The 57,671-nt window shown below is 67.5% G+C and carries 41 protein-coding genes (1 of these 41 running past the window's edge); 24 read left to right on the forward strand and 17 right to left on the reverse strand.

Features of this window, described 5'->3' with window-relative positions; genetic code table 11:
* Positions 1-699: 699 nt before the first annotated feature.
* The gene (locus tag DAT37_RS07670) at positions 700-1,284 is read left to right on the forward strand and encodes a hypothetical protein (RefSeq protein WP_109524021.1); all 585 of its coding nucleotides are present in this window, start codon (positions 700-702) and stop codon (positions 1,282-1,284) included.
* Here DAT37_RS07670 and DAT37_RS07675 read toward each other — a convergent pair.
* The 5 genes from DAT37_RS07675 to DAT37_RS07695 form a co-directional block, all read right to left on the reverse strand.
* The gene (locus tag DAT37_RS07675; RefSeq protein WP_232839579.1) at positions 1,274-2,341 is read right to left on the reverse strand and encodes an outer membrane protein assembly factor BamB family protein; all 1,068 of its coding nucleotides are present in this window, start codon (positions 2,339-2,341) and stop codon (positions 1,274-1,276) included. The genes DAT37_RS07670 and DAT37_RS07675 overlap by 11 nt on opposite strands.
* Positions 2,342-2,643: 302 nt before the next feature.
* A complete protein-coding gene (locus DAT37_RS07680) occupies positions 2,644-3,969 on the reverse strand; it encodes a hypothetical protein (protein ID WP_109524451.1) in 1,326 nt (441 codons plus the stop codon).
* Between the two features lie 437 nt (positions 3,970-4,406).
* Positions 4,407-5,804, reverse strand: coding sequence for an aminotransferase class I/II-fold pyridoxal phosphate-dependent enzyme (locus tag DAT37_RS07685; RefSeq protein ID WP_109524023.1), 1,398 nt, complete (start codon positions 5,802-5,804; stop codon positions 4,407-4,409).
* Complete coding sequence (locus DAT37_RS07690; RefSeq protein WP_109524024.1) at positions 5,801-12,121, reverse strand: type I polyketide synthase; 6,321 nt, start codon at positions 12,119-12,121, stop codon at positions 5,801-5,803. Before DAT37_RS07690 ends, DAT37_RS07685 begins: the two co-directional genes overlap by 4 nt.
* A gap of 26 nt (positions 12,122-12,147) precedes the next feature.
* On the reverse strand, positions 12,148-12,786 hold the full coding sequence (locus tag DAT37_RS07695; protein ID WP_157978351.1) for a GNAT family N-acetyltransferase: 639 nt from the start codon (positions 12,784-12,786) through the stop codon (positions 12,148-12,150).
* Between the two features lie 241 nt (positions 12,787-13,027).
* On the opposite strand from DAT37_RS07695, the gene DAT37_RS07700 reads away from it, so the two are divergent.
* Positions 13,028-14,563: a cytochrome P450 gene (locus DAT37_RS07700; protein WP_109524026.1), complete on the forward strand. Its 1,536-nt coding sequence runs from the start codon at positions 13,028-13,030 to the stop codon at positions 14,561-14,563.
* A gap of 764 nt (positions 14,564-15,327) precedes the next feature.
* Here the strand turns inward: DAT37_RS07700 and DAT37_RS43940 are convergent.
* Together DAT37_RS43940 and DAT37_RS07715 are read right to left on the reverse strand one after the other, a co-directional pair.
* On the reverse strand, positions 15,328-15,834 hold the full coding sequence (locus DAT37_RS43940) for a GNAT family N-acetyltransferase (RefSeq protein ID WP_157978352.1): 507 nt from the start codon (positions 15,832-15,834) through the stop codon (positions 15,328-15,330).
* A gap of 1 nt (position 15,835) precedes the next feature.
* Positions 15,836-17,284 (reverse strand): SidA/IucD/PvdA family monooxygenase, encoded by a 1,449-nt coding sequence (locus tag DAT37_RS07715; protein WP_157978353.1) that lies wholly within the window; start codon positions 17,282-17,284, stop codon positions 15,836-15,838.
* 320 nt (positions 17,285-17,604) lie between these two features.
* Between DAT37_RS07715 and DAT37_RS07720 the strand changes: the two genes are divergently transcribed.
* Both DAT37_RS07720 and DAT37_RS07725 read left to right on the forward strand, forming a co-directional pair.
* A complete protein-coding gene (locus DAT37_RS07720; protein ID WP_109524029.1) occupies positions 17,605-17,943 on the forward strand; it encodes a metalloregulator ArsR/SmtB family transcription factor in 339 nt (112 codons plus the stop codon).
* Between the two features lie 11 nt (positions 17,944-17,954).
* The gene (locus DAT37_RS07725; protein ID WP_232839632.1) at positions 17,955-18,743 is read left to right on the forward strand and encodes a DUF2071 domain-containing protein; all 789 of its coding nucleotides are present in this window, start codon (positions 17,955-17,957) and stop codon (positions 18,741-18,743) included.
* 354 nt (positions 18,744-19,097) lie between these two features.
* Here the strand turns inward: DAT37_RS07725 and DAT37_RS07730 are convergent, their stop codons facing one another.
* Positions 19,098-19,784, reverse strand: a complete 687-nt coding sequence (locus DAT37_RS07730) for a hypothetical protein (RefSeq protein WP_109524031.1) — start codon at positions 19,782-19,784, stop codon at positions 19,098-19,100.
* Positions 19,785-20,011: 227 nt separating this feature from the next.
* Between DAT37_RS07730 and DAT37_RS07735 the strand changes: the two genes are divergently transcribed.
* Positions 20,012-20,725, forward strand: coding sequence for a hypothetical protein (locus DAT37_RS07735; RefSeq protein ID WP_109524032.1), 714 nt, complete (start codon positions 20,012-20,014; stop codon positions 20,723-20,725).
* 16 nt (positions 20,726-20,741) lie between these two features.
* Here the strand turns inward: DAT37_RS07735 and DAT37_RS07740 are convergent, their stop codons facing one another.
* The 7 genes from DAT37_RS07740 to DAT37_RS07770 form a co-directional block, all read right to left on the reverse strand.
* The gene (locus DAT37_RS07740) at positions 20,742-21,347 is read right to left on the reverse strand and encodes a response regulator transcription factor (protein ID WP_109524033.1); all 606 of its coding nucleotides are present in this window, start codon (positions 21,345-21,347) and stop codon (positions 20,742-20,744) included.
* A gap of 45 nt (positions 21,348-21,392) precedes the next feature.
* Positions 21,393-22,559 (reverse strand): sensor histidine kinase, encoded by a 1,167-nt coding sequence (locus tag DAT37_RS07745; RefSeq protein ID WP_109524034.1) that lies wholly within the window; start codon positions 22,557-22,559, stop codon positions 21,393-21,395.
* 132 nt (positions 22,560-22,691) lie between these two features.
* Complete coding sequence (locus DAT37_RS07750; protein WP_109524035.1) at positions 22,692-23,465, reverse strand: ABC transporter permease; 774 nt, start codon at positions 23,463-23,465, stop codon at positions 22,692-22,694.
* Positions 23,465-24,412 (reverse strand): ABC transporter ATP-binding protein, encoded by a 948-nt coding sequence (locus tag DAT37_RS07755; RefSeq protein ID WP_109524036.1) that lies wholly within the window; start codon positions 24,410-24,412, stop codon positions 23,465-23,467. Before DAT37_RS07755 ends, DAT37_RS07750 begins: the two co-directional genes overlap by 1 nt.
* A 208-nt stretch (positions 24,413-24,620) precedes the next feature.
* Positions 24,621-24,800, reverse strand: coding sequence for a hypothetical protein (locus DAT37_RS07760; RefSeq protein WP_109524037.1), 180 nt, complete (start codon positions 24,798-24,800; stop codon positions 24,621-24,623).
* Positions 24,801-25,036: 236 nt separating this feature from the next.
* Complete coding sequence (locus DAT37_RS07765; protein ID WP_109524038.1) at positions 25,037-25,309, reverse strand: hypothetical protein; 273 nt, start codon at positions 25,307-25,309, stop codon at positions 25,037-25,039.
* Positions 25,310-25,519: 210 nt separating this feature from the next.
* The gene (locus DAT37_RS07770; protein ID WP_109524039.1) at positions 25,520-26,059 is read right to left on the reverse strand and encodes a PASTA domain-containing protein; all 540 of its coding nucleotides are present in this window, start codon (positions 26,057-26,059) and stop codon (positions 25,520-25,522) included.
* A gap of 528 nt (positions 26,060-26,587) precedes the next feature.
* Here DAT37_RS07770 and DAT37_RS07775 point away from each other — a divergent pair.
* Both DAT37_RS07775 and DAT37_RS07780 read left to right on the forward strand, forming a co-directional pair.
* Positions 26,588-27,223, forward strand: coding sequence for a flavin reductase family protein (locus DAT37_RS07775; RefSeq protein ID WP_109524040.1), 636 nt, complete (start codon positions 26,588-26,590; stop codon positions 27,221-27,223).
* Between the two features lie 496 nt (positions 27,224-27,719).
* A complete protein-coding gene (locus tag DAT37_RS07780) occupies positions 27,720-28,628 on the forward strand; it encodes a thermonuclease family protein (RefSeq protein ID WP_109524453.1) in 909 nt (302 codons plus the stop codon).
* A gap of 42 nt (positions 28,629-28,670) precedes the next feature.
* On the opposite strand, the gene DAT37_RS07785 is transcribed toward DAT37_RS07780, so the two are convergent.
* Positions 28,671-29,411 (reverse strand): hypothetical protein, encoded by a 741-nt coding sequence (locus tag DAT37_RS07785; protein ID WP_109524041.1) that lies wholly within the window; start codon positions 29,409-29,411, stop codon positions 28,671-28,673.
* Positions 29,412-29,749: 338 nt separating this feature from the next.
* Here DAT37_RS07785 and DAT37_RS07790 point away from each other — a divergent pair, with 338 nt between their 5' ends.
* The 7 genes from DAT37_RS07790 (at position 29,750) to DAT37_RS07820 (ending at position 40,129) form a co-directional block, all read left to right on the forward strand.
* Positions 29,750-31,654: a peroxidase family protein gene (locus DAT37_RS07790; protein WP_109524454.1), complete on the forward strand. Its 1,905-nt coding sequence runs from the start codon at positions 29,750-29,752 to the stop codon at positions 31,652-31,654.
* A 16-nt stretch (positions 31,655-31,670) separates the two neighbouring features.
* Positions 31,671-32,795, forward strand: coding sequence for a catalase family protein (locus DAT37_RS07795; RefSeq protein ID WP_109524042.1), 1,125 nt, complete (start codon positions 31,671-31,673; stop codon positions 32,793-32,795).
* A gap of 125 nt (positions 32,796-32,920) precedes the next feature.
* Complete coding sequence (locus tag DAT37_RS07800; RefSeq protein WP_109524043.1) at positions 32,921-35,521, forward strand: helix-turn-helix transcriptional regulator; 2,601 nt, start codon at positions 32,921-32,923, stop codon at positions 35,519-35,521.
* Between the two features lie 161 nt (positions 35,522-35,682).
* Complete coding sequence (locus DAT37_RS07805; RefSeq protein ID WP_232839580.1) at positions 35,683-37,653, forward strand: trypsin-like serine peptidase; 1,971 nt, start codon at positions 35,683-35,685, stop codon at positions 37,651-37,653.
* Positions 37,654-37,782: 129 nt separating this feature from the next.
* Entirely contained in the window at positions 37,783-38,715 is a 933-nt protein-coding gene (locus DAT37_RS07810; RefSeq protein ID WP_109524044.1) for a trypsin-like serine peptidase, read from the forward strand.
* Positions 38,712-38,966: a carboxypeptidase-like regulatory domain-containing protein gene (locus DAT37_RS07815; protein WP_109524045.1), complete on the forward strand. Its 255-nt coding sequence runs from the start codon at positions 38,712-38,714 to the stop codon at positions 38,964-38,966. The genes DAT37_RS07810 and DAT37_RS07815 overlap by 4 nt, the downstream gene beginning before the upstream one ends.
* Before the next feature lie 29 nt (positions 38,967-38,995).
* On the forward strand, positions 38,996-40,129 hold the full coding sequence (locus tag DAT37_RS07820; protein WP_232839581.1) for a S8 family peptidase: 1,134 nt from the start codon (positions 38,996-38,998) through the stop codon (positions 40,127-40,129).
* A 271-nt stretch (positions 40,130-40,400) separates the two neighbouring features.
* On the opposite strand, the gene DAT37_RS07825 is transcribed toward DAT37_RS07820, so the two are convergent.
* A complete protein-coding gene (locus DAT37_RS07825; RefSeq protein ID WP_198654147.1) occupies positions 40,401-41,648 on the reverse strand; it encodes a hypothetical protein in 1,248 nt (415 codons plus the stop codon).
* Between the two features lie 129 nt (positions 41,649-41,777).
* Between DAT37_RS07825 and DAT37_RS07830 the strand changes: the two genes are divergently transcribed.
* The 10 genes from DAT37_RS07830 to DAT37_RS07875 form a co-directional block, all read left to right on the forward strand.
* Complete coding sequence (locus tag DAT37_RS07830) at positions 41,778-42,746, forward strand: ATP-binding protein (RefSeq protein WP_109524048.1); 969 nt, start codon at positions 41,778-41,780, stop codon at positions 42,744-42,746.
* A gap of 595 nt (positions 42,747-43,341) precedes the next feature.
* Positions 43,342-47,433 (forward strand): non-ribosomal peptide synthetase, encoded by a 4,092-nt coding sequence (locus DAT37_RS07835; RefSeq protein ID WP_109524049.1) that lies wholly within the window; start codon positions 43,342-43,344, stop codon positions 47,431-47,433.
* Positions 47,430-49,241, forward strand: a complete 1,812-nt coding sequence (locus DAT37_RS07840) for an IucA/IucC family protein (protein WP_109524050.1) — start codon at positions 47,430-47,432, stop codon at positions 49,239-49,241. The genes DAT37_RS07835 and DAT37_RS07840 overlap by 4 nt, the downstream gene beginning before the upstream one ends.
* A complete protein-coding gene (locus tag DAT37_RS07845) occupies positions 49,238-51,625 on the forward strand; it encodes a penicillin acylase family protein (protein WP_109524051.1) in 2,388 nt (795 codons plus the stop codon). Before DAT37_RS07840 ends, DAT37_RS07845 begins: the two co-directional genes overlap by 4 nt.
* Positions 51,622-53,094, forward strand: coding sequence for a condensation domain-containing protein (locus tag DAT37_RS07850; RefSeq protein ID WP_109524052.1), 1,473 nt, complete (start codon positions 51,622-51,624; stop codon positions 53,092-53,094). Before DAT37_RS07845 ends, DAT37_RS07850 begins: the two co-directional genes overlap by 4 nt.
* Positions 53,095-53,218: 124 nt before the next feature.
* Positions 53,219-54,760: a pyridoxal phosphate-dependent decarboxylase family protein gene (locus DAT37_RS07855; protein WP_232839582.1), complete on the forward strand. Its 1,542-nt coding sequence runs from the start codon at positions 53,219-53,221 to the stop codon at positions 54,758-54,760.
* A complete protein-coding gene (locus DAT37_RS07860; protein ID WP_109524054.1) occupies positions 54,753-56,063 on the forward strand; it encodes a lysine N(6)-hydroxylase/L-ornithine N(5)-oxygenase family protein in 1,311 nt (436 codons plus the stop codon). The genes DAT37_RS07855 and DAT37_RS07860 overlap by 8 nt, the downstream gene beginning before the upstream one ends.
* 66 nt (positions 56,064-56,129) lie before the next feature.
* Entirely contained in the window at positions 56,130-56,390 is a 261-nt protein-coding gene (locus DAT37_RS07865; protein ID WP_109524055.1) for an acyl carrier protein, read from the forward strand.
* The gene (locus DAT37_RS07870) at positions 56,387-57,553 is read left to right on the forward strand and encodes an acyl-CoA dehydrogenase family protein (RefSeq protein WP_109524056.1); all 1,167 of its coding nucleotides are present in this window, start codon (positions 56,387-56,389) and stop codon (positions 57,551-57,553) included. Before DAT37_RS07865 ends, DAT37_RS07870 begins: the two co-directional genes overlap by 4 nt.
* Positions 57,550-57,671, forward strand: the start of a protein-coding gene (locus DAT37_RS07875) for a wax ester/triacylglycerol synthase domain-containing protein (RefSeq protein WP_109524057.1). Its footprint extends 1,177 nt past the window's final position; the window shows 122 of its 1,299 coding nt (coding positions 1-122); its start codon is at positions 57,550-57,552; its stop codon lies off the right edge, out of view. The genes DAT37_RS07870 and DAT37_RS07875 overlap by 4 nt, the downstream gene beginning before the upstream one ends.

Raw genomic sequence — 57,671 nt, forward strand, 5'->3', positions numbered from 1 at the left:
TGGCCGTCCTGCGCGCAGGGAGACATCCAGGACCGATCACCGTCACCGTCACCGCCGAGCAGTGCCGACCCCAGCACCTGCATCTCACCGCACAATCCGTCACCGGTACCACCTCCGACTTCACCCATTCCTGAAACCGGACAGCGGGCGCACCGCGACCGCCGTCCATCCGCAGCGCGAAGGTCGCGGCTCGTCACGGCCGGTGTTCGGGCAATGGGACCGGCTGTGTCATCCACACCGCGGTAACCGTGTGCCCGTCCGGGATATCGGTCCCCTCCGCATTCCGGTCGGACCGAGATCGCTTGCGCGATGCGCCCGGCACCGATCGCGGCGACATGCTCATCGACGTGCCGACATGCCAGCCGCTCGCGACTACCCCTGTCGCCGTTCAGAACACGGTGCCCGATTCGCTCGGCCGTTGCTCGGGTCGTCACCGTCAACGCGATCGCCCGCCCGCCGGCCCATCGGCACCCTCGATGATCTGATGAGCGAGAAGAGCGCCCGCGGGCTGGCCACGTACCAGGTCGGTGTGGGCTGGACGCTCGGAACTGATGACCGTCGTAGTAGTCTCTTTCAGGTTTCGACTGATTCGGTGCTTCCACACGTGAAAAGCCCAGGGTAGCGACAGCCGTCCGCGGCGGAGTCGACGGCGCGGCCGGCGTCGGGCACGGCGCCGTCACCTGGTGTTACGGTGAGTTCGTGTTCGACTTTGCCCGCCTCGACGCGGCGGTCCTCCTTACGCTCCGCGTCTGTATCGCGGAACTTCGTGACGCGGACGACTCGCTCGCGATGGTGGCCTGCGGCATGGTCGAAGACCTCACCGGGTTCTTTGTTGCCGGAGCCGGTGCGACTTGGGTAGCCGGGCTCGAGGGGGCGAATGCGGGTAAGGCGGAGTTGGTCTGGAGTCCATCGGAGTGGCCGCTGTTCGCCAAAGATCCGGACGACACCGCGCCAGGTCGCGTAACGCGCGCGATCTGGGCGCTCTCCGGCACTCATACGATCATCGATGGGACCGGGCAAGAGCTGGAGGCGGACGCCTACGCCGCCCTCCGGCGGCAATACGAGAACCGGATCGTGCGCGCGATTCAGCAGATGCAGGCGGGCGGCGAACTTCGCGATGCCGCGGGGAATGACGTGTGGATCTGGCTGCACTCTGCGGACGACGCTGATCCCGAACTCGACGAGCGCAGCTTTGCCGCTCTGCAGGTCATCGAACTCGCCCGCGATTTCGATGACCGTTTCGGCGCCGGGGGCGATCGGCTGCTCGCGCGTATCAGTGTCTGAGGGGCCGGAGTCCGATTATTGTTTGGGCGCTGGCGTAAGTGTAGTGGCCCTCACCGTGTGCGGCGAGTTGGCCGAATCCGGTGAGAGCCTCGGTGTCGGTGTTCACGGCGAGGAATGGAATGTCCCAGGAGAGGGCGCCGGTTCTGGGGTCGATTGCCCAGAGTCCGGTGTAATCGGAGAGGACTATGGTGTGGCCGTCCCAGCCCAGGATCGTGCCGAAGCGGGTGGTGTCGGTCCGCCATAGCCGGTGTCCGGTGCGTAGGTCGAGGCCGGTTGTGTTGTGCGCGTCGGTGTCTTGCAGGAGGGCGACGTCGCCGAAGATCGCCGCTGCGGTGCCGGTCGTGGCGTCGGTTTCCCGAGGTGCGGAAATCAGGCCGGAGTAGGTCCAGAGGAGGCTGCCGGTGCGGCGGTCATAGCCGCTGTCGCCGAGCAGGACGGGGACGGTGTCGTCGGTGGGGAGGTCGATCGAAAGTGTCTGGGCGACTCCGCTATTGGATGTGGCAATGGTGCGGCCGGTGCGGTCGAGGAGGTCGCTGCCGGTGACTTCGTCGCCGCCGCATCCTGTTCGGGCGCGCACGAGCAATGCGCCGCTGGTTGCGTCGGCATCGGTGCATCGGTCCCGAGTGGTGGTCCAGGTCGGCTTCCCGCTGGCGAGGTCGAACCCGGCGATATCCGCGCCGAGGGTGAAGACGCCCTGGCCGTGGGATACGTCCAAGGCGTCGAAGAGCGGGTCTTCCCACAACGCACCCATGTCGAATGCCCGAGACCAGTACGCATCCGGGTCGGCGAGGGTGCCGGCGTGGACGCGCACGTCGTCGGACTCGATGTCGCCCTCGGCGACGTACACGCGATCATCGAGTGTCGCGATGGCGAAGGGAAACCACGTCGTCGGTGTGCGGGTGGCATCTCCGGTGGTGAGGTCGTAGCCGACGATTACTCGGTCATAGCCGAAACATACGACCTGGCCATCGACAGGGGTGGATCCGCAACCGGTCAGGTCCGCGGCGGGGGTCTGCCAGCGCTTCGCGCCGGTGCCGGCATCGATGCCGACCAGCACCGGATCTCGCAGGTACCCGTCGTCCGGCACACCGAGCACCGTCACAATTGTGTTGCCACCGTCGACGAATCCTGTTCCGACGGTATCGAATTCGGTGCCCGCTCGCGGATCGCGAAACTCCGCGCCTGCTCGTCCGAACCCGGCGGCGCTTGTCGACCACGCGAGGCCGGGAGCGGAGTCCACGGTACCGGTGATCTTGCGCGTGGTGTCCTCGGGTTGTGAATGGACCACCACCGCACCGGCAGTGGTGACTACGGCCGCCGCGGCGGCGAGCACGAGGTTGCGCAGCCCGGGAATCGTTCTCATCGCGACACCTCCAGTCCCGGATTCGAGGCGATCGCCTCGAGTAGCTCGAACGGCAACGGCTCGGCGGGACCATCGCCGGAGGTGACCTGGATCCGGGTCCCGGACGGGTGGGTGACGGTCACCGCGCGGGTCGTTTGCGTGGAGGGTGACGGCTCCGTCGCTGTGATTCGCGATTCGCGCGTCTCGACCACCGTCCCGTCCGGCAGTCGACGGGACGTCGCGCCGTCATCCGACGAAAGCTCTTGCGGGAGAGGCTGCCCGGTCGTGATCGCCACGCTCAACCGCGACTGACGGCCAGGTGTGGTTACCCGAACTACCTGGCATACCCCACCGCTGCTTGCTGGTAGCAGCGCCCCCAGCGGCGGGTCGAGGGTCGAGCCGTCGAGTGGGATCTGCGCGAGGACCGCGTCCCATCGACGAGCCTGGGCCTGATCGATCGCGGGGGAGGACTCCGCCCAGATATCGCAGGGCTGCGGTGGGTTCGGCGTTCCGGGCGGAACCGGTGCGGTGACGCGGATTCCGGGGACGGTGACGAGCGCGACGAGATCATCGATGGTCAGCGGGAAGGTTCCGGTATAGCCGCTTCCGTCCGCGGCGTCGTCGGTGGCGTAGGCGTGGGCGACGGAGCCGTCGGGCAGGTAAGCGGTGGCCGAGCGCGAAAGGGCGCGAACACCGTTCGTCTCGGACCAGGTGTCGTGGGTATCGACGATCGTGCCGTCGGGAAGGCGGCGTCGCTCGTCGAGATCGCCGGCGACGCACGGCGGGATCGGTCCGGTGGACTCGCGCACGGTCACCGACAGCGAGCCCGATCGGTCGCCGCGCAGCAGCGTGGCGCGTGCGTCGGTCCAACCGCCGAACCTCTTGTCCTCCGTGGGGTCGTCGATCGGCTGGAATACCAGTGACCGATCCACCGGCGCGAAGGCGATCTCGACACCAGCGGGCAGCGCCGCACGCAGCGCCTGCGTCATCGAGACGGCCTTGGGCCCGGAGAACCACGGATAGGACGGGTTGTCGTATCCGGGTTCTTCGAAGGTAACCATCGAAAACCCTTGCCCTGGCTGCGGCGGCTCCACGACATCACAACCCGGGATCTGCACCGGAAATGTCACCGGCGGAGTGACATACGAATATTCGGCCGGTTCCGGCGGCGGCTCCGTAGTGGTGGGGGTGATCGGCGCGGTCGTCAACTCCGGCTCCCGCTCGTACAGCAGCCCGGCGATCAGGTAGCCGGTCGCGACGATCGCCACACACGTCAAACCCACCGTCCAGTGCTGAACGGCGAGGGAGGGTGCGGTCGCGTCCTTGTCATCACCGTTTTCCATGTCCTGCATTGTGTCTGCCCGTTCGCGGCTGCTCATGCCCCAAGTTCTGGGTGAGCTCGGCGGCGTGCTCGAGCTTGCCCGGATCGACCCGGGATCTGAGAAACGTCGAGGTAGCCGATCAGCAGTTGTGGGAGTCGGGGTCCCGGGCGAGGTCGAATTCTCGGTCGACGAGTCGGGCAACATCGGTTCGACAACGCTCGACCCGTGCGGTTCGGCCTCGAGAGGACGTACCGAATCAGACCACACCCGCACCGGCCGGGACGTCAACGGCGAGGGCACGTTCGCCGACACGTGCAGCGGCGTGACCGAGGGATCGTCGTATCGGGCGGCACGCGCTGGACCGGCAAGGAAGTGGTCATTCCTGCCGCGGGCGACGTCAACGGGCGACACCGTCCTCACGCGCGCCGGAGGTGAAACAGGGTGCCGCCGAACGCTCGTCAGCGCCGACGGTCGGGGAGGGGACCGAGTGACGTCGCGGCCGCGAGGGTCAGATCGGGTATCTGCGCGACGATCGCGAGGACTTCAGCGAGTTCCCCGACGGTGTCGAGCAGCTGTCGCTCGGTGTGCTCGCTGGTCAGGAAAAAGCGCAACCGCTCGGTGCCCGCGGGCACCACGGGCGACAGGATCGCGCCCGCGTTGTAACCGCGCTGGAGCATGGCCGCGGCCGCGTATCCGGCGCGGATCTCGCCCGGCACGATGACCGGCACGATCGGGGTGGCCTGCGAATCGGCGAGATCCATGCCGTGTTCGCGCAGGGCGGCGGTGAACAGCGCGGCATTCGACCACAGGCGGGCCAGCCGGTCGGGTTCGTCGCGCACGACGTCCAGCGCGGTGTCGACCGCGGCGATGTTGGCGGGGGAAGGTCCCGCGGTGTAGAGCGCCAGCCCGGGGGCCGCGTATTTCAACGCGGCGATCAGCTCGGCGTCCCCCGCGACGAATCCGCCGGTACTCCCGAGCGCTTTGGACAGGCTGCCCGCCCAGATGTCGACGAGGTCGGCGGGCAGATCGAAATGCTCTCGGCTGCCGAGCCCGGTCGGTCCGGTGACGCCGATGGCATGTGCCTCGTCGACGAGTACCGCGCAGTCGTAGGTGCGTGCGACGGTGGCGATCTCGGCGATCCGCCCGAGGTCGCCGTCCATGCTGTAGTGCCCCTCGATGATCACCAGCGCGCGGTCGTACCGGTGGCGCGAGGAACGCAGCAGCGCCGCGAGCGATTCGGGATCGTTGTGCCGGAAGGCCAGCCTGCGGCATCCGGCCCACTGCGTTCCGGCGACCAGGCTGGCGTGGGCCAGCGAATCACACACCGCCGCATCGCCTTCGCCGAGCAGGAAGCCGATCACCGCGGCATTGCCGAGGAATCCGCTGGAGGACACCAGCGCCGCGCCCGCCCCGCACGCCTCGGCGAGACGGCGCTCGAGCACCCCGTACAGCGGTATCTCGCCGGTGACGATGCGGGTGGCCGAGGCGGAGGTGCCGTACCGCGTCGCGGCCTCGTCGGCGGCCCGCACGACGCGCGGGTGCCCGGCCAGCTCCAGGTAGTTGTAGGAGCTGTAGTTCACCAATTCGCGTCCGCCGGAATGGATGACGGCCCCGTTGTGCCCCTGCGGCGAGAGGAACAGCGGATGCGGAAGTCCGGTGGTGTCGACCAGGCGCTGGATCGCCGCCTGTTTCTCCAGCGCGTCCACCACGGCGGGATGGTCGGCGAACTGCCTGCCCGGACCCCGTCGCGGTGCGGGATTCGTCGGCGTCGAGGTCGAGGGCGCGCGCACCGGAGCGACGGCGCGTTCGCGCGCGCCACCGAGGATTCGCCGGGCGATATCGCGTTCGTCGCTCACGCGGCCGTCCCCCGGTCGGCCGAGCCGACGATGATCTCGGCGATTCGCGCGCCCGCCTGCGCGAGACTGAACGATCGTCCCAGCTGCATACTGTTCATCTCCACGCCGAGCGTCTTGGTCACCAGGGCGCCGAATTCCACGGCCATGAGCGAATCCAGTCCGAGTTCGGGCAGCGGCACCGTCAGGTCGATGGAATCGGACGCGACACCCATCACCTCGGCGAGTTGTTCGGCCAGCAGGTAGCCCACCACGGTGGCGCGCTGTCCTTCCTCGAGCGCGCCGATCTCCCCGCGCAGGCGGCCCGCCGCCGAATCGCCCTCGGACGCCGCGGCGATCAGCTCCGCGACCCGGGCGGTGTGGGCGAGCTGGGGTGCGGCCAGCACCACCTTGCCCCATTCCACCGGGATGATCGCGGCCTGCCGGACACCCAGTCGCAGTGCCTCACCGAGGTATTCGGTGCCCTCGTCCATATCTATCGAGTCGAAACCGGCGATCCGCAGATAGCGCTGGACGTTCTCGTCGGCGTCGACCATCCCGCCGCCCGACATCGCGCCCCAGCCGACGCACAGCACCCGGTCGCCGCCGCGGGCCCACCGGTCGGCGAACGACTGCAACGCGAGATTGGCCGCGGTGTAGGAGTATTGGCCGATTCCGCCCATGATGGCGCTGCCGGAGGAGTACAGCACGACCAGGTCCGGCCGCACGCCCTCGGCCGCCAAGGCGGCGTGCAGGGCCTGCGCGCCCACGAGTTTCGGGCGGAAGACCGCGGTCAGGCTCGCGCGGTCCATGGTGGTGATGCGCTGGTCGTCCAGCACCCCCGCGACATGGAAGACACCGCGCAGCGGGTGCGGTCCGGTATGGACGCGTGCCACCACCGCGCGCATCGCCGCGGCGTCGGTGACATCGGCCCGCTCGGCCAGCACCTCCACGCCCTCCGCGCGCCAGGTGTCCAGCTGCGCGCGGGCGATTTCGGTGGTCGGGCCGCTACGCCCGACCAGCACCAGGTGGCGCGCGCCGCGCCGCACCAGCCATCGCGCGGTGGCCAGGCCGAACGCGCCGTAGCCGCCGGTGATCAGATAGCGTCCGGCGGGTTCGACGGGTACATCGGCGGAGGGCGGGCGAACCGGCGGGGTCGCGCCGGTGAGATCGAGCGCGATGCGACCGAGCCGGGTCGAGCGCAGCGCCTCCTCGAAGGCCGCGGGGAGTTCGTCGACGCCGAATCGGTGATAGGGCAGCGGCCGGTAGGTACCGTCGGCGAGGCGCTCGTTGACCGCCTGCACCCGTGCGATGACCTCGGCGCGGCGCAACCGCAGCATGCGGTCGAGATCGAAGGAGAAATAGGCGACGTTCTTGTCGAAATTCCGCAGGTCGAGGACGCCGCCGGAATAGATGTCGGCCTTCCCGATCTCCACGATGCGCCCGAATTCCGCGACCGCCTTGAAATTCTGGTGCACGATCTCGCCGGGCGCGGTGCTGATCACGATGTCGGCCCCGTGGCCGTCGGTGAGTCCGAGCACATCGTCGACGAAATTCAGCGATCGGGAGTGCAACACCTCGTCGGCGCCCTGTGCGCGCACATGGTCGCGCCGCTCGTCGGTGCTCGCGGTCCCGATCACCCTGGCGCCGTTGCGCTTGGCCACCTGGATCGCGCACGCGCCGACCCCGCCCGCCGCGCCGTGCACCAGCACGGTCTCGCCCGCCCGCACCCGGGCGAGGTCGAGCAGCGCGTATTCGGCGGTCACCAGCGACACCGTCGAGGTGCACAATTCGGGCCTGATGGATTCGGCGGCCGGACCGATCAGTGCCCGGCTCGCGATATGGAAACGCTCGATCATGCCCGGGGAGGCGAGCCCGACCCGGTCACCGACCCGCACGTCGGTGACATCGGGTCCGACCCGGACCACCGTCCCCGCGCCCTCCATCCCGGGGTGGACACCGAAATGGGTTCCGGCGAGTTCGTCGGCGCCCAGCACCCCGAGCACCTTGAGGGGATCCTTGAACCCGAGACCGATGGCGGCCATGCGCACCTCGACCTCACCGGGGCCGGGGGCGCGTCGCGTCGCCCGGCGCCAGCCCAACTGCGACAGCACGCGCGAGCGCGGGATGTCGAGGGCGAAATTCGCCTCCGGATCGGTGAGCGGTTCTGGTCGATCGCGTTCGGCCAGCCGCTCCGGTAGCGCGCGCGTCACGACGGTGGACCACCGCAGACCCTTGCGCAGCAGGACCTCGTCGGTGTCGTCGGCGCAGAACGCCCCCGGCACGGCGAGTTCGGCGAGCAGTTCCGGCTCGGAGGTCTCCGGTTCGATGTCGACGAGTCGCCAGCGCAGCGGCGGTTGCTCGTTCAGCAGTACTCGCCGTGCCCCCGCGAGCGCGGCATGGTCGGGATTCGGCGGTCGCGAATCGTCGGTGTGCGCGAAGGCGCCCTCGGTGACCAGGGTGACGTGCAGCGAACCGTCCCCGGTCAACGGCAGCGGTTCGGGATGCGACGCGTCCACGACGCGTTCGACGGTCAGCGCGAGTCTGCTCAGCAGCCACAGATCCGTCACCGGATCGGATTCCGCGCCCGCGACGACACAGACGTGCACACGCTCGACACCCTCGGTGGCCTGCGCCGCGACCAGTGTTCGCGCCAGTGTGTCCTCGAACTCGGCCTGCGGCGCCGCGGTGTCGAGCACCCGGGCGCGGGCCGTCGAGCGCGCGATCTGTGCGACGCGGCGCGGCGCGGCGCCCGCGAGCGGGACGACCACGGTGTACGCGCGGGCGGGCGACGGCAGACCGGCGAGCTCGACCGGGTCGCGCAGCGTCCAGGTCTCCTCGTAGTACAGGCTTTCCAGCCGACGCAGCCGTCCGCCACCGAACGGGACCGCCTGGAATCTCGCGCCGACGATGTGCAGCACGAGTCGGTGATCGGAATCCAGGACGCAGACCTCGGCGCGCAGCGGTTCGGTGAGTCGGGCGACCACCACGACTCGTTCCGGTATCGGCGCGAACATGCGCACGGCCGCGGCGCCCACCGGAATGACCGCGCCCTCGACCTCGGGACCGCCCGCGTCGCCGAGCGAGACGATCTGCCAGGCGGCGTCGAGGACACACGGGTGCGCCAGATGCCCGGAATCGATGACATCGCCCGCGTCGATGGTCGCCACCACGGTGTCGCCGTCCACCCACGCCTGCCGCACCAGCCGGAACGCCGGACCGTGCGCGACACCGGTGGCGGTCAGGTCGGCGTACAGCGCCTCGGGTGGCACCGGCGTCATCGTCGCGATATCGGGGACGGCGACCGCGACCGGCGCGAACGCCCCGTCCACCAGGCGGCCGGTCGCGTGGATCGTCCACGCCGTACCGGTCGCGGCTCGGGAGCGGATACTGAACCGGCGGGTCGATTCCTCCACGCGCACCTGCATCACCGGAATATCGCCGGGTTCGATCACCAGCGGGGCGATGAACCCGATCTGTTCCACGGCGGCGACAGTGTGTTCGGCCGCCGTGCCGAATTCGACGGCGGCCGCGCTCAGCGCCGCGTCCAGATACGCCGCGCCGGGCAGGATGCGGACGCCGTCGACGAGGTGGTCATCGATCCACGGCAGGGCCTCGGCCGCGATCCGCACGGTCCACACGCGGTCCTCATCGATGTCGGGATCACCGAGCATCGTCGGCAGATCCGGTGTGCCGTACTGCTGTCGGGTGTCGGCCGGATGTTCGGCGCGCAGGCGGCGACGCTGCCACGGATAGCGGGGCAGCGGCACGTGCGGTGTCGGCTCGTCGCCGACCAGCGCGGTGATGTCGAGGACGCCCGCGGCGTACAGTCCCGCGATCGTCCGGCGGATGCTGTCGGTATCGGCGCGATCCCGGTGCAGGGTGGACACGTTCGCGCCCTTCTCACCCGAATGCAGCAGCAGTTCACGGATATTGGCGGCGAGCACCGGATGGGGACCGACCTCGAGGAAGACCCGGTGGTCCGCGGCCAGCAGAGCACGCACGGCGTCGGCGAACCGGACCGGTTCGCGCACGTTGGCACACCAGTACCGCGCGTCCCAGAGTTGCTCGCCGACGCGGGCGCCGGTCACCGTCGAGTAGAGCGGCAGTGTCGGAGGTCGCGGGGTCAGTGTCGTCAAGGCGTCGCGCAGCGGTTCGAGGATCGGCTCCATCAGCGCGCTGTGATAGGGCACCTCGACGCGCAGCCGCTTCGCGAAGATCCCGCGTTCGCAGAGGTGGGCCTCGATCTTGTCGAGCCGGTCGGCATCACCCGACAGCGTGACGGCGCCCGGACTGTTGATCGCGGCGAGATCGACTCCGTCCCCGAGCAGTTCGCCCGCCTCCTCGGCGGGCATCCCGACCGCGAGCATGCCGCCCGATCCCGCTGTCTCGGCCTGTAGGCGCGCGCGATGCCAGGCGACGGTCACCGCGTCGGTGAGCGACAGCATCCCCGTCACGTACGCGGCCGACACCTCGCCGACACTGTGGCCGACCACGGCGGCGGGGCGGATGCCACGCGCCGCGAGTGATTCGACCAGCGCGACCTGGACGAGGAAATTCGCGGGCTGGGCGACCTCGGTCGTACTCATCCGGGACTCGTGCTCGGGACGTGTCAGTTCGTCGAGCACGGACCATCCGGCGACCGCGAAGAAGGCGTCGTCGATCCGCGCGGCCGTCTCGGCGAAGACCAGGTCGGCGACGAGCAGTTCGCGGGCCATGCCCCACCACTGCGGACCCATTCCGGTGAAGACGAAAACCGTTCCGTCGACCGGATTTCCGACGGTGCGCGTCGCCGCTCTGCCCTCGCCACCGGCGTAGCCGCGGAGTTCGGCGATCAGATCGGCGGCCCCGGCGTAGGGAAAGCCGATACGGAACGGGTGGTGATGACCGCGCGTCCACGCCGCCGCCGCGACCCGATCCGGGTCGGCGCCCGCCGCCAGGAGTTCCGCGTATCCGTGCGCGACCGCTCGCACGGCATGGTCGCCGCGCGCCGAGATCGGCAGGACACCGACCTGCCGCGGCTCGGGGCGGGCGTCGGCCGCGGGCGGGCGATACTCCTGGAGGATGGCGTGGGCGTTGGTGCCGCCGTAGCCGAAACCGTTGACCGCCACCGTCATCGGGTCGTCGTCGGGGCCGAGCTCGTGCGCCTCGTGCTGGATGGCGAGGCGGAGTTCGTCCAGGCCCAGATCGGGATTCGGTTCCTCGGCCGTCCAGCCCTGCGGCGGCAGGGTGCGATGCGAGATCGCCAGCGCGGATTTGATGACGCTCGCGATACCCGCGGCGGCTTCGGTGTGCCCGAGTGTCGATTTGAGCGAACCGACGCCGAGCGGCGTCCGGCGACCCTCGACAGCGCCGTAGGCCCGCCCGATCGCGCGCAGTTCCAGTGGGTCGCCGACCGGTGTCCCGGTACCGTGCGCCTCGACGTAGTTCACCGCGTGCGGCGCCGTCCCGGCACGCGCGCAGACCGCTTTCGCCAGTGCCTCCTGGGCTTCGGCATTCGGCACGGTGATCGCGGTGGTGCGCCCGTCCTGATTCGCGCCGGTGGCCTTGACGACCGCGTAGACCCGATCTCCCGCGGCCTTCGCGTCGGCCAGCGGTTTGAGCACGACGACCCCCGCGCCCTCGCCACGTCCGTAGCCGTCGGCCTCGGCGCCGAAGGATTTGCTCCGGCCGTCCTCGGCGAGGAAACCGCCTTTGCACATCGAGACGAAGGTCCCCGGTTGCAGCATCAGGTTCACACCGCCGGCCAGTGCCGTCCGGCAGTCGCCCTCGCGCAGTGCCTGGCAGGCCAGATGGAGGGCCACCAGCGACGAGGAACAGGCGGTGTCGACGGTGATACTCGGTCCACCGAGATCGAGCGCGTAGGAGATCCGGTTGGAGAGCATGGTGTACGACGCGCCCGCCGAGGAATGCATGTCGATCCGGGTGAGCGCCTCGCCCGACATTCCGGCGGCCAGCTGGTCCAGGGTGAAGGCGCCCATGTAGACCCCGACCGGCTCCCGCGCGGTGCGCCCGGCGATCCCGGCGTCCTCCAGCGCCTCCCAGGCGACCTCGAGCACGAGTCGCTGCTGCGGGTCCATCGCGGTGGCCTCGCGGGGGGAGATGCCGAAGAAATCGGGATCGAATGCCCAGGGATCGGTCGTCAGGAATGCGGCGCGCCTGGTGTACATCCGGCCCGGCGCGCGGCGGTCGGCGTCGTAGTAGCGGCGGTGATCCCAGCGGTCGGCGGGTATCTCGGTGACGGCGTCACGCTTGCCGACGACGAAATCCCAGAACGACTCGGGGGAGTCGATGCCGCCCGCGTAGCGGCAGCCGATGCCGACGATCGCGATATCGGTCACGGAACGTACTCCTTCAGCAGGTATGACTATTCGGCGATCTCGGCCAGGCTGCTCGGCAGCCACATGATCACGTTGACCTCGGGGCCGCGTCGCCCGATCCGGATCCGGCCGATCCGCTGGGCGCCCCTGGCCCGGTAGTAGGCGACATTGCCGTCCTTGCACAGCCCGAGCAGCGGTGCGCCGACCCGCTCGATCTCGGCGATCGCGTAGGTCAGCACCGCCTCGCCCACGCCGCCGCGTTGGTGCTCGGGGTCGACGCCGAGGCTGACGCCGAAGAAATGCGGTAGCCCCTTCGCCAGCCCGGCGATCGTCGAGTCCATGGCCAGGGCGCGGGGACCGCCGGATCCCATGGCCCACACGAATTCCGGGATGGAGGCGAGGTACCGCAGCGGACCGAACCGGTAGGACGGGGTCTGCCAGAGCGCCCCGCCGACGATTCGCCCGTCGGCGATGGCGACGAGGGCGCCGCCGGAGGGGAGATACTGGTGGCGGATCATCGCCCGGGTGAGCCGGGGCTGGAGGCGACGGCGTTGTGTCTCGTCGGGAAACATGTACTCCCCGAACGGATCGTCGTCCGTGAACGCCCGATCCAGTACCGAGACCAGATCGGGAACATCTTCTTTCGTGGCCACGCGCACGGCCACATCGTCGAACTTATTGGGCACCGGCAACTTTCGTGACGGGCTGCCACCCCTGCGAGCAGCCGGTTCAGTATTGCAAACAGAAACGTACACCAATAGCGAACGTCGCGCAGCGCATGCTACCGGCCGGTAACCGGGCGCGAGCAATACCGCAAGCCGGTACTTTCGACGGGTCTTCCGGGAGGGTCCGTGCCGGGTGTTCTCGAATATTCTGCGATCGAGCCCCGCACGGGGCGAACAGATTTCGACACCGTGAGGACTGCCCATGACGCCATCGGCCACCCAGCGCGCCTCGCACGAGAACGCGGGCGAGACCACCCTGTATCCGCCGCGCTGGCAACCCGCGCCGATGCGCTGGCATCGCACCGAGGTCACCTGGGCGCAGTCCTGGCGATACGCCGCCGCTTTCGTGCCACGCTGGCGGGATCGAACCCTGATCCACTACCTGGCCACCGAACTGCCGGGAGCCGACGACGTTCTCGTCGCTCGCATACCGATGCTGCGCTACGTCGTGGTGCGCAATCCCGAACTGGCGCGCCAGATCCTGGTCTCGAATCAGGAGAACTATTGCAAGAGCGCCGAATACGACATGATGGCGGTGACCTTCGGGCAGGGTCTGGTCACCGATACGGACGAGAAGCGCTATCAGCGCAACCGCCGCGTGGTGCAGCCGCTCTTCGCGCGCGGCACCATCGAACGATTCGCCGGGCCCATCACCGAGGCCGCCGAGGCGGCCGCGACGCGCATCCTGTCTGTCGGGGCGGACGGCGCACCGCTCGACATCGGCCCCGAGATGAATCGACTCACCCTGGACATCGTGGCGCGCACCATGTTCGGCACCGACCTGTCCGGCCCGATATCCCAGATCAGGCTGACGAATCTGCTGAAATTCTTCGGTGTCGGCTTCGCCGCGAATGTCAGCAGGCCGCTGCGCGCGCTGTCCACCTTCCTGGTCAACCGCACCACACCCGAGGAGCGGCGGGCGGGCTCGCGCCTACCGATCCGCGCCATGCGATGGCTCACCTGGCTCACCGCGCCGCACGTCATGATCGAGCTGCGCCGCATCGAACGCGCCGTCGACACCCTCATCGCCGATCATCGCGCCGGGCGTATCGGCGGCTCGGACAATCTGCTCGGATTGCTCATGACCGCCCGCGATCCCGAGACCGGCCACGCCTACACCGATACCGAAATCCACGACGAACTCATGACATTCATCGGCGCGGGGATGGAAACCTCGGCGACCGCGCTGATCTGGACGTGGACCCTGCTCGCCCAGCACCCCGAGGCGCGCGACAGATTGCACGCCGAACTCGAGGAGGTGCTCGGCGGACGCACCCCGGGAGCCGCCGACGTCGACGCGCTGGTGTGGACCAGGGCGGTGCTCGCCGAATCGATGCGGCTCTATCCGCCGATCATCGGCCTGACCAGGGTCGCGACCGGGCCCGACGTGCTCGCGGGGTATCGGATCACGGCGGGCACGACCGTGGTGATCAGCCTGCACGGGGTACACCACAACGCGACGGTGTGGCACGACCCGGAGCGATTCGATCCGACCCGCCACCTGTCGGAGAACATGACCACCGAGCGCAGGCACGGATCACTGGCGTTCAGCGCGGGCAGGCGGGTGTGTATCGCCCAGAATTTCGCCGTCATGGAACTGGTGCTGTCGCTGGCCGTGCTGGCACAGCGCCTGACTCTGGATTCGGCGACGCGGGAACCGATCCGGCGGGCGCTGTCGTTCACGGGTGGACCCGAGGGGGCGGTGCCGATGCGGGTGACGCGCAGGGACCGACCGTGACAGCTCGCTCGCGCCGAGTCCGGCGTCGTGTCACAGGCCGCGCTCGGCGGACCTTCGCGATCTTCGTCCCGGCCGCATCGGCCCGGTGTTCGTAGTACGCCACATTCGTCTTCGTCCGCTCTGAGCCAGAAGGAACCCACGCGTAGTACCGGTCGACAGCGGTACCGCAATCTCCCTCCTATCTCGACGCCCGGCGGATCCGACACGTCACGCCGGTATCGCTGATCAGCTCGAGTCTCAGAGGCCATCGCATACCTGCGCGGGATTCGTCGATACCGTCGAGTGACACCATTTCAAAAGGGAGATTCATGCAATTCGAACTATCCATACTCACCGCGGCCGAATACGAATTCGTTGACGCGGCACTGGCCAGTTGGGAAGGTGTGGCGTGCCATTCGCCGTTTCCCGTGCGCGCCCTGGGTTTCTCGGACCGTGACCAATTCTGGAGCGAGATCGAAAGGCTGAGACAGCTGGCCAGCGTCGGGGCCGTGGTGACCGACCTCGAAGCTGCCAGAGTGCTCTTCCTCAGCGAGTTGGCGTTCGGGAACTCCTCGGCGCGGGAATCGAGTTTCGGTACGTCAGTCCCTTCAGTGACGAGGAAGCGCTGGCAGCTCTCCGCGCCCTGCAACGCAAGCTCTACACACATTCTGGCGCCAAAGCGCTGTTCCGACCCGAGCTGTATCCGGATCCGGAATAGGCCGGCTCGCTGCATCACCGGAGGCAGTCCCATCAGCGGTTTCGTCGACCTTCGATCACCCGCCCGATCATGCGGGTCCAACTGAAGACCAGGTGTACTCGTAGACTGGCACCTCGAATCCCGCCTCGAAGCGCGTAATCCCGGAAGCCGTTCGGCGCCCGCCACGGCGCTCGTAGAAGGCGATCGCGGCGGTGTTCTCGCGAAACACCTCCAAATAGACCGAGCGTCCGGGATACGCGTTAGCGGCCCACAGCAATCCGGCTTCGATCAGCCGCGTGCCGACGCCGACACCACGGTGCAAGGGGGCGGCGTGCAGATTGTCGATTATGACCCGTCGGTCCTCGGCCAACTGTAAGTACACGAACCCGACTAGCACGGAGTCGGCTTCGGCTATGAAGAGTCCGGGAGAAGACGCGTCAGCGAGTCGTTGCTGCCAGCGATCGAGGTGATCGCCGGGGAGAGGCCCGTCCAGATACCACGCCGGCAGGATCTCGTCGTAAGCGGAACGCCAACTGGCGGTGTGCAAAGCGGAGATCGCCGCGATATCCGCTTCGCCCCCGGAACGAATGATCATGTCAACTCTCGCTCGGCGCGAGAATCGGCGTCCAGACCGCGTGTTCATAGTGATGACGGAAGGATGCCGGCGCCTTGACCTGCGCGGGTGCGGCGGGGAACAGCTGGTCTTCGAAGAACAGGTCGCGACCGAGCGCGTCGATGAGTCGCGGGATGCTGTGGGCGAGACTCTGCGCGTCGCCGATCGGGTAGCCGAAGCTGAGATGCGCTGCCGCGGAGAACACATGGATGCGTTCGACCCATGGCGCGCGGCCGGGCTGCCGCTGCACCAGTTGGAAGCCGTCGGCGAGGTAGGGGGTCGTGGCGAGGGCATCGTCGGCGAGGTCGTCGGCGGGCTGATGGCGGTCACCCCACAGTGCGATGTCGTCGGCGATCGTGCGCAGTTCCGTGCGGGTGTGCGGGTCGTATCGGTAGCCGGTTCCGGCGATGACGAAATCGAACGAGTGTGTGCCATCGGCCGCTTCGACGATCACCCTGTCTCCCTCGGCCTGTGTCGACAGCCAGGGGGCGTCCAGGTGAACCCGGAATCCGGGGAAGGCGACCGCGCGTGCGACCGACTCCAGGGGAACGCTGCGGCCTTGGCGCCCGGCGAGGGCCTTCTGCCGCCAGCGCGCGGCATCGTCGCGGCGGTGGTAATTGTCCCTGCCTCCGCCGTTGGCGAAGGGCGGGCCGCCTTCACCCTGGATGAGCAGTTCCGGCCGACGGGTGAACAGGTGCACCTCGCCTGCTCCGGCTTCCAGGGCTGTTCCGGCGGCGTCGAAGGCCGAGGCGGCGGCGCCGAGGACGGCGATCGACTTGCCCGCCAGGGGCGTGAAGTCGATGTGGTGGCCGGTGTGGGCGAGCAGATGCGGGGGGAGTCCGTCGAGTTCGGGCGGCAGATACGGGCCGCCGGTGCCTTCGATACCGTTGGCGAGCACCAGTTTTCGAGTGGTTTCCACCACGGTCGTCTCGCCGCCGTCGGAGTTCGACACGGCGAGGGTCAATTCGAGATGGTGCGCACCGGGTCTGATGTCGATGAGGCGGGTGCGGTGACGCACCGCAACCCCGAGGTGGCGTTCGATCCAGTCGAGGTAGCGCGCCCAGTCGAGTCGGGGGATCCGCGTCAGTCTCTGATACGCGGCCTCGCCTTCGACCAGTTCGTACCAGGCCTGGAAGCTGAGTTCGGGGTAGCCGAACTCCGGTTCGGGCCAGTTCTTGGGGGTGCGCAGGTTCGTCATCCGCGCCGTGGTGGTCCACACCCCGGTCTGTCCGGGTGCGGCGGCGTCGATGACGGAGACCCGGCCGATTCCGGCCCGGCGCAACGCGAATCCGATACCGAGACCGGCCTGTCCCGCACCCACGACCACGACATCGTGATCGGCCTCGCTCGACCGCACCCAGTTCGCCGGATCGGGGCCGAAGTGGCGCAGCACGCGTGCGGCGTGGGCGTCGGCAGCTGTATTTCGTTCCACGACAGACCAACCCGTTTCATCGACCGTCGCCACCGGACATGACGGATCGAACTGCCCGCCGAGGTGGCCGTTGCAATGTAGAACCGTGACGCTCCCCGACACACGACTTACGGTCTGGACAAATTTAAAGCGAAGTCGCCGTGGCCGGAGGTCCTACGATGCGTGGGCGGCACAGACCTCGTCTGTTGGAGGTCCCGCGTTCGGCGTCACAACGTGCAGACGAAGAATGACACCGCTTCGGAAGGCGGATGGCCCCGGCGTCCGGGCGGGCGGACCCGATTTTGTTGTTCGCTATTTAGCTACAGTGCTAAAATGCGAACATGACCGATGTCGACCTCGAAGGGGAAGCCGGTGTATTCCGCGCGCTGGCAGACTCGACGCGCCGCCAGATCTTGGAGGAGCTCCGCTCCGGCGAGCTGACCGCAGGTGATATCAGCGGGAGGTTCCCGATCAGCGGCCCTTCGATCTCCCGGCATCTGGGCGTACTCAAGGCAGCCGGGCTGGTCCGAGAGCGACGAGCCGCCAATCGGATCTACTACTCGCTTGTCGAGGAACGACTGGCGTTGTCTATCGGCAGGTTTCTGAGTGCGATCTGCCCGGAACAGATTGTCGTCCGGCAACTTCAGCGGCGAACAACGAAAAACAAGGATGCCGGATGAGACCTCCGCAGATGTCCAGCGTCGTCGAGCGACGCCTTCTTGTGAACTATCGAGTCGCCCCCGAGGTCGCCGCGAGCTTGGTGCCACCGCCGCTGCGACCTCAACTGATCGGCGGGTGGGCGGTTGCCGGTATCTGCCTGATCCGCCTGGGACAGTTCCGGCCCAGTCGGCTACCCGGCTGGGTTGGGCTGCGCAGCGAGAACGCGGCGCATCGCATCGCTGTCGAGTGGGACGGTCCGCAGGGACCCTCGACCGGCGTATACATCTCGCGCCGCGACAGCGGCTCGGCGATCAATGTCCTTGCCGGTGGCCGACTGTTTCCGGGGGAGCACAGTTCGGCGCGGTTCGACGTGCGGGAAACAGCGGAGGACCTGCACGTAGCCTTCGTCAGTCGAGACGAGACAATGTCCGTCAGCGTGGATGTCCGGACCGTCGAGCAGTTCCAGGGAAGCGAACTGTTCGCCGATCTCGCGCAGGCATCGGAATTCTTTCGAAATGGCTCCGCCGGATTCTCGGCCACACGTGGCGGTCTATGCCTCGATGGGCTCGAACTCCGAACAGACTCGTGGCGCGTCGAGCCAGTCGACGTCCGCTCGGTGCGCTCCACCGTTTTCGACGACCGGGACCGGTTCCCGCCAGGCAGCGCGACCCTCGACTGCGCCCTGCTCATGCGGGAGGTACCGGTGACCTGGCGCCCTCTTCCGCCTCTGCGCGTCGCTGCCGCTCCGCGGCTGCGGAAATTCCGAAACAATCGTGCCCTTCGAAATAGGGACACCGGGACGGCCTCTGTAGTCTCGTGATGGGCAACGGAATTACCATCCACTTCGACCCACCGACCGGCGCCGGTACGGTCCGGACCGATTTTGCGGTTCGCAACTCCGGGTTGGTGCCCCAACAGGTCACCTGCTCCGGGATGTCTGAAATCTCGTAGCGGAACCGGGGCCGATTTCGGCTCGGTGGGTCCGGGGACCGGATGCGACTCGGGCCCATCATCGAGCCGGCGGCCTGCGCTGGGGTCGCGGGAGTGGCTTTTCGGCTGTGCGATTCGCGCGACCGGACACTACCGTGTGAGGTGAACGGCATACCGCCGTGGCTGCTCGGCGCGACCGGCAGGTTCATCGGGTCGGCGTCGATTTCGCTGTCGGCCCGTATCCCTATTCGGGTGAGTTCTGCGGTTCGAGGCCGAGGTCTATCGGGGTATCGAGTGCCGTATCGGCATCGACGCTCGCCTCCACGAGAGCGTCGACGTCCGCGTTCAACTGCTGGGCGAGGTGTGGATCGGCGGGCAGGCTCACATCGATTGTGCCGGTGAAGAGTTCGTCGCCCTCGGTGATCGTTTCGGTGCCGAGAACGGTGTTGAGTGTATTCACGGCGGTCCGGCCGAGTTCAAGGATGTTGTCACCGGGGGCGCCGATGACGAGGTGGAGTACGTTCTCGCCCGGGTCCTTGCGTAGATGCAGGACGTCGGTGGCGATCGCGCCGAGTTCCATCTGCTTGCCGTTGATCTTCGCTTCGACCTTGCCGGTGTCGACGGCGAGCGACAGGTCGGAGACGGTGGCGGTCTTGTCGCCGTGTGTGAGTTTGGCCTGGCCGGTGAGGTCGATCCTGCCGGAGGTGATCTCGCGGTCCGCGATCTCGATCGTGTCGCCGACGACCCGAAACCGGGCGATGCTGTCCAGACCGAGTTCGGGATTCACCGCCAGGGTCGTCTTTCCCGTGATGATCCGGAATTCGCTCGGCTCGGGTGCCGCCGTCGTCGTCGGCGCGGCGAGTAGGAAAGCGGTGCAGACCGATCCGATGGTGACGGCGGAACGGGTCAGCAGTGACCTGGACAAACGCACGGGCAATCCTCCTGGGTTTCGCGGCCGTTGGTTCCCTTGATCTTCGTTGCCGTACGTATTCCGGATCGCCCGACAGTGTGGAGCGCTCGCGGCATCGCCGGGGAATCGGGCCGTCCGCGAAGCCGTCTGCCTGCGGTGTTGGCGAGTGCTTGGAACGTCGTTGGTCCTCGCCCACACAGTGATGGCACGGCCGCCGCGGCGGCACCTCACATCCGAAAGGACCCACGATGTCCACCATTTCCGCTCTCCGTCCGCGACGTTCCCTGCCCGTGACGTTCGGCGTCGCCGCGGTGCTCGGCACGAGCCTGGTGCTGCCGGGTCTCGCCTCCGCCGCGCCCGTTCTGGCCTACGGTCCCTACACCTGTGCCCAGAACTTCGTCTGGCGTGAAGCGTTCGACGGCGACACGGTCTGCGTCAGCCCGGGCGAGCGTGACACCGCTCGTGCCGAGAACGGTCAGGCGTCGGCGCGCCGCAGCCCGACCGGCGGCGCCTACGGCCCCGACACCTGCCTGCAAGGTTTCGTCTGGCGTGAGGCGCGGCCCACCGACCATGTCTGTGTCGACCCGTCGCGGCGCGACCGCGCGGTCGCGCAGAACTCCGAGGGTGCTTCACATCTGGTCGACGCGACCCAGCTCCCCGCGGGCAAGGTCGCCACTCGCTCCGAGCTGATCGCGGGCGGCGGCCGGATCTACCTCGACGGCGGCAAGGGGCTCACCCCGGGTGGCCGGGTCGAGTTCTACGCCGCGGGGGTCAACGGCACCGCGGTGCGTCCGCTCGGCACCAGAACCGCCGACGGAAAAGGGGAACTGCCCAGGGAGAACACCGCTCTGGCCCAGGTCCGCTGCGAGCTGAAGCGCGACGAGACCGCGACCATCGTCGTCCTCGATGTCCGCACCGGCGTCGCCACCACGGCGGGCACCAGCTACGCCTACAGTTGCTGACCGTGCGGGAGGACCGTCACAGCCAGCCGAGGCGTTCGGCGGCGCGCACCGCTTCGGCGCGGGTACCGGTGGCGGTCTTGCCGATCACGGACGACAGATGATTGCGGACCGTGCCCTCGGACAGACGCAGGCGTTTGGCGATGGTGGCCGCGGTGGCTCCGTCGGCGGCCGCGGCGAGCACTTCGCGTTCGCGGGCGGTGAGCGGTGAGGTGCCCGCGGTCAGCGTCTCGGTGGCAAGTGCCGGATCGACGACCCGCAGTCCCATGTGGACGCGGCGGACCGCGTCGGCGAGTTCCCTGGCGGGGGTGTCCTTGACCACGAATCCGCTGGCGCCCGCGTCGATCGCGCGACGCAGATAGCCCGGACGGCCGAAGGTCGTGACCATGAGGATGCGTACATCGGGGTATTTCTCGTGCAACGCGCCCGCGACCGTGATCCCGTCCAGCCCGGGCATTTCCACATCGAGCAGCACCACATCCGGTGTGGTGCGCGCGACGGCGTCGAGGACTTCGTCGCCTCGACCGACCTCGGCGACGACGTCGAGATCCGATTCCAGTCCGAGCAGCGCGGCCAGGGCGCCGCGCACGAGCGCCTGATCGTCGGCGAGCAGTAGCCGGATCATGCGGCGGCCTTCCTGGTCGGGCGGGTGATGAGGATGGGAAATCTTTCAGGGCGCAAGCTGTTTCGGCACGGTGACAGCCACATGGGCGCCTCCTCCCGCCGGGATCGACAGCGCCATCGTCGCACCGGCCGCACGGGTTCGTTCACGCAGCCCGGCCAATCCCGAACCGGTTCCGGCATCGGGGCCGAGCCCGCGACCGTCATCGATCACGTCGATACTCGTCGCGGTCACGATGACCGTGCAGTGCCGGGCGGCGCTGTGGCGCACCACATTCGTGACCGCTTCGCGCAGCACCCAGCCGAACAGTTCGTTGTCGCCGTCGGGCAGGTTCGCCGGATCGGGGAGGTCGGCGGCGATATCGGCGGCGGCGAGCGCGCTGGCCGCATTGGCGAGTTCCGCGCGCAAGGTCACCTCGCGCAGCCCGCCGACGGTGTCGCGGACACCGCCGAGCGCCTCACGAGCCAGCCGCTCGACATCGGCCAGTTCGGCTCGTGCCCTCTCGATATCGACGTCGAGCAGTCGTTGCGCGAGTTCGGTTTTCACCGTGATCACGGTGAGCGAATGCCCCAGGATGTCGTGGACGTCGCGCGCCACCCGATTGCGCTCGGCGACGATCGCGAGTTCGGCCTTCTGACGGCGGGCGAGTTCGCTCAGTCGTTCGCCGCGCAGGCCGAGCTGACGGGCGGCCCATATGACGAGAGGGACGAACGCCACGTAGAACGGCACAGCGCGCAGGTCGGGCAGCGCCACCGGGACCAGCAGCATGGCGAGCACGACGACGACGCTGACGTAGCCGGATTCGCGCGAGGGCAGGTGAAAGATGGCGACGACGCTGATATAGATCGCGGTGGGCAGCGCGGCGGCCCCGAGCAGTGCGACCAGTACCACGGTGCACAGTGTCATCGCGGCCAGGACGGGCCACACCCGGTGATCGACCGGCGGGTCCACCAGCGGGTCGCGTCGACGGGTGTCGCGGAAGACGACGAACGAACCCAGGATCACCGCCGCGTACGCGAATAGGGTCACCGAGGCCCACGCCGCGTTCGCGTGTTCGCCCTCGCGCCAGTTCCGCACGATCGGCCCGATCAGATACGACAGCCACGCCACCGCGATCAGCGCACCGAACCAGCTGCGGCGATTGTCGTCCAGCGCGGCGGCGCCGAAGCGGACGATCCGGTCGGCGACGGCGGACCGAGGACGGGTGGTGCTCATGCGACGCCCCCGTATCCGCCCCGGCACGGGGGTGCCGAGACGGATTCGGCGGGGTATCGGTCGGCGTTCACGGGGATCGACGCTACCGAAGGCCGCGGTGCCCGGGTCACCGGTATCTCCGTCCGCCGCACGTCAGCGGGCGGTGTCACGGCGGAACAGCACGGCCGCCCCGGTGACGAAGACGATCGCCCAGACCGTCACGTTGAGGATTGCCGCCGCGATCGAGGAACCGGCGGTGTCACCGAACGGCATCCGGGCAAGCGTCGCGACGCCGTAGGTGGGAAAGACCGTCGACACCGTAGCGAACCAGCCGTGCAGAGGTATGAACAGTCCCCCCGCGAAGGAGAGTCCGGCAAGGGCGGGACCGAGCAGTTGCATGACATTCTCCGACGGCAACAGATAGCCGATGAACAGGCCGAATGCCGCGAAGACGAGCGAGCAGATCCAGGCGAGCAGCAAGCAGAAGACCCATGCGGTCGCCGTGAGCTGTGCGCCGAGCGCGGCGCCGACCACGAAGACCGCGACAACCGAGACCAGTCCGAGCACCATCGCGACGGCGACCTTCGTCGCGATGTAGGTGGTCGGCCGCAGGGGGGTGAGCCGCAGTTGGCGGCTCCATCCCTGCGCACGCTCGATCGCCACCATCGCGCCGCCGCTCGTGGTGGCCAACATGGCGCCGTAGACGGCCATCGACACCATGACATAGCCCGTCACGTTGCCCGAACCGAAGGATTCGGTCCGATAATCGGATCGCAGCCCGAAGATGACGAAGAACAGCGGCGGCATGATGAGGGTGAACAGCATGGTCCGCCGATTGCGCAGCATGCGGCGCAATTCCAGGCGCAGGAAGCCGAGGCCGCGGTGGGCACGAGCGGTGCGGACCGGCCGGGAAACGACAGTGGACATCAGTGGGCTCCGGAGGTGAGGGTGAGGAACGCGGATTCGAGGTTGTGCGAAGTGATTTCGAGATCGACGGCGGTGGTCTCGGTGAGCAGATGGCGGGCGACCATGTCGGAATCTCTCGTGCGCAGTAGGATTCGATCACCGCGCACTTCGACGTCGTCCACACCGGGAACGGCGAGCAGTTCCACCGGCCGCGCGTGCGGCAGCGTCGCGCTGACCGTGCGGCCCGCCGCCAGATTCTTGATCTCCGCGGCGGTGCCGTCCGCGACCACCCGTCCCTCACGCACCAGGACGACGCGGTCGGCGTAGGCGTCGGCCTCGTCGAGGTAGTGGGTCGCGAACAGCACGGTGCGGCCGCGTTGAGAATCCGCGCGCATCGCGTGCCAGAACTCCCGGCGTCCTTCGACATCCATTCCGGTGGTCGGCTCGTCCAACACGATCAGGTCGGGATCCGGCAGCAGCGCGAGCGCGAAACGCAGTCGCTGTTGTTGTCCGCCAGAGCATTTGCCGACTCGTCGCGCACCGATTTCGGCGATCCCGGCCCGTGCGAGCACCTCTTCGACGGGTCGGGGGCGGTGATGCAGGGTCGCGACCAGTTCGACGGTTTCCGCGACGGTCAGATCGGACAGCAAACCCCCCGATTGCAGCACCGCCGAGACCCGCCCCGCGGAAATCGCGCGGTCCGGTGTGCTTCCCAGGATCCGCACCGTGCCCGAGTCGGGTTCCGTCAGGCCGAGCATCATGTCGATCGTGGTCGTCTTCCCCGCGCCGTTGGGGCCGAGGAAGGCCACGATCTCACCGGGCGCGACGACCAGGTCCAACCCGTCGACCGCGCGGACCACGTCGCCGCCGGGGACACGGAAACTCTTTTGCAAAGCACGTAATTCGATTGCCACGCCGATGGGTGTGGGGGAGTTCGACTCGGTTCTCGGTATCACCTTCGATGTCATGACACCAGCGTCTCGCGACCGGGCCGCGAGTACCCCGCACGACTGTCATCGTCCGGGCATGGCATTTGTCATGGGTGCGGGTTTCGGAGTTTCGCCGGTTTCGGATGCGGGCTGGGCCCCCGGTCGCATCGGAGGTCGGCCATCGCGGTGTCTTGCGTGGATCTCCGGATGAGCTGTGTCGGGTGTGCGCCTGGGCCGCTCACCCCGTCTACGCGGGGCCTCGGGCTCCGATTTCGCTGGTGCGCCGGTCATTCCATGTCAGGAGAGCGGCGACCGCGACCCAGCCGAGCAGATACAGGCAGGCGCGGACCGGATGCCAGTCGGTCGAGAGCAGGGCGATGGTGAGCGCTGCCAGGATCGTGAGAAGGCCTGCGGTTCGTTTCGTCACTGGGGAGCCCGTCTGTTGTGGACGACCGTCGGGCGCTCGGAGGTGGAACGCCGAGGTCGGCGTTCCACCATCCCCCGCGCGTTTCGATCGGCGCGGCCCAGCGATGGAGTTCCGACCGTTTTCATCATATCGAATGGGTCATCGACAGGGAGGTGAATTCCTTCGGTGGGAAAACCCGGTGCCCATAGAGCGGTTGTTTCGAATGTATTGCCGATCAACTCATCCCGCGAACGGGTCTACACCATCGAATGGACGGTGCCCGAGGGGTATGTCAGTTGAACTCCACGTTCACGCGGTGTCCATCCCTTTCCGAGTGCGTTCCTGATCGCCCGCGCGACCAGTCCCGGCGCGATCACCGTGCCGTATTCGACCCAGGTCACCATGCGTTGGCCGGGCTGGTCGGCGGACTCCACGACGATCGCATTGTCGGGGTCGTTCGGAGCGACGACCCAGCGGTAGGTCTCACCGTCGACATCGATGATGCGAGTTCCTTTGCGTGCCAGAGCCATGGACGTATTCAATGTGACATCGACAGTGATGTCGACCGATTTTCTCGCGCCTACTGTCCTCCGTGGAGGCGTAGAAGTGCCCCCGGCGCGGACCGTGCCGGAGCAACTTCTCGAGTTCGAGGCCGAAAGCTTTCGGCGTGTGCGGTTCCCGCGCCCATGGTCGCGGCGGCCGAGGCCGCGACGGGCGCGTTCAGGCTGTGCGAATCACACTCAGCCGCAGGAGTTTCGCTCGTCGAGTTTGACCACCGACAGGACCGCCTCACCTTCACCGAAGGGCGTGCCCGGTGCCGGGGTCTGGCTCACGACGATCCAATTCCGGTCGTTGACCTGCATTCGGCCTTTACCGGTCGCGTCGGACGAGCGGGAGTAGAACACTCCCGCTGCCTGGATCGTGTTCTGGGCGGTTTGCAGATTCATGCAGACGACATTCGGCATGATCGCCTCGGCCGCCGCACTGTTCGGCGCTGCTTCCAGCGGAGAGCTGGATGCCGCGACCGGAGGTGCGGAACTCGGCGCGGCTCTCAGCGGAGAACTCGATACCGCCGCCGACACCGTGGATCTCGGTGCCGGGGAGGAAGTCGATGCGGCGGAGGACTTTCCGCCATCGGTGTCGGACGCGCAACCGGTCACGCCGACCAGGAGTAGTCCGCCGACGAGCGCCGCACCCCACACCAGGGCGCGAGTTCGAGACGGTGCACCTTCGCGCGGCTGTCCGGTGTTGCCCACCGGCGGATCTTGCTGACGGTTCATGCGGTTACTCCCCAGGTCCGATGGCTGAGCGAACGATCGGCATGTAGCCGTCTCCCCCCGACAGGAGTCGTCGCCTCGCCATATGATGCCCTGTCCGACTGTCGATTTCCCCGCAATGGCGAAAGCGAGCTCGATGGAAATCCCTGAACTGGCAAATGATCGGCGACCGGAGACTCCGACGGAGGCCGTACGGTAGCGACGGCACCGACGCGTGATCGTGCCGACGGCGGCCGCGCTGAACAACACGTGGGCGCGACGCCGACCGAACGATCGAGGTACCCGTAGGACTCGAGAGCGGCCGAGCGGTGGACGGGCCGGACCCGACGGCGTCGTTTTCGCCGCCGATCCGGTCTCCCGGCGGCACGGGAGGTACGGCACTGCGGTCGAACGCGCACACCTCGAGCGCTTCGGACCAGGTACCCGTACGGCACCGCTCGCGCGGGCGGGGGACCTGCCCTACCGCGGCCGATGCGAAGATGGGCTCGCGACCGAACGCTCGTATTCGGCGGGAGCCGGAAGGGAATCTGTATGCGCACGGATATCGATCCGGACGAACTGGGGCACGGCGATTTCTACAAGATCCTGACCAGCGTCGTAGTTCCCAGACCGATCGCGTGGGTCTCGACCCGCTCGGCGGCGGGGGTCGACAATCTCGCCCCGCATTCGTTCTTCACGGTCTCGTGCGTGCAGCCGCCGATGGTGCAGTTCACTTCGGTGGGTAGGAAGGACTCGTTGCGCAATGTGCTGGAGACCGGGGAGTTCGTGGTCTGCCTGGCCGCCGAATCGATGTTCGAGCGGGTGAATGCCACCGGGACCGACTTCCCGGCCGAGGTGTCGGAATTCGCCGAGGTCGGGCTGACCCCGGAACCGAGTGCGACCGTGGCGCCGCCTCGGGTCGCGCAGTCGCCGGTCGCCTTGGAATGCAGGCTGGAACACGCGCTCGAACTCGGTGATTCGACCGTGGTCATCGGCCGGGTATCGCACGCCGCGATCGATTCGGATGTCTTCGAGACCGATTCGCGTGGCAACAGCCTGCCCGCGATCGAACGGCTGCGTCCGCTGTCTCGGCTCGGCCGCAACGAATGGGCGACGATCGGCGCGGTACTCGACATCACCCGAATTCCCTACGACCAGTGGCCGGGGCATTTCCGCCGCGAGGATTGACGGCGGAGCCGATGGGTACCGGGTGAGCCGCTACTCGTTTCGGGCGGCGACGTTCCCGAATATTCGGCCGAAGTGAATCGGACGTCGCGTGCGGTCTCGGCGTTCGGCAGTTCATGAAACGACCCTCGATTATTCGCCGTTCAACATTTCGTGTAAGTAGTGGACTACCCGAATTCGGGATAATTCTCCGGTGCGCTTTCATAGCAGACGCGCGGGTCGTAACCTGGTTCTATCCCATTCATCACCGGCATAGCGCGCCGAATATTCGACGTTCTGTCCGTGATCATGGAGAAGAATTACGGTGGTCTGCGATTCATGTAGAAGATCGTCGAACGCGACAATATCGCGGACCCGAACATTATCGCCAGTGGGTCGACAGCTCGTGTTGGCGCTGCGGTCGGTCCCCGTCGGAACACCGGGTGTGTCGGATTCGGATCGCCGAACGCGGATTCGTGCGGCGTGGGAAATCGGCACCTATCACATCGAAGGAATCGTCATGTTCGAGGCAGTGCAGCTCTTCTGGTCACCCGCCGGTGTCAGCATGCCCTCGCTGAACACCAAATCGTTACTCGACATCCACGACGGGGACACCCCGAATATCCGGATGCCGGTGCGCATGCTGTCGATCGACACTCCCGAAGTCACCGCGGGTTCACAACAGGGCGCGGATCGCGTGGACGAGAAGTTCGCCCAACTCGCGCGGTGGATTCGGGAGCGTCCCGCCGATGTCCCGGTGTCGCGCCGCTACGCCGAATTCCTGCTCCCGAAACTCGACACCGGCAAGGCCGGGACATTGCAGTTCGCCCAGGGGACGCAGGCGGCCGATTTCGCCGAATCGAACGCGGCGCGACGATTGACGCGCCCGGACGGAAGAAAACGGTCGCTGTTCGTCCGCACCGCCGATGCGCCGTTCGACACCAATGGCCGCCTGCTCGCCTATCTCGCCCCGAACTATTCGAAGGCGGAGCGGGAAACGTTGACCCGCGAACAGCGCTCGACCTTCAATCTCGACATGGTGCGCTCGGGTTGGGCCGCGCCGTTCGTCCTCTACCCGTCGATACCGGGTGAGCTGGATCTGCCGCTGTTCCTCGAAGCGGCGGACGAGGCCGTCACCGCCGGACGTGGTATCTGGGATGTGCCCGAGACCATGCCCGCCTACGAATATCGTTCGGTCGAGCGGCTTTTCGGCATCGCGGAGGCCATCGTCGGCGGAAAGCCGGTATCGGAGCCGTTCGGATGGCGCGAACGGTACTGCGTCGACATCCGAACGCGAGTGCTGGTCGGGCCGGAGGACTACTTCGAGATCGACCCGATCTATCGACTGTTCCTCTGGCCCACCGATGTGCGAGAGGCCGTCAGCAGACTCAACCTGACACCCTCGCCGAGGTTGGTCGGGGTCCGATAGCCCTGTATCGGGCCAGGCACACGGTTCGGCGTCCGCCGGTATTCATCGGTGACCCGATCGTGCCGCGGCGATCACCCGCACGGTCGCGGGGGCACCGGTCGCGATGCGCAGACCGAGGCGACGGACCGCGTCCTCGAACCCGCGTTGGCGGTCCAGGGCGCGGTCTCGCAACGCGGTGTACGACTCACCGCGTTCCGGGGTGACTCGTACCGACAGTTCGAGCAGATCGAGGTCGGCGATCCGCCATCGTTCGGCGTCGACCGCCAGATCCCCCACGCGCAGCTTCGTCCATCGCGTGGACGCGATCGGACCGAAGGCCAGGAGGTGGTCGACCGCGACGCCGGGTGGTGTGCAGCCGACCAGAAACCGGCGCTGAGCGGGGGCGAGGTCGGTGGTGACGTCGGTGCCGAGCACCACGGCATCGTGGAGCGCTCCGGCCGGTCGCTCGCTGACCACCGAGGCGGACAGCTCACGATATTCGCCGTTCCAGTTCTCTTCGACGCGATATCGCAGCCCGGCCTCGGTGAAGGGCGTGCTCCAGCTCCCGAGTAGCTGCTCGGGGAGGCAGGGGCACAGGGTGACGGTGAGGTCGTCGCTCGGCCCGCTCCGTATCCGGATGATGATCCGGTTCGACAGCAGAGTCGACGTCGCGCCACCGTCGGGCCGAGGTTCGGCGAACCAGACGCGGCGGTCGATCGTCGGACGACCGGTGGTTTCCAGTCGGGTCAGCGCGGCCGCGACGTCGCCGTCGAGGTCGACCTTGATGTCGATCGGACTGATCACCCGAGCACCTTTCCCGCGTCTGCCCCCGCAGCGCTGTCGAAGACAGCGTTGTCCGGATCGGTCGGGGTCGGCGCGCGTACCGCGCTACCCGATTGCTCGGATCCACACGCGTCGCCACCGTCGGACCCCGGTGCTACCGGCCTGTGACCGGGTGGCTGCTCGGGCCGCAGGGGTGGCTCGGGAGAGTGCGTCGACCTCGAGCGGTCCACGACTCCGCCGCGACGATCGGGGTGTGGAGTAGCCGACTACTCGTGACGGGCACGACACCACGTCGAAGACTGGGGTCCGATTCGATTTCGGGCACGTCAGAGCCCGTGCCAGCCACCCGGAGGTCCTTCATGGTCAGCACAGAATCGACACATTCACCGCAGGTGACCAGCCCGCGGCCACCGCCGCGCCGCCTGCCGCCCGTCACCCGCGTGCTGGTCGCGGCGGCCGAGGCGATCGATCGCGGGATCGGCTGGTTCCGACTGCCCACCCCGGCGGGTCTGGCCGTTCTCGTCGGTCTGCGCAGCCGACTGCGCGCCGACAATCTCTTCGACACCGGACCACATCCGGACGGACCGCTGTCGCCGGACGAATCTCCCGGCAGCGCGAACCTGCGGGGGCGAACCATCGACGGTGCCTACAACAGTCTCACCGATCCGCGCGCGGGTTCGGTCGGTTGCCGGTTCGGGCGCAATGTAGCCCTGGAACACACCTACCCGGAGGACTCCGACCGGATACTGGAACCCAATCCGCGCCGGATCAGTCGGGAGTTGTTGACCCGTGGACAGTTCCAGCCCGCCACGACGTTGAATCTGCTGGCGGCGGCCTGGATCCAATTCGAGGTCCACGACTGGGTCAGTCACGGGGACACCGAGACCGAACCGTGGCGGGTGCCGGTGGCCGATCGGGATCCGTGGCCGGACCCGCCGATGACGATCCTGCGCACCCCGACCGTGTCCAGCCCCGAGCCCGGCGGCCCCCAGACCTACACGACCCGCGAATCCCACTGGTGGGATGCCTCCCAGATCTACGGCAGCACAGCGAAATTCGCCGAAGCACTGCGGACGGGAAAGCGGGGCCGACTCGAGGTCGACGAGCTGGGATTGCCACCGCTGGATGTCGAGGGCCTGATGGATCTGTCCAGCACGGCGGCCAACGCCTGGGTCGGTCTCGCGCTGCTGCATTCGCTGTTCATGCGCGAACACAACGCGATCTGCGAGCGCCTCGCCCGCCGCTACCCGGACATGGACGACGACCGGCTCTACGACACCGCCCGCCTGGTGAATTCGGCATTGCTCGCCAAGATCCACACCATCGACTGGACGCCCGCGATCATCGCCCATCCCACCACCGTCGCCGCCATGCGCGCCAACTGGTTCGGTGTGCTGGGGGAGCGGATCGCGCGTCGGTTCGGCCGGATCAGCGGCAACGAAGTCCTGTGCGGCATACCCGGATCCGCCGTCGAGGACCACGGCGTTCCGTACTCGCTGACCGAGGAATTCGTCGCCATGTACCGGATGCATCCGCTCATCCCCGACGACTTCGTGGTCCGCAGTCTCGCCGACGACAGCGTCGTCGCCGAGCACACCCTGCCCGACCTGGGGATCGCTCACATCCGCGAGCGCCTGGCCGAGACGTCGATGGATGCCCTGCTCTACTCGTTCGGTCGCGCCAACCCCGGCGCGCTGACCCTGCACAACTATCCGATCCACCTACAGAAACTCGAACGCCCCGGGCACCCGGTGATGGATCTGGCGACCGTGGACATCCTGCGCGTGCGAGAACGAGGAGTGCCGCGCTACAACGAGTTCCGCCGACAGATGCGCCTGGCGCCGGCCACCTCCTTCGAGGAATTGACCGACAATCCGGCGTGGGCGCGCGAACTCGCTCAGGTCTACCGCGACGTGGAGGACGTCGACCTCATGGTCGGGCTCTACGCCGAACCCAAACCGCCCGGATTCGGCTTCAGCGACACCGCGTTCCGGGTGTTCGTGCTCATGGCATCGCGCCGACTGTCGGCCGACCGGTTCTTCACCACCGACTTCCGTCCCGAGGTCTACACCGAGGCCGGAATGGCCTGGGTCCGTGACAACTCCATGCGCAGCGTGCTGCTGCGTCATTTCCCCACCTTGGCACCCGCACTCGACGGCGTCGCCAACCCGTTCGCTCCGTGGCGCAGCCTCGCTGGGCGACACAACACAGCTCCGCGACACAGCACAGCCCCGCGACACAGCGCCGCCGCTCGGCGGGAGTAGGAAGGAAGCGACCACGATGACCGATCTCGTTGCACCGCACGCGACCGAGCAGGCCTACCTGCGCTACCGCGACGACCTCGAACACCCGCGTCCCGACGAAGAGGGCGATATCGACAAGATCATCACGGTCCTGCGATCGAACCTCGAAAAGGCCTACCGGACCTACAAACACGGCCTGCGCGACGCCCACGCGAAAAGTCACGGCATCCTGCGCGGCGAACTCACCGTCCACGCGAACCTACCGTCCGAACTCGCCCAGGGGCTGTTCGCGGCCCCCGCCACCTATCCGGTCATCGCCAGGCTGTCCAGTACCTCGGGCGTGATCCGCAGCGATCAGCTGCGCGGCGTGCGGGGCCTGGGAATCAAGGTCATCGGCGTGGACGGCCCACGCATATTGCCCGACGACAGCGCGAGCACCCAGGACTTCATCATGGTCACCCACCGTGAATTCCTCTTCGCCGACGCCCACGCCTACCTCACCCGGGGAATGCCGACCGCGTGGGTGCTCGCGCGGCTGCCCGACACCGTCCTGAAAACGGGCAGCACCGTGCTGTCCGCGCTCGACGCGCACGTGCTGCGGCGTATCGGACGTCCGGTTCCCCCCAACCTGGGTGTGTTCATCCGGCCCAACACCCACATCCTGGGTGAGACCTTCTACTCCTCGGCGCCGCTGCGCTACGGCGACTACGTCGCGAAGATCCTCTACACCCCGGTCTCACCGGAGGTGAGCGCGCTCGCGGGCACACCGGTCGGCCACGACGCGGGCGTCAACGCCCACCAGGACATGATCGTCGACTTCTTCGCCGAGCACAGTGCCGAATACGAGTTGCGTGTGCAACTGTGCACCGATCCCGAGACGATGCCGATCGAGGACGCCACCGTCGCGTGGCCGGAGGCCGATTCACCGCACCGCCCGGTGGCGACCATCCGCTTCGACCGCCAGGATCCCTACACGCCCGAGCGGCGAGCCTTCGGCGACGATGTGCTGTCCTTCAATTCCTGGCGCGGGCTCGAAGCCCATCGGCCGCTGGGATCGATCAACCGGCTCAAGAAACGTGTCTACGAGGCGTCGAGCAACTACCGGCACCACGTCAACAACGCCCCCCGCGTCGAACCCACCGCCGACCGACTTCCCCGATGACCACCGCGCCGCCCGTGCCCCCACCGCCGTCCTCGGCGGCGGTGGTCGGCGCAGACGCCGCCGTAGGGCGTTTACCTGCGAAAACCCATCCCGGAGTGAGCGCGCGAGAACTAGAATTACTACTCATGGGGGACCGCTGGCAACTCCTCGATCGCCCCGCCGAATACCGAGCCGTTCGCGCCGCGTTGACGAACAGCGAAGGCGGCGGTGCCGTACTCGTCGGCGCCGCCGGGATCGGCAAGACCACCCTCTCCAAACTCGTGACCTCGGCCCTGGACGCTCCGGTGCGGTGGGTGGCCTGCACCGAGTCGTCCCAGGCGATTCCGCTCGGCGTCTTCGCCCCCTGGATCGCGCCGACCGCCTCCCGCGACCCCATCGCACTACTCGGCTCGGCCAGGGAGAACCTGCTCGCCGAACCACACACCGTGATCGGCGTGGACGACGCGTATCTGCTCGACAAACTCTCCGCGACGCTGCTGCATCAGATCGCCGTCGACCGCGCCGCTCCCATCGTGGCCACCGTCCGCACCGGCGAACCGGTTCCCGACGCGGTCACCTGCCTGTGGAAGGACGGCTATCTCGAGCGCGTCGAACTGCGGCCGCTGACCAAACAGCAGTGCGTCGCTCTCGTCGAAACCGTCCTCGACGGCACCCTGGAGGGGCTCAGCGCCGATGTCATGTGGGAGTCGTCGATCGGGAACCCCCTGTTCCTGCGCAATATGGTCGAGGGCGCCGTCGAGGCGGGAACTTTGACCGAAGTCAACGGGGTGTGGCAACTGCGCGGTCCGACCGCGGTGCCTTCGGGACTGGTCTCGCTGCTCGAGTGCAGGCTGGCCCGGTTCGGCGAGCCTGTCATGGACACACTGAAGATGCTGGCCCTCTACGAGCCGCTCGACATCGACGTGCTCGCCGATCTCGTCGGCGAGGACGCGGTGGATGCCGCCGAGATCTCCGGTCTGATACGCACCAGCAGCGACGGCCGGTCGGTCAGCGCCTGCTTCAGCCACCCGCTGCTCGGTGACGTCGTGCGCCGCCGCATCGGCACCGCGGCGGCCCGCAAGCGGCGCGGCCGGATCGTGGAGATGCTGCGCGACCAGGATCTGAGCACCGCCTCGCACCGCATCAGACTCGCTCAACTGTGCGTGGACAGCGGCCAGGCCATCGACAACGACCTGTTGATCACCGCCGCCAAAGACGCTGTCGCCCTGTCCAATCTGCCGCTGGGCGAACGCCTGGCGCGGGCCGCGTTCGAGCGCGGCGGTGGGCTCTCCGCGGCCGAAGTGCTCTCCCGCGCCGTGCTGTGGCAGGGCCGTCCGCAGGAAGCCGACGACATCCTCGCCGATTTCGACCCCGACCGCCTCGATCAACTGGAACTCGTCCAGTGGGGTATTCCCCGGGCGAGCGTGCTGTTCTGGAGTGTGGGCGATGTCGTACGCGGCCACGAGATCATGGACCTGCTCGGAAATCGCGTCGAGCATCCGGCGCTGCGCCTGGTCATCGACGCGGCGAACGCGGCCATCGCGATCCACGAGAACAAGATCACCGAGGGCATCGAAGCCGCCGAACGTGTGCTGGCCGAGCCGAGTCCCCCGAAACAGGCGATCGACTGGGCCGCGTTCGCCCTCGGGCTGTCGATGCCGATCGCCGGGCGCGGCGCCGATTTCGCGCCGATCGCGGCCAGGAGCCGGTCCCAGCAGAAGACCACCGACGGCATGATCCGGGACATGGTCCGCTACGGCGACGTGATGGCGCTGACCCTCGTCGGCGATCTCGACCTCGCCGAGCAGCGGGCCGCCGAGTACAGTGAATTCTCGTCCTGCGCACAGTTTCTGGGCTGGGCCATCGCCAAGATCGGGTGCAGTGCGGTCGCCACCTATCGTGGCCGATTCCGCGAGGCGATCACCTCGTTCGAACAGGCGCTCGCCGCGTTGAACGCCGAATCCGCGCTGCCGTGGAAGCTGCCGGCGCAGTTGCTGCTCGTCCGCGCCTACGCCGCCCTCGGCGACGCCGCCGAGGCCGAACGTGTGCTCGCCGAGGCCGACGAACACACCGGACCGCAGTTGGCCCTGCACGAGCCGCAACGCATGATCGCCCGCGCCTGGCTCGCGGCGAGCTCAGGAAGTCAGCACTGCGCGGTCGAACTCGCGCGCAAAGCCGCCGATATCGCCCACAGCTCGGGGCAGTACGCGTTGGAAGCCGAGGCCCTGCATCACGCCACCCGATTCGGCGACCGAACCGTGGCCCGACGGCTGGCCGCACTCGTCGGTCGCGCGCAGGGGCCGGTCGTGGCGATCTATGCCCGGCACGCCGCCGCCTTCGAACGTTCCGACACCCACGCGCTCGCGGCGGTCAGCGTCGAGTTCGAGAACATCGGACTACTGCTGTCGGCCGCCGACGCCGCGGCGCAGGCCGTACCGATCCACGACCACGCGGGCAGGCGCCGACTCAGCGCCCAGGCCGCCGCCCGCGCGCTCGATCACGCCGCCCGGTGCGACGGCGCGACCACCCCCGCCATCCAGGCCGCCGCCCACCCGCTGCCGATCACCGACCGCGAACGGGAGATCACCGCCCTCATCGCGCGCGGACTGTCCAACCGCGAGATCGCCGAGCGGCTGTGTGTCTCGGTCCGCACCGTCGAAGGACATATCTACCGGGCCTGCACCAAACTCGACGCCGCCGATCGCGACCAACTCGCGACCTTGATCTGGGGCGACCTCACCCGGTGATCCGTTTCGGTGGTTCCACTTCGTTCTATTGAATGTGAGCCCGGCCGCAGCGAATCCACGATCCCGGTCGACGGAATTCGAGTGGTCGGTTACTCGCGACCGGCGCGGGAAACGCGCCCACGCTGAGAACACCATCCACAATTCTCCGGCGAGGTGACCTCATGGAAATCGACAGCGAAATACGGACGACCGCGCGGTGTGACCAGGTGAACGCCGCGGCTCGACGATTCGCCGACAGTGCCGAGCGACGCGGCGAAGTGGCCCGTAAACGTCGGGCGACCGATTCCGATGTCGTCGACAGCAACGAACAGATCATCGCCCGCGCCGATCGCCTGCTCGTCAGCGGTGAAGTCCCCGCGCAGGCCGTGATCGAACTGGGCGGGCAGGACCCGGTCGGCAGTATCCGCTCGCTGGAACGCGTGATCGGTTTCGCCAACGAACTCCAGGCCGTCAACTTCCTGGCACGGGGCAGCCGCGCCGCCGCCGCCGTCGCGCGGATCTCGCTGGTCGACAAAGGCCGCGAGATACCGATGGGCACCGGTTCGATGGTGTCACCGCAACTGTTGCTCACCAACAACCACGTCCTGCCCACGCCCACGGTCGCCGAGTCGGTCGTGGTCGAGTTCATGGCCGAAGCGGGTCTCGACAACACGCCGAACACGACGGTGCGCCATCGACTCGCACCCGGCGATTTCTTCGTCACCTCCGAACATCTCGACTACACGCTGGTACGTGTCGCTTCGGGACCGGACGGCGAAGCCCCGGGGACGAGTTTCGGTTGGAATCCGTTGATCGCCGATTCGGGCAAGATCGTGATCGGTGAGGCGATGAATGTCATCGGTCATCCGATGGGCAGGCTCAAGGAGATCTCTATTCGGGACAACCGGCTCGATCTGCAACTCGACGATTTCCTGCATTACACCTCCGACACCGAGCCGGGAAATTCGGGATCGCCCGTTTTCAACGATCAATGGGAGATCGTCGCGCTGCACCACTCGGGTGTTCCGAAGAAGGACGACAACGGTCGGTTGCTGCGCAAGGACGGCAAGCAATGGCAGCCGGGCGACGGTGAGGACACCATCGACTGGGTCGCCAACGAAGGCGTCCGGGTGAGTGTGCTGCTCCGCGATCTGGGGTCCAGGCGGTTCGATCCCGCGCAGCGGAAACTGCTCGACGAACTCGGCCCCACCGCGGAACTGTCGTCCGAGTCCGCCGCGGCCGAACCCGAATCCACCGCGGTGCCGCATCTTTCGATCACCGAGAGCGCCGTGCGCGGCGCGCCGGGCAGGTCGAGCGCGTTCGGCGGCCGACGCAGTGTGATGTTCCTGCACGGTCGAGGGCAGCAGGAGCGCGATCCGGCCGATCTGCGGCGCACCTGGGCCGCCGGGTTGAACAAGGGACTGACGCTGGCGGAGCTGAGTCCTGTCGATCCCGCCGACGTGTATTTCCCCTACTACGGTAACCAGCTCATCGCGAGCATGAGCGCGTCCGAATCGGTCGTCGACACCGGGTCCGGGCTCTACGAGAGCCTGGTGGAGGAGGTGGCGCACCGCGCGGGAATGCCGACTACCGCCGATGTCCCCGTCGCCGAGGAAGGTTTCGGCAACGTCGTGCTCGGGCGGGTGCGCGATCAGCTCGGCTGGATCGCCGCGCGCAGCCGCCTCGATTCCGTGCTGATCGGGGCTCTCTTCAAGGACGTCGCGGCCTACCTCGACGACGAGCAGGTCAGGAAGAGCGTGTTGGACACCGTGCTCACCGAGATGCCGACCCGGGGCGAACTCGTCCTCGTCAGCCACAGTCTCGGCACCGTGGTCGCCCTGGATCTGCTCACCCAGCTGCCCCGTGAGGTGGAGGTGAGTCTGCTGGTCACCGCGGGCAGTCCGCTCGGCATGGACGCGGTCCACCGCAAACTCCTCGTCGGCGGCCCGAACAGGCCTGAGCGCGTGGGGGAGTGGCTCAACACCTGGTACGCCGGTGATCCTGTCGCCATCGGCTGCCCGCTGCGACCGACGTGGGGGCCCGGGCTCCGGGACCTGCCCGTCGAGAACCCCGAGGACCACGCGCACGATATCGACGAATATCTCGCGCATCCGGAGGTGGCAGCGGTCATCGGACGAAAACTGGCCGCCTGAGCGAACATCCGGCGCCGATTTCGAGTAGTGCCTTACCCGCGTTCCGGACGGCCGGTCGCGCGAGAGTTCTCGTAGCGCCATCGCGCACGGCGAACCGATCGCCTCCGGTATCGGACGACAGGAAATCTCATGAACAACGATGTGAAATTACAAGGGCACAGCCCGGTTTCGAGCGCCGGACCGCTCGTCGAAGTGATCGAACAATCGCCGGGCACCGGGACCGGCCCCGGCATCGCCTCGGCCGCGGGCGATATCGAGGATATCGAGGGGTATGTCCTGTCCGGCAGCCCCACCGTGACCGAATCCGTCGATCTCGCTGAGCTTTCCGGACTGCCCGACATCGCCTGGGCCTCCTACGGCGCGCCCGAGGTGCCGGTCGACGAGAGCATCATCGGCATCGACGACCGTGTGCAGGTGACGGCCACCGCCGACTACCCGTGGCGGGTCCACGCCTCGCTGCTGATCACCGCGGCCGACGGCTCACGCTGGGTCGGCACCGGCTGGTTCCTCGGCCCGCACACCCTCGGCACCGCCGGGCACGTGGTCTTCATCAAGAACAGCGGCGTCCCCGGCCGTGACGGCTGGGTGCGATCGATCCAGGTGATCCCGGGACGCAACGGCGCACAGCAGCCGTTCGGCTCGGTCGTCGCCTCGGGCGGCGCGTTCCGCTCGGTGACCGGCTGGACCGTCAACGGGGATCAGAACGTCGACTACGGCGCCATCGTGCTGCCGACCAACCTCGGCAATACGACGGGATGGTTCGGTTTCGGCGTCTACAACGACGCGACGCTGTCGGCCACCACGGCCAATATCGCCGGATACCCGGCGGACAAGCCCGCGGGCACCCAGTGGTACCACGGTGCCCGGGTGACGGCGGTCAACGCGCAGAAGGTCTTCTACGAGACCGATACGATCGGCGGCCAGAGCGGCAGCGCGGTGTATCGCCTCGTCGACGGGCAGCGGATGGCGTTCGCGATCCACGCCTACGGCGGCTCGACCGCCAACTCCGGAACCCGGATCGACACGTCGGTGTTCAACAACCTGCTCGCCTGGCGGGCATGACCCCCGCCCGCATCCGGGGCGTGGTCGATTCGTCCGCCGGACCGGTCGCGTTCGCGTCGGTCTACCTCGAGTCCGCGCCCACACCCGTTCCGGACATAGCCGCGATGACCGAGGAGGACGGCGGGTTCGTCCTCGCCGGGGTCGGGCCCGGCCGATACCGCATCGGGGTCAACGCCCCGGGCTACGACCCGTGCCACGTCGAATTCACCCTCGGGTTCGATGACCTCTACCTGCGCGTACGAGTCGAATGAAAGCCCCTCCTCAGCAAAGGATTACGACAGTGAACAGAAACAACGACACGCTGGCGCACGAACGGGTGAGTCCGGTCGAGGCGCCACTGCAACGCGAGACGAGCAATGCCGAACTGATCCAGGTCGACGCGCTGATCCGGGCGACCGAAGCCCGGCGCGCCTTCGGCGTGGCCGGTCGGCGCACCACGGTCGCGGTGCTCGACACCGGACTGCGCACGACCCACCGCGATTTCGCGGGCCGGGTTCGCGCGAGTCGCAATTTCACCGCCGACAACGGCGGCGACCCCGACGACGCCACCGACGGCCAAGGCCACGGCACCAATGTCGGCGGCATCATCTGCGCGGGCGATCTGCACATCGGCATGGCACCCGAAGCGGGCATCGTCCCGGTCAAGGTGCTCGACGATACGGGCAGCGGATCGTTCACCGCCGTCCTCGACGCCCTGCGGTGGGTATTCGACCAGCGGGCCGCGCTCGGCATCACCGCGGTGTGCATGTCGTTGGGAGCCTCCGACAACAGGACCACCGACAGCGATCTGGCCGGGGACGCCATCGGCCGCGCGGTGGCGGACCTCACCGCGGCCGGAGTGGTCTGCTGCGTCGCGGCGGGCAACGACTTCTTCGCCCATGACAGCGCCCAGGGCATGAGCTATCCTGCGATCTTCCGCGAGACCCTCAGCGTCGGAGCCGTATACGACTCCGACGTCGGACCGTTCTCCTACGATTCCGGCGCGCGGGTCACCGAAAGCGGCCCGGACCGGATCACGCCGTTCTCGCAGCGACTGCACGAGAGTGTCGGCGGTGCGTGCGCCACCGATATCTTCGCGCCCGGCGCACCGACCACGTCGTCGGGAATCGCCGGTGACACCGGCGAATCCGTCCAACACGGCACCAGCCAGGCCACCCCCGTCGTCGCGGGTGTCGTATTGCTCCTCCAGGATCTGCACCTGAAGGTCACCGGTGGATCACCGAGTGCGGCGGATGTGCGCCGCTGGCTGCTGGCGGGCGCGGTGTCGATCAACGACGGCGACGACGAACGCGACAATGTCCGCAACACCGGGTTGGACTTTCCCCGGATCAGCGCGGTGGGCGCGTTGGAAGCCTGCGCCCGCGAGATCGGCGCGGAAGTCGGTGGTGTGGTGGCCGCCGCCGCGACGAAATAGCCCACCAGTCCCGGGGCGACCAGCGCGACCCCCCGACACGGTGGCGGAATCGGCCACCATGACCGCGCCGCCGCCGAAGGATTCCACCGCGCCGGACAGGGCACACGCCTCGTGGCGCAGTTGTCCGCCGTCGACGCGAGCCGGACCGCGACGCTGCGTTTCGACGGAAGGCGACGCGGCGGGCTTCGGGGAGATCCGGGAAGCGGTGCGGCAGCGAGTCGAGGTCGCGGGGGCGGACGGGTGGTGGCGGTCGCGAACCTGGTCGGTGCGCCTACGGCGTCGCCGCCGGGGGTGAAACTACTTTAGCCGCACGCTGTTTCGCCCGCGCCCGACGGAGCAGACCTCGGATCGCGGGGAGCCAGAGCAGCGCGACCACCATCAGCGTGAGCGCGTGCCAGGGCAGTCGCCACCACCACGGGGCGACCGTGGCGAACGTGGTCGTGGATCCGGCCTGCGGCGCGGAGAAGGACCAGGCGAGGAAGGTGTCGCCGATGGGCAGGACACCGAACGCGTAGCGTTTCGAGTCCCCGAGAGTGACCGGCATGCCGAGACTTTCGCCGAGGCCGGTGAGTGGACCGGACAGGGATCGGTCTCCGTTCGCCCGGGCCGCGCCGATGCCGACCACGGTGGCCGAGGCGCTGATGCCGAGCAGGAGTGGTCCGGAGTCCACGTCGCCCGCGCCGTCGTGGCCACGGGGATACTCCCGCACTCCCGGCAGACCGAGCGGGGTGTCGACGAACAGTCGGCGGAATACGCTGTACTGCTGCGCCGCCCACGCCGCGTCGATCTCGGGCAGGAATCGCTGGATGATCGACTGCGACGAGCCGCGCGCGCCCTCCGGCGTGGGTGCCGCCATGTGCGGCAGCAGACCCGTCGCCGGGTCGAGTCGGGTACGCGCGGAGGTGAGCCATCGCGTGACGACCGCGTCGAAACGTGATCCGACGATTCGATCGTGCGACCGCAGCGCGGCCATGGCGACGACATTGTCGACCGGCCACGCTTGGCCCGGATAGGCCGCGAGGAAAGGCCCGTCGGTGTCGAACGCCGCCGCGAGCGCCTCGCAGTCCGCGGTGAATCGCGCGGTCTCCGGAGCGTTCGTCCCGGCGAGCTCGACGACCGCGCCGCGCAACCGACTCGACCATCCGACGTAGAAGACCCCGTACGCCGGACGTAGTCGCGCGTCGAAAACCGCTCGCCCGGTAGGAGAGTCGACATGTCGCAGCGCCCAGCGCGCTTCCCTCAGCGCCTCGTCCCGATAGGCCGGGTCGCCGCGCGCGATATCGGTCCACGTCAATCCGTAGAGGACGTAGGAGAAGACGTAGCCCTCGGGGAACATGCGCTGCATCTCCTCGGCCGAGCCGGAATCCAATTCCGCACGGATGAAACGCAATTGGGCGACCACATCGGTGCGCGGCAGATCATCGCGGTACATCCGAACCTGCGGGACGAGGAGCAGCAGTGTGAGCAGCGCCGCGGCGGCGATGTACATCGCTGTCGAGGCGGTTCGCAAGGAGATCACCTGTCGACCCTAGGGATTCCGCGACACGCGAGCCATGTTCGGGTCGCGGCGGCGGTGTGCGCGATAGATTGACCACCGTCCGTGTTGAACATGAATTTCGTTATTGACCTCGGAGAGGAGTGTGCGGCGATGAAAATCGCCTTCGTCGGCAAGGGGGGCAGCGGTAAGACGACGCTGTCCTCGCTGTTCATCCGCCATCTGGTCGAGCAGGGATCGCCCGTCCTGGCAATCGACGCCGACATCAATCAGCACCTGGCCGCGGCCCTCGGGGCCGGTGAAGAGGAGTCGCTGACTCTGCCGACCCTGGGGGAGCGACTGCCCCTGATCAAGGAGTACCTGCGAGGCGACAATCCGCGGATCGCCTCGGCGGAGGCGATGATCAAGACCACCCCGGCGGGCGCGGGTTCCCGGTTGATCGGTGTCGTGGAGGACAACCCGATCTACCGCGCCTGCGTGCGCGAGGTCGGGGGAGCCAGGCTCATGGTGACCGGTCCCTTCACCGAGGACGATCTGGGTGTGGCCTGCTATCACTCCAAGGTCGGCGCGGCCGAACTGCTGCTCAATCACATGATCGACCGAGCCGGGGAATACGTGGTCGTCGACATGACGGCGGGCGCGGACTCGTTCGCCTCCGGGCTGTTCACGCGATTCGACCTGACCGCGCTGGTCTGCGAACCGACCCTGCGCAGCGTCGGCGTCTACCGCCAATATCGCGACTACGCCAAGGATTTCGGCATCGATATCGCGGTGATCGGCAACAAGATCTGCGACGAGGACGATCTGGCGTTCCTTCGTGAACATGTCGGTGAGAACCTGCTGTGCTGGCTGGATCGCTCGACGCACGTGCGTGCCGCCGAGCGCGGCGAGATACGTCCGGTCGCCGAACTCGAACCCGGTAACCGCCGCGCTCTCGCGACGATCCGCTCGGCCGTCGACGCCCGCACGCGTGACTGGGCGGCGTATCAGCGGCACGCGGTCGAGTTCCATATCCGCAACGCCGAAGCGTGGGCGGGTGTCGAGTTGATCGACCAGATCGACCCCGACTTCGTGCCGCGACCGGGCCTCGGTTCCCGTCTCGAGGATGCCGTTCGGGGCTGAGCCGGCCGCCGGTGCCGCCCGGCCGATGGCCCGTGTCGGCCGCGATGATCTTTCGGGTCCGGATGGATCGTCGCGGCTCGGCACGTGGCAGGCACCCGATCTCACCGCTGGGTCGAACCGCGTTCGAGGCAAAGGTTTTCGGCGCGAACAGCAACGTTCGCATACTGTCGGTTATCTCTTCCGGTCGATCGTGTACGGCGCTGCCCGAGTCGACGTGGCGTGTCTGTGCCGCCGCGTCGGTTCGCGGTGCGGTGCGCGTGGCATCGCGGAATCCGTGACGTTGTCCGTGCTCGTCCGTCGGCGTGATTTTCCTGGTAGATAACGTGTAAACGGTGCGCGGAGTCGGCCCGGTCCGGGCATGCCTCCGCGTTCTTCGTGCCTCCTCCCTCATGTCCCGGCGTTCTCCTCGGGCCCGCGAGCGAGCGCGCGTTAGGCTACCCTAAGTTAGACAAAAGGTACATACCCGACTCAGGCGTTGTTTGTCACACGGCGACGAACTTGCCCCGATGCCGCGAGTGGCTATGCTCGGGTTACTCAATCAGGGTACCCTAATTTCTTAGGTCGCCCTTATGAAGTGACTTCGAGAGGCGTTCCCATGGTTGTTGCTCGTCCAGAGGCGAGTGCGGGTATCGATGTTCGGGCAGAAGTGGGTGCGGTACTTGGCATTTCGGCTGATGCTCTCGATCCCGATGACGACCTGATCGCGCAGGGTGTCGATTCCATCCGCATGATGCGGTTGGCGGGGCAATGGCGCAAGCGTGGGTGTGACATCGACTTCGCGCGACTGTCGGCCGATCCCACCATCCGTTCCTGGACGACACTGCTGCTGGGCGAGCAGAACTCCGACGACGCCGTTCCGCCAGGGGTGTCCGATGCTCGGCGTGAGAGCGAGCCGGCGACAGCAGAACTCGATGTCGCCTTCCCGCTCGCGCCGATGCAGCACGCCTATTGGATCGGGCGGTCGAACAGTCACGCGCTCGGCGGGGTGGCGGCACACCTGTATATCGAGTTCGACGGCCGCGAGGTCGATCCGCAGCGTTTCAGGTCGGCCGTGGCGGCGCTGGTGCAACGCCACCCGATGCTGCGAGTCCGGGTGCTGCCTGACGGAACACAACTCGTCGGTGCCGCGCATCCGGAGGCGATCGCTGTCCACGACCTGCGTGAAGTGTCGCCGGACGTGGTGACGACGATCCTCGAAGGCAGACGTGAGCGGGGGACACACCGCTCGCTGCCGATCGAGGACGGCGCGGTGATCCGCGCGGAGTTGACACTGCTGCCCGACGGCACCGGCCGCGTCCACCTCGACGTCGACATGATCGCGGCCGACGCGATGAGCTACCGGGTACTCGTCGACGATCTGGCCCGAATCTATCGGGGCGAGACCCTTTCCGAGCTGGGTGTGACCTTCCCCGCGCTGTCGGCCCAACGGGTCGGACGTGCACCGCGGGAATCGGATATCGCCTGGTGGGCGGAGCGTATTCCGGAACTGCCAGGCCCGCCGGAACTGCCGCTCGACGATGCCGCCGCCCGAGGTGATGTCGCGCCGACGACGGTGCGGCTGCATCACGCCATCGACGCGGCCGATCGAGCACGGCTGGAGGAGCATTCCCGCCGTCGCGGAGTCACCCCGGCGTCGGCGGTGGCCGCGGTATTCGCCGAAGCGGTCGGCGCGTACTCGAGTACGCCGCGCTTCCTGCTGACCGTACCGATGTTCGACCGCGATCCCGGGCACCCCGACGTGGACAAGGTGGTCGGGGATTTCACCTCGTCGATCATCGTCGATGTCGATCTCGGCGAGGTCAGGACGCTGGCCGAACGCGCGAACGACCTGCGCGCGGCGATGCACGGCGCCGCCGCCCACGGTAGTTTCGGCGGACTCGACGTCCTGCGCGAACTCAGCAGGCAGCGTGGGGAACCCGTGGTGTCGCCGGTGGTCTTCACCAGTGCGCTCGGACTCGGCGAACTGTTCACCCCCACCGTCACCGAGGTGCTCGGACAGCCCTCGTGGATCGTTTCGCAGGGACCCCAGGTGTTGCTCGACGCTCAGGTCACCGAGGTCTCCGGCGGACTGCTGCTCAACTGGGATGTCCGCGCGTCCGACCTCGACCTCGATACGGCACGTGCGATGTTCGCCTACTACGTGCGACTGCTGGATCTGCTGATCGCGGGCCAATGGGAGCGACCCGCTCCCGATCCGGTCCCGGATGAGATTCGCGCACAACGACTTTCGGTGGAGCGGCCACTGACCCCGTCGGATCTTTTCGACGGCACGCTGCACGGACGCTTCCACGCCGTGGCCCGAGAGCGGCGCGACGCACCGGCCGTCATCGACGCCGGTCGTACCTGGACCCACGGCGAACTCGCCGAGGAGGCCGCGCGCGTGGCCGGAGCGTTGCGAACGCTCGGTGTGCGATCCGGCGACACCGTGATCGTCGACTTCCCCAAGGGCGGTGACCACATCGTCGCCGCGCTCGGCGTGCTGACCGCGGGCGCCGCCTATGTGCCCATCTCGCCGAACCAGCCGACGGCACGTCGTGAACGCATCGTGTCGGTGGCGACACCGGCGGCCGTTCTCACAGATAACGCCGGGGCGTGGACCGGTTCCTCGGTCCCGGTGCTCGATATCGCCGACGCGCGTACGGCCTCGCCGGTCGAGCCGACGACGGTGTCGACCGACGCGCTCGCCTACGTGCTGTTCACCTCCGGTTCGACAGGTCTGCCCAAGGGGGTGGAAGTGCCCCATCGCGCGGCGGTCGCCACTCTCACCGATCTGGTCCGACGGTACGAACTCGGCCCGGCCGACCGGAGTCTGCTGGTGTCGTCGCTGGAATTCGATCTGTCGGTCTTCGACATCTTCGGATTGCTCGCCGTCGGCGGCGCCGTCGTCGTACCCGGTGACGACGAGCGCACCAGAGTCGACGACTGGGCCCGGCTCCTGCGCGAGCATTCGGTGACCGTTCTCAACTGTGTGCCCTCGATCCTCGGCATGATCCTCGACATCGCGCCGCTGCCGCCGACCTTGCGCGTCGTCGTGATGGGTGGCGACAAAGTCGCTGTCTCCCTGCTGGATCGGGTCATCGCGCAATTGCCGGATTGTCGGGTCGCCGGTCTGGGCGGCACCACCGAGACCGCGATCCACTCGACCGTCTGCGAGGCGGCCGACGTTCCGGCGGGTGCGACTTTCGTGCCCTACGGCATCCCGTTGGACGGTGTGCGTTGCCGGGTCGTCGACGCGGTGGGACGCGATCGTCCCGATCTCGTTCCCGGCGAGCTGTGGATCGGGGGGAGCGGGGTCGCCCACGGATATCGGGGTGACGCGGAGCGCACGGCCGACCGGTTCGTCGAACTCGACGGCGTCCGCTGGTACCGCACCGGCGATATCGTGCGGTACCTGCCGGGCGGGTTCCTCGATTTCCTCGGGCGGGCCGACCATCTGGTCAAGATCCGCGGCTATCGCGTGGAACTCGGCGAGGTCGAGGCGGGTCTGTTGGGCCTGGACGCCGTCGACGCCGCCGTGGTGTGGTCCGACGGTCGCGAATTGTTCGCCGTGGTCGTGGCCGCGGGCGCCACCGGCGCCCACATTCGCGACGCGCTGGCGACAGTGCTTCCGCCGCACATGATTCCGAGGTCGATCACGGTCGTCGAGGAACTTCCGCTGACATCGAACGGCAAATACGACCGCAAGAAGATCCGCGACCTCGTCGTCTCCGACACCGCGACGGCTTCGGTCGCGCCCCGAACCGGGCTGGAATCGGCGTTGGTGATCGTGCTCGAGCACATCCTGAGCTCCCGTCCGCTCGGTGTCACCGACGATTTCATCGCGCTCGGCGGCGATTCCGTACTGGCGACCACGTTCATCGCGTCGGCGCGTCGGTGGCTCGACGCGCCAGGGCTGACCGTCGCCGATGTTTTCTCCCGCCGGACGATCGCCGGGCTGGCCGATCGGCTGGTCGAATTGGAAGGTGACCGTGCGGAACTGGTCGCGAGCGTTTTCCTCGATGTCGTCGGCCTGTCCGACGACCAGATTCGCACCGAACTCGACGCGGGAACCCAGGTCCACGATCGGCCGCGGTCATCGGTGCTGCCGAGTTACGAACTCCGGTCGAGGCCCATCGATATCGAGCGCGATGTCCAGACCGTGCACGGGTGGCTGACCCATCCGAAGGCCGAGTACTGGGGGATGCTGAACAGCACGCGCGCCGAGGTCGAGAAACTGATCCGCGACAGCGCGGGTGGCGACGGTGAACCGCATGTCGGAATGCGCATCGGCTATTTCGAGGGCCGACCGGAATTCCTCTTCGAGCTCTACAACCCGCTGCGCAGTGATCTGGCCCGACCCGGCACCGGATATTCGCACGAGGCGGGCGATATCGGCATGCATCTGCTGGTGGCGAGCAGTGAGCGCAGCCTGCCCGGATTCACCGCGAACGTGATGCTCCACATCATGCGGACCGCGTTTCTGGAATTCGGCGCGGCGCGTGTCGTCGTCGAGCCGGATGTCAGGAATCTCGACGTTCAGCGGCTCAACGCCGCCGTCGGCTTCGAAGTCGAGGGCGACTACCCCGTGGCCGACAAGATGGCACGGCTGAGTTACTGCACGCGTGCGGATTTCCTGCGGGTGACAGACGACGGCCGATCTCTCGCGAACGCCGATCAGCTGATCCCACTCGACAAGGCGGCGTTGTGAGCATCCCCGAGGCTTCGGCCCGATCGTTCTGGCAGACCTACAACACCCGGATCGCGAAGAAGATCCTGGCCGAGTTCTGCCACGAGCGCTGTATCCGTCCCGTCGAACTGTCGCCGGGCGAGTACGTGGTCCATTCCGACGATCGCGAGACCGAATACCTGTTCCGCGCCGAGGTGCTGTCGCTGGAGAGTTGGCTCATCGATGAGATGTCGCTGCGGCGGATCCGCCGGGGCGAGCGACTTCGCGTCGACGCGGTCGATCTCGTCATCGATCTCGGCGGTTCGCTCGGCATCGCCCGCGAGGCACTGCCGGAATACCTGGAGGAATTCACCAATACACTCGCTATCAGCGCGAATCGTCCCGACACGCGACGTATCGCCGCCGCGGATCTGGCACGATCGGATTTCCAGACGATCGAGCGGACGATGACCGAGGGGCATCCCTGCATCGTCGCGAACGCGGGCAGGCTCGGATTCAGCGTCGACGACGTCGAGCGTTACGCGCCCGAATCGGGTGCCACGTTCGCGCTGCGATGGGTTGCCGTGTGGCGCGAGAATTGTGATTTCGCCGCGGTTTCCGGTGTCGACTACGACCGACTCGTGCTGGAGGAACTCGGCGCGGAAACCCTCGCCGGATTCGATGACACGCTCGTTCGACGTGGTCTCGATCCGTCCCGGTACTACTACATGCCGGTACATCCGTGGCAGTGGGCGGAGAAGATCGCGAGGATCTACGCCGTCGACCTGGTGGAGCAGAAGATCGTCGACCTGGGCGAAGCGCCGGATCGGTATCAGCCCCAGCAATCCATTCGGACCGTCTTCAATACGACGCGTCCGGCGCGGCATTACGTGAAGCTGGCGCTCTCGATCGTCAACATGGGTTTCACGCGTGGCATGTCCGCGGACTACATGCGAACCACGCCCGCGATCAACGACTGGGTCCGTGATCGGGTGCGCGACGACGAGTACCTGGCATCGATCGGCTTCGAGATGCTCTACGAGGTCGCGGCGATCGGATACCGCAACACCAATCTCGACGCTCTCACCCGACCGGGGTCGGAATATCGGAAACTGCTGTCGGCGCTGTGGCGCGAGAGCCCGACGCGGCTGGTGAACGAGCGCGAACAGTTGACGACGATGGCCGCGCTACTGCATGTGGATCACCTGGGGACCCCGCTCGTCGTGGCATTCGTCCGCGACTCGGGAATCTCGGTGCGGGAGTGGGTTCGGCGATATCTGCGGGCCTACCTGCATCCGATCATCTACCTGCTCTACAAGTACGAGTTCAAGTTCTCACCGCACGGGGAGAACTTGATCCTGGTTCTGGACTCCGGCGTTCCGGTCCGGGCGATCCTGAAGGATATCGGCGAGGAAGTCTCGATTTTCGCCGCGCCCGAGGACTTTCCGGAATCGTGTCGACGGTCCCTGGTCGAGGAGTCCGACAGCATCCGGAACATGGGTGTGCTCTCGGATGTCTTCGACGATTTCCTGCGCCATCTCGCGGCGGTCCTGCATGCGAGCGGCCTGCTCGCGGACAGCGCGTTCTGGGCCGTCGTCGCGGAAAGTGTCCTCGAGTTCGAACAGGAGCACCGCGACCTGGACGACCGGTTCGCTCGATGGGACCTGTTCGCGCCGACGTTCAAGGCCATCCACATGAACAGGCTGCAATTGTCGAACAACCGCCGCATGGTGAATCTCGGTGACTCGTATTCGACGCTCGTCGACTCCGACCACGAACTCGTGAATCCGATCGCCGGATACCGATCCGTGGTCGACCGTGCCGAGAGCATGGAGGTGGCGGTCTCGTGACCACGCACAGTGCCGACACGCCGGATATCGAGATCATCAGGGATGCGCACGGCATTCCGCATATCGCCGCGGGCTCGGCGGAGGGTGCGCTCTACGGTCAGGGTTACGCGTGCGGAACCGATCGCGCCTGGCAGATCGAGTTCCTGCGACTGCGTGCCGAAGGCCGCACCGCCGAAGTCTTCGGCGCCGACGCCGTCGGCTGGGACCGGTTCGCGCGCACCGCGGGGATCGACGCGGCCGCACGGCGGATCTACCGGGCGTCATCGGCCCGTTCGCGCGGGCTGATCCGCGCCTACGTGGACGGTGTCAACGGTTCCCTCGATACCGCGCAAGCCGTCGAACTGGACGAATTCGATCACCGCCCCGCACCGTGGCAGCCGTGGACGCCCATCGGGATTTTCCTCGTGCACCACATTCTCTTCGGGCGATTCATCACCAAACTCTGGCGGCTGCACGCGGCGCGGTCACTCGGGGTCGAGGCGTTCGCGCTGTTCGACTGCGAAGGCGTCGACTACAGCGAGACGAGCGTGCCCGCGCTGCCGGACGAGAAGTTCCTGACCGAGCTGCTCGGCCATTTCCCCGGTGCGGCCGTACCGCACGGGAATACCGATATTCCCTCGTTCGGTGACGGCGTATCGGGCAGCAACGCCTGGGGTGTCGCCGCGGCGCGCACGTCGACCGGATCACCGCTGATCGCGGGCGATCCGCACCGGTTCCTGGAATTGCCCGGCATCTATCAGCAGTTCCACCTCGCCGCCCCCGAATTCGACGTCGTCGGATTCGCCTTCGCGGGTGTTCCCGGCGTCCCGCATTTCTGTCACGCGGGCTCGGTGGCGTGGGGGATCACCAATGCCATGGGCGACTACCAGGACCTGTACGTCGAGAAACTCAGCAGAGCCGGTGGGGAGGTGTTCGCGGAATCCGCCACGGGTATCGCGGCGGTCCCGGCCCGGGTGGAGGAGATCCTGGTGCGCGGCGGCGCCACGGTCACGGTGGAGATCATCACCACCGACAACGGGTCGGTGGTGTTCGGCGGGCCGGATTCGCCGTTCTCGGTGAGTCTGCGCAGCCCCCTGCTCAGTGACCCGGACGCCACCTTCGACGCGTCGCTGGACGTCCTCTTCGCGAAATCCGTGACCGATGTCGAACAGGCGCTGACCGGATGGGTCGAGCCGGTCAATCGCATCGTCATCGCCGACAGCGCCGGTCGGCTGACCCACCACGTCGTCGGCAGGATGCCGGTGCGCGCCCCGGAGAACTACTGGCTGCCCGTCCCCGGTTGGGATGAGCGCTACCGGTGGGAGGGATACGCGACCGCGTCGGTCGGCGATGAGAATTTCGACGCGGAAGTGGCCGGGTACTCGGTGATCGCTAACCAGCGCATCACCGATTCGGCACCGCTGCAACCGATCACCACCGAATGTGCCGCGTCGTTGCGGGCCGATCGGATCGACGCGCTGCTCGACGCCACGACGTCGGTGTCGGTGGCGGACTGCGAACGGATCCACGGTGATGTCGAACTCGACCAGGCGGATTCGATCCAGCGACTCCTGCGCCCGCTGACCGGGCTGAGTCCACGCGCCGAGAACGTGCGTCGCCGCCTGCTCGACTGGAACAGGTCGATGCGCGCCGACAGCACCGACGCCTACGTGTACGCGGAGTTGCGTGCGCACCTGGTCCGGGCACTCGCCGCCGAACCCGCGCTGGCGGGCCTGGCCGAACCCCACTGGTTCCCCAGGGTTCTCGACCTGTGGTTCGTCGCGGGGACGCGGATCGCGGCGGCGCTGGAAACCGTACTGAGCCGCGTGGAGGGGCTCGGCGTGGACGTCGAGCGGCTGGTCTGCGGCGCGGTCGAAGACGTCGCGGCGCACCTGGACGGTCTGGCCGACATCCCGACCTGGGGCAGTGTCCACGTCCTCGCCCCGATCCACGGTATGGATCTGGTCGGAGCGACGCCGAAACACCCCGGGCTGTCGCAACGCATCAGGCCGCAGCGGCATTCGCTCGGCGGTGACGGCGAATGCGTCCTCGCCAACGGCAGCGCCGTCGGCGTCGCCCACGCGTGCAGTTTCGGCTCGGCCGCGCGTTACGTATGGGATCCGGCCGACCGCGACGCCGGGCGATGGATCGTGCCACTCGGGGTCAGCGGTGATCCGCGCTCACCGTATTTCGAGGACCAGGCACCGCTGTGGGCGCGCGGCGAACTGATCGACATCGTCAGCGACTGGTCGACGCTTCGCGAGTCCGCGACCCACCGGGATGTTCTCAGCCGTGTTCCAGGGGCGGCGGACGATTCACGCGGCGACGGTTCCGACACCTACCGGCTCGCGGTGCGCCCGGCACCGGCGTGGTCGACCAACGGCTCGACGCTGGGAGAGTTATGAACCTATTGACCGATGCGCGAATGGAACTCATGCGACGGCGGCTGGCGGCGGCCGGAGCGAGCGTCGAGCGCGCGCCCGCCAACGTGACGGCCGTCGACGACATCTCCGACGGCAGGCTGCGGATCGCCGAACGGCGCATGTGGAAGATCTACGACCTGGACCGGGAGTCGATCTCGCACAATATCGGCCTCGTCCTGCACTTCGGCGGTACGTACACGCTGGACTCGGTGATCGCGTCGTTCGAACTCATGGTTCGCAACGCCGATGTGCTCGGATCCGTTGTCGCCGTGGACGATGCGGGAATTCCGCGGCGCGTGCCGGTCCGACGAAACGGTCGTTGGGTCGAACCGGGCGCGATCTGGGAGTGGGGCACATCGAGTGCGTCCGAGGATATTCCCGTCGCGACCGGCCCGATCGGCCGCGCGCAGGTGAACGCGGCGGCGTCTGCATTGGCGAAGGCGCCGTTCGATCTGAGCGCGGAGCCGCCGCTGCGTGCCCGTATCCACGCGACCGAGTCCGGTGAGATCTCGATGGTGGTGGTCGTGCACCATCTGGCCGTGGACGACACCTCGTGGTCGTTGCTGCTCGGTGCGCTGATCTCCGGTTCGTGGCCGCAGGCATCCGGTGAGCCGGTCTCCCGGCGCCCGGACACGCCGCCCGGCCCGGACGTGCTCGACCGCGCGCTGCGGCACGCGACGGCGACCTGGGCGGCGCCGGAGGTGCGGTTTCCGCTGTCGGGAGCGTTGCCCGAACTCACCGCGGCGCAGAGTTGGCTGGCTCCGCTCAGTGACAACGACGGTGTCCGACTGGAGAATCCGATCGACCCGGCGCGGATCACTGCGCTGAACGGCGTCGCCGGGGAAGTGGGCGCGACCCTGAACGCCACCCTCATCGCGGTATGCGCGTTGAGTGTGTACGCACTGACCGACGCCGCCGACCATGTGCTGCTCGTGCCGGCCGAGAATCGGCGGGCGGGCGAAGAACAGGACCGGGTCGGTTACAGCGGGAACATTGTTCCCATGCGTTTCTCGCTCGCGCCGGAATCGACGGTGCGAGAGGCCCTTCGAGACGCGGTGTCGGCGGTGTACCGGGCGATGGAATTCGCCACCGTCGACTACGGAACCATCCTCACCGCACTCAGGAACGCGGGTGGCCGCTTTCCGGTCGCCGAGATCATGGCCTCGGTGCGCAACGCGCCGCTGCGCGGTATCCCGGTTCCGGCGAACGCGCGGGTCACCTGCGAATCGGTGTTCAACGGCGTCGGAAACTACCCGCTGACCTTCGCTTTCGAGATCGGCGCCGACGATGGTGTGCACCTCGAGATCGACTATCAACCCGCTGCCGTCGACGCCGAGTTCGCGCGGCGCGCGTCGGAGATGGCCGCCGATGTCGTCGCACGGCTGCCGCGGTCCCTCGACGGGCGACTGGGGCAGTTCATCCGGGAGATACGGGAAGCGGAGAGCTCGTAACCGATTCCATCCCGCCGAATTCCCGAGCAGCGCACCAACCGGCCCGTCGCGCGGAACCTGTCCGCCGTGCGCGTCGTCCGATCGAAAAATCTTGTGTTCATATTCTCGAGTTATGGGGCCTTCTGTGTCGTCTGAATTGTCAACTCCCTGGCGGAGACCCTCGAAGTTCGCCGGCCCCGGCGACGGCTGGGCCGAAGTCGGCACCGGACTCGCCCAGGTCGCGCGCGCCGTGGACGGGAGCCACCACGGCTCGCCGCTGCCCTCCGGCGCCCCGGCCGAAATGCTGGCGGCCGTCGCGGAATCGCTGGGACCGCAACGTATTCCGGAGACCGGGATGGGCGAATCGGCCGCACTGACCACGGTGGCCGATCTGATCGCCCGCTACGGCCTGGATCTGACCCACACCCTGTGCGCGGCACATCTGCAGCCCCCGCCGCTGACCGTCGCCGTGGTGGCCGACGCGTTGGCGAGCGCGACCAACGCCTCGCTCGACACCTACGATTCCGGTCCGGCCACGCTCGCGATCGAGAAGTGGACCATCGCCGCGCTGGCGCGACTGGCCGGTTTCTCGGAATCCGCCGGCGGCGTCTTCGGTCCGGGCGGCTCCTACTCGAATCTGCTGGCACTGCTGATTGCCAGGGATTACGGTGCCGCCGCGCGCGGCATCGACGTCCGCCAGAGCGGAACGAGCGCGCTGGCACGTCCGGTGGTGCTCTGCTCGCAGGTCGCCCACTTCTCCATCCACCGCGCTTGCGCCGCACTCGGTTTGGGCGAGGCGGCGGCCATCCCGGTCCCGGTCGACGCCGACCATCGGATGATTCCGGAGGCGTTGGAGACGGCACTGGCCGAACTCGGCGCCAGCCACACCCCCGTCGCCGTCGTGGCGACGGCGGGCACGACGGATTTCGGTTCCATCGACCCGCTGCCCGAGATCGCCGAGATCGCGAAGCGGCACGGCGTGTGGTTCCACGTCGACGCCGCCTACGGATTCGGCTCGCTGTTCTCCGACAATCTCGCCACACTGCTGACCGGAATCGACCGCGCGGATTCGATCACCCTCGACCTGCACAAGGTCGGATGGCAGCCCGCCGCCGCCAGTGTGCTGCTGCTGGCCGACGAGCAGCGCTTCGCCTCGCTCAACAGGTCGGTGGCCTACCTCAATCCCGACGACGACGTCGAGGCCGGCTACGGAGGTCTGCTCGGTCAGACGTTGCAGACCACGCGCCGTCCGGACGTGCTCAAGGTCGCGGCGACCTTCCTGGCATACGGCCGCACCGGGCTCGGTGAGATGCTCGACACCTGCCATGAGCTGGCGCTGCACGCCGAGCGGCGTATCGGCACCGAGCTGCAACTCGAACTGGTCGCTCCGGTCACCCTGACAACGGTCGTATTCCGTTATCGCTGTGAGGATCTGGATCTGGATCAGGTGAACGCCGAACTGCGGCGGCGACTGATCAGTTCGGGCAAGGCCCTCATCGGGCGCACCCAGGTGCGCGTGCACGGCGCGGGCGAACCGCGCACCTGCCTGAAACTCACCCTGCTGAATCCGGAATCGAGTGAGCGCGATATCGACGCGCTGTTCGACGAACTCCTGCGCGTGGCGCTCGAGGTGGAATCGGAAGGGCTGGCCATCGACCAGGACGAGATGGTGAAGGTCCATGAGTGACATCGAGACGGTCGACATCCTCGCCGTCGGATGCGGCCCGTTCAACCTCGGGTTGGCCGCCCTCGCGTCGACGGTGCAGGACACCGACGTCGTCGTTGTCGACTCCGGTGATCAGTTCCGCTGGCATCCGGGACTGATGTTCGACGACGCGAAACTACAGGTCAGCTTTCTGTCGGACCTGGTATCGCTGGTCGATCCGACCCATCCGCTGTCGTTTCTCGGGTATCTGGCCGACGTCGACCGCCTGTACCCGTTCCTGGTGCGCGAGCAGTTCTTTCCGACCAGGCGCGAATACGAGGCGTATCTGCTCTGGGTCGTCGACCGACTGCCGTCGTTGCGCTTCGGGACGACCGTCGAGGAGATCCGCTGGGACGACGAGCGCGACCTGTTCGAGGTGTCGGTGACGGCTGGCGGGGTGAACTCGGTGATCCGGGCCGGCCATGTCGTTGTCGGTGTCGGCACCGAACCCGCGATTCCGACCGAACTCGCGACGACCTCACCCGCGTTGGTCCACAGTTCCCGGTACCTCTACCACCAGGACACCGCGCACGCGGCCGGTGCGGTGACCGTCGTCGGCTCCGGTCAGTCCGGCGCCGAGATCGTGGTCGATCTGCTCGAAGCGAATCTGCAAGGGGGACCGGCGGTTCAATGGTGGACCAGGACCCCGTGGTTCGCACCGCTCGACTTCACCAGACTGTCGCTCGAGATGACGACGCCGGGCTACATGGATTATTTCCACAGCCTGCCCGAAGCCACCCGAGACGAGGTGCGCGCCGGCCACTGGCAGTTCCACAAGGGGATCTCGACCGACACCCTCGATCGGCTGCACGACCTGCTCTACCGCCGTCAACTGAAGGAGAAGCTGGCGCCGGTGCGGCTACGCAACGGCGTCGCGGTCGAAGGTATCGAGGAGCAGCCCGACGGACGGCTGCGCATTCGGGGACGGCACAGCGACACCGGAGCACCGCTGTCGCACACCGCCGATCTGGTGATCGCGGCGACCGGCTACCGGCCGCGCAAACAGGATTTCCTCGCTCCGCTCGACAGCCGGATACGCCGGGATTCGCGAGGACGGCCGATCATTCGGGCCGATCACGCCGTCGAGACCGACGACGCGCTGACCGATCGACTCTTCGTGGCCAACGCCGACGCGCACAGCCACGGTGTCTCGGCGCCGAACCTGGATATCGGCGCGGTGCGTAACGCCAAGATACTCAACGCCGTTCGAGGCCGGGAAGTCTATCGCCTCCAGCGCAACACCGCGTTCACCACCTTCGGCGTGACGGAGGAGGAGCTCGAATAGCGTTCGGCGCGCTGCCCGGGGCTCGGCCCCACCGAGAAGTATCCGTTAAGCCACTGAGGAGTACCTGTGTCCGACCATATCCGCGATGTGCTCGACAGCATCCTGGAAGAAGATCTCGATCTCTCGCTCACCGAAGTCACCCGAACATCGCTGCTCATCGAGGATCTCGGCGTCGATTCGGTGGCCTTCGCCATCGGCGTGGTCGCCATCGAGGAGCGCCTCGGCGTGCAACTGACCGAACGTGAGATGTCGGAGGCCGCGTCGGTGGGTGACCTGGAAGACCTGATCCGCTCGAAATTCAGCGGCGACAGCGAAATTCGGGCATGACCGTCGCGGCGAGCACCGAGACCTTCGACGAACTGCTGGCCCGGGCGTTCGACGAACGCGTCGTCGCGTGGACCGAGCAGGCCGAGCGGGACAAGAAGTTTCCCCGTGTGCTGCTGGAACACCTCGGCGCAGAAGGCGTCTTCGCGCACAAATGGGAAGACCGCAAGGTAGCCGACCTCGGTCGGCATTTCGCGTTCGCCTACCGGCTGGGCGCGCTGAATTCGGCCGGTATCGGCGTCGGGGTCAGCCTGCACGATTCCGCGATCGCGATTCTGCGCCGATTCGCGCGCAACGACTTCCAGCGTGAGCTGGCCGCCAGGGCGATCGCCACCGAAGTGGTGCTGTGCATCGGCGCCTCGGAGGAGTCGGGTGGGTCGGATCTACAGAACGTGCAGACGATGATCGAACCCGAGGCAGGCGGTTACCGCGTCGTCGGGCACAAGAAGTTCGTCTCGCTCTCGACCGTCGCGGACTACATCTTCGTGGTCGGCAGGAGCGCGGGCAGCGGCTCGGCCGGCGACCACGGCAATGTCGCGCTGGTGGCCGTGCCGATCTCGCAGGTGACGGTCGCCCCGCCGTACGAGAAACTCGGCGCCGGGCCGCTGGACACCGCGGCGGTGACGATCGACACCTGGGTTCCGGAGGAAGCGCTGGTCGCTCGCCCCGGCACCGGGCTCGCCGTGATCAGTTGGGGCCTTGCGCACGAACGCTTCTCGGTCGCCGGACAGATCGCGGCGGCCTGCGAGGTGATGCTCGGCGTCACGCTCGCGCGCATGGTCACCCGTACCCAGTTCGGCAAACGTCTCTACGACCACCAGGTGTTGCGGTTGCGGCTCGCGGACCTGCAATCCAGGGTCGACCTGCTCCGCTACGCGCTCGCCGGTGTCGCCGCCGAGGGGAAGGTCAATCTGCGTACCGCCGCCGCGTTGAAGGTGACCGCGGCGAACTTCGGCGAGGAAGTCGCCTCGGAATGTCTGCACATCTTCGGCGGAATCGGTTACCTCGAGTCCGAAACCCCGATCGGACGCTGGTGGCGCGATATGAAACTGGCCAGGGTCGGTGGCGGCACCGACGAAGTGCTGTGGGAATTGGTGGCGGCGGCGATGAAACCCGATCACGACCGCTACCGGAGAATGTTCGAGAATCAGGCGGACCGACCGTGAACAGTTCTGTCACCGAAACGACGACCAGCACGGGCACCGCCGAGTTGGCGCGCCCGGATCTGACCTACCTGCATCTGGATACGAAGAGCAGTCCGATGCATTGGGCCATGGTGCTCGA

It is taken from the genome of Nocardia aurea, assembly GCF_003123685.1.
Classification (GTDB): Bacteria; Actinomycetota; Actinomycetes; order Mycobacteriales; family Mycobacteriaceae; genus Nocardia; species Nocardia aurea.

Excerpts from the sequence above, each read along its gene's own strand:
- DAT37_RS07860 (WP_109524054.1), top strand. The coding sequence starts at position 54,753 with ATGAGTGACATCGAGACGGTCGACATCCTCGCCGTCGGATGCGGCCCG.
- DAT37_RS07745 (WP_109524034.1), bottom strand. The coding sequence starts at position 22,559 with ATGAGCACCACCCGTCCTCGGTCCGCCGTCGCCGACCGGATCGTCCGC.
- DAT37_RS43940 (WP_157978352.1), bottom strand. The coding sequence starts at position 15,834 with ATGATCATTCGTTCCGGGGGCGAAGCGGATATCGCGGCGATCTCCGCT.
- DAT37_RS07720 (WP_109524029.1), top strand. The coding sequence starts at position 17,605 with ATGACCGATGTCGACCTCGAAGGGGAAGCCGGTGTATTCCGCGCGCTG.
- DAT37_RS07770 (WP_109524039.1), bottom strand. The coding sequence starts at position 26,059 with ATGAACCGTCAGCAAGATCCGCCGGTGGGCAACACCGGACAGCCGCGC.
- DAT37_RS07870 (WP_109524056.1), top strand. The coding sequence starts at position 56,387 with ATGACCGTCGCGGCGAGCACCGAGACCTTCGACGAACTGCTGGCCCGG.
- DAT37_RS07725 (WP_232839632.1), top strand. The coding sequence starts at position 17,955 with ATGTCCAGCGTCGTCGAGCGACGCCTTCTTGTGAACTATCGAGTCGCC.
- DAT37_RS07775 (WP_109524040.1), top strand. The coding sequence starts at position 26,588 with ATGCGCACGGATATCGATCCGGACGAACTGGGGCACGGCGATTTCTAC.
- DAT37_RS07810 (WP_109524044.1), top strand. The coding sequence starts at position 37,783 with ATGAACAACGATGTGAAATTACAAGGGCACAGCCCGGTTTCGAGCGCC.
- DAT37_RS07830 (WP_109524048.1), top strand. The coding sequence starts at position 41,778 with ATGAAAATCGCCTTCGTCGGCAAGGGGGGCAGCGGTAAGACGACGCTG.
- DAT37_RS07680 (WP_109524451.1), bottom strand. The coding sequence starts at position 3,969 with ATGGAAAACGGTGATGACAAGGACGCGACCGCACCCTCCCTCGCCGTT.
- DAT37_RS07765 (WP_109524038.1), bottom strand. The coding sequence starts at position 25,309 with ATGGCTCTGGCACGCAAAGGAACTCGCATCATCGATGTCGACGGTGAG.
- DAT37_RS07755 (WP_109524036.1), bottom strand. The coding sequence starts at position 24,412 with ATGACATCGAAGGTGATACCGAGAACCGAGTCGAACTCCCCCACACCC.
- DAT37_RS07795 (WP_109524042.1), top strand. The coding sequence starts at position 31,671 with ATGACCGATCTCGTTGCACCGCACGCGACCGAGCAGGCCTACCTGCGC.
- DAT37_RS07800 (WP_109524043.1), top strand. The coding sequence starts at position 32,921 with ATGGGGGACCGCTGGCAACTCCTCGATCGCCCCGCCGAATACCGAGCC.
- DAT37_RS07850 (WP_109524052.1), top strand. The coding sequence starts at position 51,622 with ATGAACCTATTGACCGATGCGCGAATGGAACTCATGCGACGGCGGCTG.
- DAT37_RS07815 (WP_109524045.1), top strand. The coding sequence starts at position 38,712 with ATGACCCCCGCCCGCATCCGGGGCGTGGTCGATTCGTCCGCCGGACCG.
- DAT37_RS07700 (WP_109524026.1), top strand. The coding sequence starts at position 13,028 with ATGACGCCATCGGCCACCCAGCGCGCCTCGCACGAGAACGCGGGCGAG.
- DAT37_RS07835 (WP_109524049.1), top strand. The coding sequence starts at position 43,342 with ATGGTTGTTGCTCGTCCAGAGGCGAGTGCGGGTATCGATGTTCGGGCA.
- DAT37_RS07735 (WP_109524032.1), top strand. The coding sequence starts at position 20,012 with ATGTCCACCATTTCCGCTCTCCGTCCGCGACGTTCCCTGCCCGTGACG.
- DAT37_RS07790 (WP_109524454.1), top strand. The coding sequence starts at position 29,750 with ATGGTCAGCACAGAATCGACACATTCACCGCAGGTGACCAGCCCGCGG.
- DAT37_RS07805 (WP_232839580.1), top strand. The coding sequence starts at position 35,683 with ATGGAAATCGACAGCGAAATACGGACGACCGCGCGGTGTGACCAGGTG.
- DAT37_RS07750 (WP_109524035.1), bottom strand. The coding sequence starts at position 23,465 with ATGTCCACTGTCGTTTCCCGGCCGGTCCGCACCGCTCGTGCCCACCGC.
- DAT37_RS07780 (WP_109524453.1), top strand. The coding sequence starts at position 27,720 with ATGTTCGAGGCAGTGCAGCTCTTCTGGTCACCCGCCGGTGTCAGCATG.
- DAT37_RS07740 (WP_109524033.1), bottom strand. The coding sequence starts at position 21,347 with ATGATCCGGCTACTGCTCGCCGACGATCAGGCGCTCGTGCGCGGCGCC.